Here is a 57,671-nt window from a genome sequence, read left to right on the forward strand (position 1 = left end):
TTGCCTCGGTCGGAAGAGTTAAACCTAAAGATGCTAATAACTTAGTATATATAGCTTTAAAAGAGTTTGGGACAGTTAATGTTATCGACAATTAGATGATGAATCCATTTATTTGTACTTAAAGAATATTTTTGAAATGGGAGTGTTATCATGGAAACAAAAACAGATAAACTTAGTTCTATGCTTTCCCCAAGGTCTATTGCAATTATAGGTGCTTCTGGAGATGAAAGAAAAATAGGTTATAAACCAGTTTCAAACTTAAAAGAAATAGGCTATGACGGTAGTGTATTTCTAGTTAATCCTAAATACGAACAAATTGCTGGTTATCCATGTTATAAAGATATTGAGAGCTTGCCAACAAATATCGATCTCGTATTAGTTTCTGTAAGTGCTGCAAATGTAATGGGAGTGTTGCATAAATTACGCGAACGTGCGGTAAGGAGTGTGATTATTTTAAGTTCTGGTTATGCAGAAGTTGGTGAGAAAGGAGCCCTTTTGCAACAGGAGATATCTGATTTTTCAGAAGAGAGCAACATCCCGATTTGTGGTCCGAATACAATAGGATTAGCTAATTTTAAAGAGAAATCGATTGCCTCTTTTTCAAGTTTGAAAGCTAGAGATTATGATCCAATAGCATTTGTAACTCAGAGTGGTGCATTAGGTACATTGACATATACGTTAGCAAATGAAATGGGAGTGGGTTTTCAATATTTTGTTTCTAGTGGAAACGAAGCAGGTGTAGATTTCTTTGATTATGTTAAATACTTTTCTACACAGTCAGATATAAAGGTGATAGGTGGTTATTTAGAAGGTGCTAGAGATTTTAGTAAAATGGACCGTGCTTTAACAGCATGTGTTGATAATAATAAACCCTTAGTTTTAATGAAAGTAGGTAATTCTGAAAAAGGAGCCGATGCTGCGAGTTCTCATACAGCATCTATAGCGGGAAATGCTGAAGTATACAGAAGCTATTTGGAAATGAATAATGTTGTCCGAGTTTCAGATGAGGAAGAGTTAACTGATACATTAGCCATTTTTAATAAAACTGCTACACCAAAAAATCCTGGAGGAGTTGCAATTGTAACTCAGTCTGGTGGGGCCGGGATTATTATGTCAGATCAGTGTGAACAAAGAGATATTACCTTAGCTAATTTAACAACAGAAACAACTATGAAATTAAAAGATACATTACCCGATTTTGCTTCGATTAAAAACCCAATTGATATTACGGCACAGGTTTCTCAAGAACCAAGTATAGTCGCTGATGCAGTTGAGATTACATTGCGAGATAAAAATGTAGAATCAGTTATACTCTATTTACAAATGACAGATGATAAATTTCTACCAATTCTACCCAGATTATCAAAGATTGCTAAAGAAACAGATAAACGGTTAATCTTTTGTTGGGCTGGAATTATGCCAGAAACAAAAGCGGAATTATTTAAATATAAGAATATCTGTTGGATACCAAATCCGACAAGAACAATAAATGCATTGTCAAACGTTACGAAATATTATAATAGGCGTAGTTTAAATGTAAGAAGTGAATTAATTTCAAGAAATAAAAATGAAAGTTATTCTAAGTTAAAGGGTAAATTAAATGAATGGGAAAGTAAACAACTACTAAATCAGCATCATGTTTCAATTCCAGAAGGTAAAATGATTAACCAAATAGAGGAATTAAGAGAGAGTAATTTGAATTATCCATTAGTTATGAAAGCTGTTTCGTCTGAGATTGAACACAAAAGTGATTATGGCTTAGTTCAATTAAACATTTCTACTTTTGATGAAGCTGTAAGTGCATATAAAATTATATTAAATAATAAACAAAAACATTGTAACAGTAAAAAATTAGATGGTGTCTTAATAGAAGAAATGGCTCCAAAGGGGATAGAGGTAATCATTGGTGCGGTTCATGATAAATTCTTTGGACCATGTATTATGTTTGGTTTAGGGGGAATTTTTGTAGAAGTAATGAAAGATGTTGTAGTTCTACCAGCACCCTTGAATCATAATCAAGCCATTCATATGATTCACTCTATCAAAAACTTTAAAGTTTTAGATGGAGCGCGAGGAGATGTGAAATATGATTTAGAAGCATTGGCAGATGTAATTGTTCATATATCAGAACTTTGTATGGATAAAAGTGATAGTCTAGTTGAGTTTGATATTAACCCTCTAATTGTACATGAAAAAGGAAGAGGAGTTACTGCGGTAGATGCTTTTATTGTTGGAAAATAATACTCTAAGTTTTACGACAGAGGAAGAACTTTCATCACTTTCTCTGTTTTCTTTCTATACAAGGTTAGCATTTCACTTATCTACATTAGGATCCAATTCCTATAAATATCCTAGGGGGAGGAGGTAAATTGATGACCTCCATAGATGAATTAAAAGAATTATAAAAAAGTCCCTTTCTCATTCACGTTGGATTTGAAATCAGTGAATTTGAAGAGGGGAGTGTACAGATTAAGTTGCCTATAAAAAATGAGATATTAAATATAAACTATCTTAATTCATTTAATTCTGGAAAATTATTTGCTCGCGGGAATGTGCTTAAGAGGGGTGTCGAATTGAAATGACGGAATGTGAAATTGTATTTGTATATGGGAAAGGTAATAATTTTTCCAAAGGAATTGGATCATTCAAACCATTTAGAAAATAATAACAATGGCAACGATTAATCATATTTCGATTTTAAAAGTTAGTGGATTCATGAGTAGGCTTACCTTAATTATGGGTATGTGTCTGCGATGTGATATTAACAGGACAAGGTACCTGACCCTCTGTCCCTCGTTTTATTTATGTAATTAAATACTAGTATAAATGCAGTATGAACTGGATTAGGTTCCCTGTTTCAATCTCCTTATCGGTGATATAATAAGTACCATTAATTTATCTAGAGAAGAGGAATGTGTTTTTTCATGTCAAATTCCAGAAGAGTAGATAAACATCCTAAACCGAAACGCACTTGGCTAAAAGTCAGTTTAGTAGTGGTACTAGTCCTGTTAGTCGGGGTGGGTACGTATTTTTTTTCGATATACAACCATGTGAATAAGACAGTTAATCAACAAATGCATAAGCCGCTCCCATCGATTGACCATCATATTTCAAAAGAAAAAATGGAAGAGAAAGAACCCTTGAATATCCTACTATTAGGCGTGGACAAGCGACCTGGAGATAAAGGCCGTTCAGATTCTATCATCGTAATGAATTTAGATCCAGCGAACAACAAAATGCAGTTGATCAGTATTCCAAGAGATACTCGTACAGAAATTGTTGGCAAAGGTTTTACCGACAAAATTAATCATGCCTATGCATATGGTGGACCTGATATGTCGATTGAAACGGTAGAGAATCTTCTAGATATTGAATTAGACTACTATGTCCAAATGAATATGGAAGGGCTCATTGACCTGGTAGATGCCGTTGGTGGGATAACCGTAAATAATGAACTTGATTGGTATGATTCCAGCAGAAATTTCCACTATGCGAAAGGAGAATTGAACTTAGACGGTAGACTAACAATGGGGTTTGTACGAATGCGTTACCAAGATAGTAGAGGTGACTTTGGCAGAACAGAACGCCAACGAAAGGTTATTAAAGGACTAATTAAAAAAGGCGCAAGCATTGGAACGGTCCATAAAATCGATGATATCATGGATGTTCTTGGCAAAAACATGACAACCAATATGGACTTTGCCATTATGCGGGATCTGCTCCTTCATTATAAGGATGTACGTAAAAATGTTGTGAGTTATATGTTAAAAGGAAGTGGAACAAGGATTGATGGAACCTACTACTTGATTGTTCCAGATGAAGAAATTCAGAAAGTGAATGGTATGATAGAGTGATTTTAGTGACAGAACCAAAGTGTGCCTTAATTAAGAAAGTCTTGTAGGGAATAATCTCTGCAAGGCTTCTTTTTTATATTTCGGAGTCCGAATCCCACTGCGTAAAGGTGCTAAAATGCTGGTATGCTTGCAGTTTAAACAAGACAAGGTGCCTTTTCCTTGTTTTTTTGAATTTATTCATTTCATGTTGGATGAAAATCGATTAATAGCAAAAAATAAAATGTCCCTATATGGATTATTTAGAATGGAGGTGATAGGATGAGTACTTTAAAACGTATTGCATTAACATTATTAATCATCGGCGGAATCAATTGGGGGCTAATTGGATTGTTCCAATTTGACTTAGTTGCGTCTCTTTTTGGTGGACAAGATGCTGGGTTATCTAGGGTTGTTTATACGTTAGTCGGAATAAGTAGTTTATATTGTTTAACCTTATTATTTGATACAAGAGATGATACCGTTCAAACTGGAAGGTTAAATTATGGGACAGAATTTGGAGAGGAATTTGACACTCCTAACGAACGAAGAGATGATTTTGATAAAAAGTAAGAAATAAGGGGGGCAGCCCCAATACGTAAAACAACGGGATTCGCCAAAAATTTTCTGGTGAATCCCGTTGTTTTTTAGTTGGCGTTGACGAACCATGTCGCATTTGAAATATATTTGTAACATCCACTTAACATGTGTGAAATTATTCCATGTTAGACTATGAACTGTCGAAAATTTTAATAGGAAAATAATAATAGATATATAGTTTGGTATTTTTTACATACATAATATAGACTTTCAGGAGTGGGGATTAAAATGAAAAAGCTGATTTTAACACTATCTACAGTTGCTCTGGTAGGCTTTATGAGTCCTTATGGTGCGACCGTTGTAGATGCTAGTAATGATATAGACGAAGTGAAAAGTGAACGATCGGAGCTTGAAAAGAAACTGTCAGACACGGAAGAAGAAATTGCAGATGTTTTACTCGAATTAAAAGAGTTGAATGAAGAAATTGAGGGCGTAGAGGAATCGTTAAGACAGAATCAAAACATGCTCGATGAAACGAATAAGGAAATTTCAGATACCGAGAAGGAAGTAGAAAAATTACGAAACCAGATTACTGAATTAGAAGAAGCGATTGAGAAACGATATGAAATTTTAAAAGACCGAGCTGCTTCCTATCAAGAATCTGGAGGAACCATGAGCTATTTAGAAGTTATTTTTGGATCTGAAAGCTTTGGTGATTTCATTAGTAGGGTAACAACAGTAAATAAAATCACAAACTCCGACAAGAACCTGATTGAAAGTCAAAAAGAAGACAAAAGATTAGTAGAAGAAAAAAAGCAAGAAGTAGAGGACAAGCTTGAGAAATCCAAACAGTTGAAAGCGGAACTGGAAGAAATGCAAGCTTTAATTGAAGATCAAAAAGCACAGAACGAAAAAAGAAAAGCTGCACTAAAAGAAAAAGAACAGGAATTACAAGAGAAAAAAGAGAAGCTAGAAATAAGAGATAGTGAGCTAGCAGCTATTCAAGAAAGAATTAATAATCCTTCACAACTTTCAATAAGTAGCTCTAATAGTGTTTCCAGCGGTTCACGTGGTGGACTCTTTGCTTGGCCAACAGACGGTGGTTATATCTCTAGTGGAATGGGTCCAAGATGGGGAAGAAGCCATAATGGAACAGACATCGCACGTACAGACAGAAGTACTGTACCACCTATCTATGCCGTATTGGGTGGTGTCGTTGAATCGGCAGGGTTTAACAGTGGCGGTTATGGTAATCGAGTCGTGATTAGACATGACAATGGTATGAAAACAACTTATTCCCACATGTCATCCATTAGTGTAAGTGCCGGACAAAAAGTAAGCAAAGGCCAAAAGATTGGTATCATGGGTGCAACTGGAAGATCAACCGGTATTCACTTACATCTCGAAGTATATAAAAATGGAACCCGTGTAGACCCAGAAAATTATTTGTAAAATCCTAAGGGACTGCCCTTACGGTGTTAATCTATAGTGCACATAATAAATGGATATTTTCGTTCTTTTCATTATAAAATAAAATGCTAAAAAAAGAGGCTCTAGCCAGAAAATTTTCTGTCTAGAGTCTCTTTTTTCCTACTTCATAATAAAATCCTAGTGTCCGATAGGGTCGGAACAGTCATTAATCAATCTCGAGTGAATGAAAAAATGGGCAACGGTTGTGATGCGTATAGATTTCATAGAACCGCATCGACAGATCCCTCGTCTCTAAGTATCCCCTGAATTTCACCACCCACCTTTTATATGGTACAATGACCTAGCAATGATAAGGAAGGCGGTGATGTGGATGAGGAGTGACAAATCATGGTATCAACTGGATAATGCTGGTAAACTATATTCCTCTATTATATCTTCTCGGGCTACCACTCTATTTCGACTATCTACTACACTTACATCTCCAGTCGAATCCATTCACTTGCAACGTGCATTGGAATTGACGTTGGAACGTTTTCCATTTTTTAAGGTTCAATTAAAACAAGGTTTCTTTTGGTATTATTTTGAAGGAACGGAGCAAACACCAAAGGTAGAAGAGGAAATGTATTATCCATGCATGAGTTTATCAATTAAGAAGCGTGGATCCTTTCCGTATCGGGTATTATATTTTAAAAACAGAATTTCCTTGGAATTATCCCATAGTATGACGGATGGTACCGGTGGGTTGAAGTTTTTATATGAACTGGTTAGGCAATACCTTCATTTGAGGGAATCTATACCATTAAAACAGGAGAAAATAAGTCAAGAGGAGATTCGATTAGAAACCGAAAATGCATTTCGGAAATATTATGATAAAAAAATTCCTGCTCCCCGTTCACCATTCAGGAATACGTTTAAGCTACCGATCCTATTAGATAATAAGGGACAATACCATATTGTTACGGGAATTATGAGGGTAGAGGAATTAAAGAAAAGGGCAAAGGAATATGACGCTTCCATTACCATTTTCCTCACTGCGGTTTATATCGAGAGTCTTCTACATATTCAAGAAAGAACGTCAAGACGGAGACGACCGATTGTGATGAATGTTCCCGTTAACATGCGTTCTTTTTTTGAAAGTAAGACCATGAGGAACTTTTTCATAAGTATGACACCTTCTATTGATGCAAGGCTTGGTGCGTACAAATTTGAGGAAATTATTCAGGAGCTTAAGATTGAGTTTAGCCGTTTACTCACACCAAAAAAATTAAAGCAGCATATAAAGCGAAGTGTGATTAGTGAGCAAAATTTAGGGTTACGATTAATGCCGTCCCCTATCAAGAATATGGTTGCGCCGACGATTTACTCTTTTTTCGGGGAAGGTAACTATACAAGTGGCTTATCCAACTTGGGAATGGTTCATGTAGATAGGGAATTAAAGGAGTTTATCGAACGAATTGAGTGCTATCCTCCGCCAAGCATTGGCAATAAAGTGAAGGCTATGTTACTTAGTTATGACGGAAATGTGTATCTTTCTTTTGGAAATTTATCGAAAGACCGGATGCTTGAGCGGGAATTTTTTCGTCGGATTCGGAAGCTAGGAATACATGTGATGATTGAAACGAATGATGAGGTGAATTAAAATGGCCTATTGTCCAAAGTGCGGTATTGAGGTGGAAGGGGATAATCGCCCTTGCCCACTATGCAGCTTTCCTATCCCAAAAGTAACAGAAGAGAATGAAACGGTTGCTCGGGTTCCTAAATTTCCGCAAGCTGCCAATCCATATCCTGCTCACTTTCGAGGCGTTCTCAATCGTATCTTTGTTTTCAGCACATTATTGATATTTGTAGCTATTTGTCTCATGTTTTATATTGATTACGAATTAAATGAAATGTTGACTTGGTCCAGGTATAGTAATTTAAGTATGTTTGCAGGATGGGTCTTGTTATACTTTTCATTTGGTTATGTCCAAAGCTACTATAAAGTCATTATCGGAATCGGCTTAGATGCGTTATTTTTATTATTTGGCCTTGATGTGTTCAACGGGAAGCTGGAGTGGTTCTTTCCTTTGGCATTTCCCATTGTAGCTGGGACAACGGTCATCAGTGTAGGCTACTGGAGCGCTATTCGATTACTGACTGTGAGGCGCTTTAATGTGATTGGTCTTTTCTTCATTACACTCGTTATCCTATTCATGTGGATTAATTTCTTTATTCAAAGCTATCGAAATGAAGTGAATCTGCTGAATTGGATTATTGTTACCGTCCTACAGCTTTTACCCGTTTTATTCATTATGATTTACGTCAAGTACGGTATGTCTGAACGGATGAAACAAAAGATAGCGAGAAAGTTTCATTTGTAGAGGGATATAGGGAACAGCGCCCCGCTTGATAGTAAAGAGACGCGGAGGGAAGGAACATTGGTTCAAATTCGATTAGAGGAGCGGGATAATGTACCTCTGTCCTGCCGTAATGAGAGGGCGTATAAATGAAGGGAACGCGAAATGATAATGGAGTATTCTTATAGTTACCATAATAAAAACCGATTCTTCTGTTCTTTTTAGAATCGGTTTAATGGATCACTTTTTCTTATTTTTGAATAAGACATGGTTACATCCTTTCTCTATGTAATGAAGTATGCGCCTGAATCCCACTCCCACTATCTACGGTAAAGTTTTTCATAAGCATTAGCATATAATTCAAAAGCCTCTTTTATTGCTTGTTTAATTTGTCTCATCTGTCGTTCCTCCTCTCTTTTGTTAATTCTATTATCTTAGAAATGGGACAAATTGACAAAGTCTGTGGAATCGTTAACATTCCTCATGAAAACGACAACAACGCAAATGAAACCGAGAACATCTCCATTTTTCTTACCATTTCACCTTTTTTCTCCTGTTTTTTAATGAAAGTGTAGCTTTCATATCTTTGAGGGGGGAGGTTCTGAGGTGATCCCCCAACTAAATTGATTCATATAGGGGGTGATAAGCCTGTTTGGGTTGCGGATTCTATATTGATCCTAAAGTTAAATCGACTTTTATTCTATAAAAAGATAGTAGCCCAAAAGCATGGCCTTGGTTTTGGGCTACTAATGTTAGTATGTTTGGGGTGCACTACATCATGCTTGATTCTTTACAGTGGGTGCGATGATTTTCTTTTGGGCTGTGTTTTTGTAAAAAAATTTTAACGCTGGCATGACGATTAGGAAAATAAATAGTAATCTAAAAATCTGGAAAACTGTTACCATCGAAACGTCTGCTCCAATGGCATCTGCTAATAAAACCATTTGATCTAGTCCGCCTGGTGCGGTACTTAAGAAGCTGGTTGCAAATGAAAAGCCTAGCATAATAGATAGTACAAAACTGGTGCCGAACGTTAAAGCGATTAAACCGATGGAACTGAATACGCCAGCAAGTAAATAGCGTTTTGGTAATTTAATCATATGTGGTTTTAATGCTAAACCGATATGTGCACCAATACATAAGAGTGCAATATTCATGATAGAAGGGGGCACGACAGGGATAGTAACAGAACCCAGATTTAGACCAATCGCAATTAGAACAGGTGTTAGAAAATAAGCGATAGGCATATGGATACGTTTTGCAAGAAGAGAAACCAACCAAGAGACTAATATCAGAAGGATTAACCCGATAGTAAGGCTTGAACTGACTTCTGGCTTTGTGGCAACCTGACTTGCAACGATAAATGGAACAATGACAACAACAAGTAAAAGACGAACCACATGAAAGTATGTAATCGCCGCTAAGTCGACGTCTTTTTCTTCTTCAGCAAATACAACGATTTGTGCAATACCACCAGGAATGGTGCTAAGAATCATCGACTTGAAGGAAAGCTTAGACCATTTACTTAATAAATAAGCTAATCCAATAGACCCCGCTATAAGTACAATATTTAGTAGAAACATGTAGATTAGTAGAATTCCAAGATTATTAAAAAGTGCTAAATCGAATTGTTGGCCGATGGTAAGGCCTAGAACAACAAGCCCGATATCACGTAGTCTTGGAGACCACCTTAGGGATCCTTTATAAATGAATTGAAACAAAAGTAGTGAAAAAATAGGACCTAACATCCAAGGAATAGGGACATGGAGAAAGCTAAATATGTTAGCACCTATAACAGCTATAAAAAAGACGATTAAAATTTCCTTGTTGAAAATCGCATGTAAGACTTTTAATCGGTCCTTCATGAACATCGCCCCTTTCTTTGTAAGTGTAAAAATGAAGATACAGTGCTCAGCTTGCTTTCTGCGTTGCTGAACACTGTTCGTCAAAAAGGATAGTTATTTCACTTTCGCAATTTCCTTCTCGCGATCTTTAACATCGTCACGACGGTGATCTCCCCAAACGGTTGAACCATATTTTAAGTATTCTTCGTACGTCCACTTGACTGGTTCCCAATCAGGTTCAAAGATTAAGTAGCCATTTGTGAATATTTCCAAACGAAGACCGCTACCAGGATCTTTTACGTAAATAAACATCGCCTGTGAAATTCCGTGTTTTCCTGGTCCTACAAAACTTAATTCATCTTCACTTAAAATATCCGCAGCACGTAATAAATCTTGAGCATTGTCTAGCCAATATGCGATATGGTGCATTTCATTTGGTCCTTTGCATCTTTCGGAAGACATCATAGCTACGTCATGTACTAAATTGGTAACACTCAACCAGCTTGCAACTTGTTTGTCGTCTGGATTAACAAAGTATTCACGTAGTTTAAACCCAAGTTTCTCAACTAAGTAATTAACAATGATTTCGTTATCAACAGATGTTAATAAGTTTACATGATCAATTCGGCGAGGGGAAACCCCTTTTGCCCATGATTTATAGGTTTGATTTTTTAGGATTGATTTGCGGTTGGCATCTGCTTCTGGTTTTTCCATATCAAAATAAATTTCAAAGCGATGGCCACTAGGCAATTCAAAACGAATCGCACGGCCTTGCCCAACTTCTTCACCAGGCTCAATCCAACGAACTTCGGCCCCAGCATCTTGCAGGAGACGAGCAAATGTATCCACATCTTCACGGCGTCTCGCTTTCCAGCCAATATGATCAATAAAAGATGTTTCTCCAGCTGTAATGGATAATGTATGATGTTCGAAGTCGCCCCATGCGCGTAAATAGTGAGTGCCATCCACTTCACAAGTTTCTTCTAATCCAATCACGTCTTTAAAGAACCGTAATGATTGTTCAAGATTCTCCGATACTAATGCAACATGCCCTAACTTTGCTATTTCTGGTGCATAATAAAATTTTTCCATAAAAATTCACCCCATCAAAGATAATAAATTTTTTTCTTATATATTTGGCTGATTTCTAAAAGCATTGTTGTTAATGCATAAAATAGATATGATGCGCAATACTTAATACGAAAAAAGGTGCGTAAATACCGTTACGGAAATACACTACGCTTTCCACGGGCGCTACTGAGCCCCCTCCGTGCTGTCGCACTACGTGGTCTCACCGAGGCTTTTCATCCCGCAGTAGTCTCCGTGTATTTCCTTCGCTAATTTTGAGCATAATCTTCTATTATTATTTCAGCTATGGTTAATGTAGGAAGACCAATCGACTTCTTGAAACTGCCCGCAGTGGAAATTAACGTGTATCAACAAACATTATTGTTCTATAAGTATTAAGCTAATAAGTAAAGTTACATCGACGTGCACTAATAAACTTCATTAGTTGCATCACACAATCCTTCCACCGCAACACTAAAACCAACAAAGTATAAGAAAACAGCCTACGTTTAAAAGGTCTTAACCTTGAATTCCTGTGTCGATGCCGAATAGGTGTCTTCCATATCCGGTTACAGCATCCTCATAAAGGGAAGTGATATGAGTAGCGATTGCCATCAAGTCACGTGTGAAAAGTTCAACAGGATGGCCTTTTAATAATGCATGACCGCCAAGTGTCAGTAAGCTTTTCACACCGATGTGAACACATTTGTCAATAATCGATGCGCGAATGGCTTTGTAACGGGCTCCTTCATATGGTCCGCCTTTGTCACGCTCCATTAAGGCAATATATTGATTCATAAGAGCATCTACCGCTTCCATTTCCATGCTTAGCTCTGCAAGGACGCGCTGGCTGGATGGTGATTCATTTTCTTTCACACCGGAAAAACGTACACGACCAGCCGTGTGTTTAGTGAATTCATCGATGACACGATGGGCGCCACCAACTGCCATCGCAGCAAAACCAACATAAAATCCAGGATAGAAAGGGGTATTGTAGTATAGATAATCTTGGTCAAAATCTTCTTCTGGTGGCTGGCTACATTCAATGATTTTATTAAAGCGTAAGATTGCTTCTGGTTTGACAAATACATTATCCACAATCAACGTATTACTTCCTGAGCCACGTAATCCAAGAGAATTCCAGTTTTCTTGGATCTCTAGGTCATTTACATTTAAGCAAATTCCAACACGTTCTGGTTTGTCCGCATCCTCAAATTGCATGAACGCACCGACACCAACCCATTCTGAATAGTTAATACCGCTTACAAAATGATACGTTCCTGAAACGCGATATCCACCGTCACAAGCTTCTACTTTTCCGATGGGAGCAAATACGTCTGCAACAAATCCATCTGATTCAACGACCTCATCACGTAATGGTTTAGGCAAATAAGATACCCAAGCATTGTGTAGAGAAAAGAAGCATGTAAGCCAAGCAGCTGATAAATTGTGATAGCCTACTGTACCAATAAAGTCTACATACGTTTTCCAATCTAATTGTGGATACCCATAATCTTTCGGCAACAGCAAACGATGAATTTCCTCCGTGCGAATCGCATCTGCTACATTAGTGGAGACGGTTGCATTTAAATCCGCTTGTTCCGCCTCTTTTTCAGCTAATTGTCCAATACGTTTTCCTTTTTCCATTATCTCTTCATAAAGTGAAGTTTTATTTTTAACAAGTACCATAGAACCACCCTTTCATTTTCTTATTCCTATTATTTGGCAACCGTTTCTCTTACTTCAGAGGAAAAAAAGTCGGCAACCATTTGATTGACTATTTCCGGTTGATCAGTTTGGCATTGATGTCCACAGTTGTCTAAGTATTCGAATTCCACTTCCGGTAGCATGGCATCTAACTTATAACCAGTTTCAACTGGTGCCACTTTATCTTGTTTCCCCCAAATGAATTTGCTAGGAATTTTCAATTTAGGCAGTGAATCTTTTAAGGAATACCGATCCCACAGCTTTGGTTCATTATTCATTTTTTCTAGGTAGGCACCGAATGCCTCATTAGCCTCTTTAACACCTTCTCGATTTGCGGCGCGATGGCGTAGTTGAATTAGTTCTTCTGGCACCTCTGTACCTTCTGCCATATTACGTGTCATAAAGTTACGTAAGGATTTTTCGGTGTAATCATACCCAATGACTTCTAGGAAGGATCGCATTTTTCTAAGCGGTGTTTCTTGCATTGCTTGATAAATCGTATTACTACCGATATAGACGATTTTGTTCACCTTTTCTGGATGATCAATAGCATATTTTGCAGCAACATAGGCACCTTGTGAGTTCCCTACCAAATAAACCTCATCCAAGCAAAGGGCTTCAATAAAATCATGCACATGGTCTACTAAACTTTGATGTCCCTTTACTGGCCATGCATGTTCACGTGTATCCGTGAATCCCATGGATAACTGATCTGGTGCATATGCACGAAATCCTGCTTCTGCTAATGCTGGTAGCATCAAGCGCCATCCAGCTGCCCCGCAAGCTCCAGGGCCGGCCCCGTGTAATAGGATAACTGCAGGTCCTTCTGTGCCTGCCCAAGAATAATGTGTTCGAACCCCATTAGCTAATACCCAACTATTATGAAAACCTTCAAACATTGTCATGAAATCGTACCTCCAAAAAATGTAATATCTTTTATTTATAGGTACATTGTACAATCGTATTTTTCAGAACATAATATCACTTTTTATGGAAAAATAGTCAAAATGTTTATAAAATTATTGAATGTTAATTTTCCTTTAAGTATTATAAATATAAACACTGTCAGAATAGGGGGGAATGTTTATGAATGATGTAGTCTTCGATAAGTCAGATTCAACAAGTATTTTAATGTCAACTAATGCATTTCTTACACTAAATAATAATTTGGAAAAAAATATAGGATCGTATAAAACAAAGGGATTTTTATTCCGTTTTGGGAAAGAGTTTGGCATGGAACGCGCTAAAAATAATACCGAAAAATTATCTAAGAAACGAAAAGTCGGAAAAATGCATACAAAATTAGGCCATGTTCAGGATGTGAAATTTGAAGGAGAAATCATTCGACATCCAGATGGATCCATTGAATGCTTGAATACAGGAGGAAAGTGGATTAAGTCATTTGAAGCGGAATTATATGTAAAAAGTGGGAGGTTAGCAACGGAGCCTGTTTGCCACACACTTTGTGGATTTGCCAGTGGAGCCCTGTCGTATGAGTTCGGTGAATCCATTATTGCTGTAGAAACCAAATGTGTGGCAAAAGGGGATGATTGTTGTGAATTTGAAATTCGTTTAGAGAAGGACTGGTTACCGGAAAAAGGAGAGCTTATTTCCCTCTACCAAAATGATAATATTTTATCGGAATTAGAAATGACCTACGATGCGTTGCTACATCATAAACTATTACTGGAGAAACTCTCTGTCTTTCAAACGCAACTAACGCAGAATGTCACGGAAAAATATACGATGGAAGAACTTGTTGAAGAGGCCTACCGCTTGCTGCAAATCCCCATTGTCGTAGAAGACCTTCATGGTAATCTATTAAAGCAAAGTGGACTGGATGAAGATCATCAAAAGCATATTCAAAAAAATCCAGCAAGCTTAATAGAGTATAAAAGAGATATAAACGTGGGGCATTACGAAGGGGATGACTATTTTAAAGTAGTTTCACCTGTCGTAATTAATAAAAAAAATTATGCAACTTGTTCTCTAATTTACTTTTCACCTAAAGAAATGGAAAAGACCGATTATTTGTTTTTAGAAAAAGTCTCCAATGTTGTTGCCCTATGTATGTTGTATGAAGAAGCTCAATTCGGGGAACAGCAACGTATGCGAAATTCAATTGTGGAGCGGCTAATGCATAATCCAAATATAAAATCCATTGAATCTAGTTTTAAATTTTTGCCATTTCCATTTCAACTTCCTTTTTCAACTGCGGTGCTACAATTAGAGAATGTCGAAACAGATACGGAACTTATTGATTATCAGCAACAACTCATGCAACTTTCGAAGTTGGTTGAAACATTGAATTTATCTACCATTCTCGCGGTGATTGGAGATGAAATAATCTTAGTAAACTCTCATCATGATGAGCAAAGAAAATTCCAAACGGTCTGTAAAAAGTTCTTAAAAAAAATGTCTCAACAAAATCCTGGTTACTCCTATTCTTTAGGCTTGAGTCGTATGTTTACAGAGTTAACTGATTTTAAACAGGCATTAAGTGAAGCACGTGTCGCACAACGGTTTCCTAATAAACAGGCCCTAACCGAATACGAAGAATTAGGGATGATAGGTGATGTATTATCTGGTATGAGTTTGGAACAAATTCATAATATGGCGAAAAAGACACTAAAGGGTTTATATGACTTTAAAAATAAACGAAAAAAGGAACTGCTCCATACCCTATATATTTATTTAATGAATGGACAACGCATTAAAGAAACGATGGATTATTTACATTTGTCTATCGGAGGGATCCAATACCGAATAAAAAAAATAGAAGAATTATTACATGGAAGTTTGAAAAATGCACCAGTAGCCGCACATATCTTGCTCATTATTCAGGCTCTTATTTTAGTAGGCGAATTGGAGTTTGATAGTTAGATTTTCGAGCTGTCGTCCAGAGCAAAAGTACAGAAGCGGAAATACACTGTGCTTTACGTGGGCGGCTTTTCTTCGTGTGATGTTAAGCTAATGAAATCATTACAAAAGGCTAGAAGACTCCACCCTAGTTACGTACTAGGATGGAGTCTTCTAGCCTTCATTATTGAAATTCTAGAGGAATCACATTTTAACGATAGCTATTCGACATCCACGGTTGCTGCTGTTTGTGCATCTGGTTGGCTCACTAAAACTTTACGTTTGCTTGTAAATAATAGCATTAGTCCACATAGTGCACATAATACACTTATTATTAATACACCTGTGTTAAAACCAATTCGAGTGCTATCACCAACATTAGATACTAAATAACCAGTTAGAGCAGGTCCAATAACGGCCGCTAAAGCATTGATAGCTAAAGTAAAACCTGAGATGGTTCCAATTAAGTTTTTAGGTACTATTATTGAATTAATTGTTGTAAAAAGTGGAAGTAAACATGCATTAAGCACTAATCCTAACCCTAGTAAAGGAACGGCTAAAATCGGTGTAGTGAAAATTGTCGTCATTCCAAAAGAGATAGCACTTATAAGTAAAATGGAAATTAAGACGGCAGTATAGGATTTGTCAATACTTTTTTTCCTTTTGAAAAGGAAATCAGCAAGTTTACCGATACCAATAGCAACGAATATCCCTGAAATCCCTATTCCCGCCATAACCGTTCCCATGTTCTGTGATTCTAGTCCAACAATTTGTGTTAAATAAATTGGTGCCCAAGTAACGACCCAAGTAATAATCCACATTCCTACAAATCCTACTGCTATAACAGAGAGGATGAAAGGGTTTAATACAATTTTAATAACATCTTTAAATTCCGCGTTATTCTGTTTGGTTGGTTGATCCTGAACAGACTCAACAATTGGTTCTTTGGGCCTTTCTTTTAAGAAAAGGAAAATAATTGCCCAAACTAAACTAGCTGCTCCTAAAGTAGCAAAGGAATGTTTCCAACCAAAATTAGCTAATAATATGACAAGGACTGGTGCAAATACATACGTACCTACTGTTGTACCAGATGTCATAAGCGCAATTGCCAGACCACGTGACTCACTTGCAAACCATTTAGAAATGTGTGCTACACATAGTCCATAGGTTCCACCTTCAAAAAAACCTAGTACAGTACGAATAACGATTAATCCAGTAAAGCTTTCCACTAAATAAGCACCTGTCAGGGAAACTGTCCAACCAAGAGCAATCATGATTAATAAATACTTTGTATTGAACCGGTAAGTTAGAGAACCAATTATTATACTACCGATTGCGTAGGCAAAGAAGAAACTACTGCTAGGTAAACCGAATTGTTCATAACTTATATCTAACCCACTCATAATCGGCTCAGCTGCTAACCCATAAATACTTTTATCTGTATAGTTTAATACAGATATCGAGAAGAGCATTACTAAAACAACCCACTTCAATAAAAAAACCTCCTCCATTTTTTCCCTCTTTAAACTTTAAACAACCGTTGAAAGATAACGCTTACAATACTAAAACAAAAGTGGTTCCTCCTTTCTTTTTTTAGGTAGATGTAACTCCTCAAATACCGAAAAGTTAACAGAAGAATTGGAAATGTGCATCTGCTTGTTGCTTGAATCAGATATTAAATGAATAAATTTTCTTTGACAAGTCCAATTTATTGAATAAAAATACTTTTCTAACATTTAAAGTAAGATTTAATAATGTTTTTTTAATCATGTTAAATAGTCAAGAAATGTTGATATATATAGATTTTTCATTATTTTTAGCGTAGAAATAGTGAAAAGTTGATTTGTAGATTTCCATAAATTTTATTTTTTTTAGTGGTTTTTTCAATAATAAGAGTAATTATAAATTTTTTGTTGTTTTTCTATAATCGAAATAAGTTTCAAAGAAAATGGGGGGACACAAAAATGGAAGATCGTTTATTCAGAAATGCAATGGGAAGTTTTGCAACAGGGGTTACGGTAATTACAACGGAGGCAAATGGAATTACACATGGAATGACAGCAAACGCTTTTATGTCACAATCTTTGGATCCAAAACTCGTTATTATCTCGTTAAAAGAAGATGCGCAAATGTTAGCAAAAATTAAGGAAAGTGGGCATTTTTCTGTGAATATTCTTGCTGAAGAACAACAAGATTTATCGATGATTTTTGCGGGGCAAATCATGAGTGAACAAGAAGTTGAATTTGATTATCTAGACGGAAAACCTGTTATTCCAGGCGCACTTGCACAAGTTGCCTGTGACGTGAAATCTGCATACGTAGAAGGGGATCATACCCTTTTCATCGGTCAAGTAACAGATGTTCATTTAGCAGAAGGGAATCCGCTAATTTTCTTTAAAGGAAAATATCAAACATTAGAGAAAGAATTAGTTTCCAATTCTAATTAAAAACAAACGAAACAAAAAGGGGTGAGAAAATCCTTATGAAAACAATCTATTTAGATTCCAGTAATTTGGAATACTGGCAAAATCGTTCCACATCGAATGTCATGGCACTAGGGTTTTTTGATGGACTTCATAAAGGTCATAAACAAGTCATTCAGACAGCAGGTGAATTAGCAAAAGAAAAAAAGGTTTCCTTTTCTGTCATGAGCTTTTTTCCACACCCAAAAACCGTTCTATCCAATGACAATGCCGATTTTGACTACCTAATGCCACTTTCTAAAAAGGCTTCTATTTTAGAATACCTGGGTGTTGATACGTTCTATATAGTGAAATTTGATAAGGATTTTCTTTCCCTTCTTCCAAAACAGTTCGTAACTAGCTATCTGCTTGATCTGGGAGTTGTTCATGCTGTAGCGGGGTTTGATTTTTCTTATGGATATCGGGGAAAAGGCAATATTGACCGTCTTAAAAGTGATTCTGCAAATCAAATTGACGTCACAAAAGTGGGCAAGGTCGATTTATATGGAAAAAAGATGAGCTCAACGTGGATACGTGAACTTATAGCAGCAGGTGAAGTAGGACAGTTAGCGAATATTCTCGGCAGGTTTTACGAAACGGAAGGATATTGGGATGGAGAGAGCTTTCAATTAGCGCCATATTATATGCTTCCTGCAGCAGGCTATTATAAGGTATCTGTAAAAAGGAAAGGGAAAATACGAGAAACAGAGGTATTTATTCCTGCTAGTCGAAATGGAATTTATTTAACCGACAACATGAAAAGAACATTCCCACTGAATGAGCGTTTAGATATAATTTGGTCCCATAAAATAGGGGACGTGGGGCTAGGTACAATGTCCCACAAGTTCGGATATGTTCCTGTTACTAATTAGATTTCTTTTAACCGCTTTTTTCTGCGGGTGTTAGACTGTGTGTGTTGGCACTCAGTCTGTTTTTATTTTTGGTGACGGAATCCAAAGAGAAGCCCCCCTTGCTTCTTGTTAATTGAAATATTTAGCTGTATTACACGTATATATAGGTAAGGATAGTTATCTTCAAGGGGGGCTAACTTTATTAAGAGGTTCTTATATTATTTCGGTTGGACTGTTGGTATTGGATTTATCATTTATTTGGGGATTAATTTTCAGGTTCGATTAGAAAGGGAAGCAAGTATGAATTTTGAAATCATGCCTGTTGTATTATTTGGATCCATATTTCCGATTGTTATCGGACTCTTACTTAGATTACCCACGTTGATTATAGAAAGGAAGCAAAAGAAACAATGGTCATTTGATTGGGTAAAGTTTACGGCGATTGTATTGCCTTCTTTCTATATTATAACGATGTCGATATTACCATTTACCCCTTTAGGAGAAGGCTTCCTTAAAATATCGGAGATCATTATGATTGGAAGTCCAACCATTCAAGTCATCGCTGGAGTTGTTTTGGTTATAGCTCTTTGGATAGTTTCATCCAAAAGTAGTAATAACTAACTGTATGACCCTTAATGAGAATTTATTTATGTAATGATTACAAACTATCTTTTTTCAAAAAAATCACCTCTGTTATTCATTTATGACAGAAGGTGATTTTTATATTTAGGGAGTAAATTTATTAAGCATTCATAAAAATAAAAGTAAATACTCAATATTCCATTAGCGTGGGGAATATCGGCTTTCTTTATGTCGAATTTTACTTAGTGTATGTTTTCTGTGTTTTGTAGGAAAGCCGCCTTATGAACTTTTGTAATAGAAACCCTATAAGCAAACCTGGAATTATACTTAATATTGGAAGCCAAATTGGTCCGAGGAATATACCGAATATAGTTAGTTTAGACGAAAAGATAGTTCCCACAGTCACAAAATAGGCACAAAATACGAATGGTAAAAACGAATAAGGTTTTTTCCCTCCACCTGCATCTTTAAAGGCGTCCCATATTGTAAAAATATACAAGCATGGATAAAACATAACCCATTGGTAATCAGCCTGTTGACTCGCTTTTAAAATTTCCCCCTGAAAACTTAGAAGTATGACCTCGTTTAAATTTCCTTGAACATTGACCAAAAACTCTAAGGAAATCAATACAATTCCTTTGATATATTTTCCGTTTAATAATTGGCCAAAACCAGGTATTGCGATGCTCCATATAAGTTTTCCAGTTGCATTTTTATCTGCCATGTCATTTCATTAGCCCGCCTTAATTCTTTTTAGCTAAATCTGTACGATTTGGAGCCATAGGAGGCTGTTCAAGCCATTTATTTTTAATCATAATATTAGCTCCGTCCTCTGAAAATTTCTGTATCTCGACTGATAATCTGTTATACATCCCTCCCAAATCCATCCTAGGACTTTGGGCAATAGCAGTACCATAAAAGCCAATACTCAAAGAAATTAAAGTTGTTGTATAATACATTAATAATTTATCAGAAAATGTATAGGCTGTACTTTTGGTTATATCTGCATCCCATGTCATAGGTACGGGGAGATTACCTTCTTTTAATTTTTCACTAAATAATCTAATATGCTTTTTTCCAATTTCTATTCCTCTTGTAAGGAATTTCTTGACATCCTTCGATTGGGCAACTTGACTAAATCCAGTTAATAAAGCTGTTCCTAAAGCATTTCTTTGGATATTAGCATAAAGGTTAGTCACTTCTGTTCCTATTAAAGATCTTTTTTCGCCTAAAATATCCCATATAAAGCCTTGCTTCTTTACAAAGTCTGCTTCATCGTGAGTGGGAAAGTATGGTGGCCTTATATATAACCCCTTTGATAACAATAAGTCTTTTGCCATCTCGTATAATTCTATGGTCTCTGATAGACATTCTTTATAGAAGGCGGTAATGTCTGATCTCACGGCAAAGGATAAGCTAGATCCATATGTTGTAAGTCCTATTGAGCTCATTTGGTGTACAAATGTTAATGCATAACTGTCAGCGTATAATCTTGGGGCGGTTAAATCAACATCTTCCTCGACTTTTAATCCATGAGGGACTTTATGTTTCTCCTCCGTAAGTATCGTATTGATTTTCTTTAAATGTGCTTGAGATAACTTCAAAGAATGCTCAATTACAGTCTTTATTTCTGTATCCTCAGCTTTTTCACGGAAATAGCTTAGCATACATACACTTGCACTATCTTGCGTGTATTGATTAAATAGCTGTGTTATTTCCCCTGATGTCAGTTTTACTTGTTTTTCCTGTTCCACTTTTAAAAACCTCCACTATTGAATAACTTCCTTGCTGGTTATTCTTTATCATTAAATGTAATTTATGCGGTATTGAACTTTAGGGACAGTGGGGGTTAATAAAGAATATTGATAGTGGGTAAGGTGCTCTCCTAACAGTTTTATTATTTATCCATAATTCTACAAAATGCAATAAGAACTGTCCCAATCCCTACTGAGCATCCGGAATCATCGTTCGACAACTAAGATTAAAAATTTCCAGGGAAATTGTCGATGTTTTTCAGAAAATGTACGAACGTAGCGGTATTGCTGTCATTTATGTAACCGTGCTACGGTCTGTTGAAGTGATAGGAAGATTCCTCAAATTGGTAACGTGCACTTTCTCTGGTTACAACAAAACCATATCGAGCAGTGATTGTAGGGCGCTCACCTATATTTTCCGGCAAAAAGAGAAAGCGCTTGAAACGTTCATTGAAACAGGGAATGGTTCATTAAATACGAGATTAATGAAAGCGCATTCCGGGATTCCGGTAGAATATATCTCTCATGAAGAACTGAAAACGAAGCTAAAGAATATGAAAGCAATTATTCGAACAGGGGAAGCGACCCCATTTGCAAATGTCATCTTGCAACAGGCGTTATATTTTAAAGGAATTGAGGTGAGTGTAATTGGCTGAAATACCTATTATAGAAATGAGCCAAATTAGCAAATCATTTTCCGGTAACCAAGTACTAAAAGATGTGGATTTCGACTTTCGAAAATATCGTGAAAATGATGGTGGACCGTGAGCTTGGTGAACGTTACCATGAGAAAAATAACGCGATTGGTGATGTCCTATTTGAGGTAGACAATCTGGCATCCAAAGGGGGCTTTCAAAATGTTAGCTTTAAGGTCAAACAAGGGGAAATACTTGGTGTAGCTGGATTAATGGGGGCAGGACGAACAGAAGTAATGGAAACCATATTCGACTATCGTAAAAAGCAAAGTGGATCAGTCAATTTTTCAAAAATAAATCTTACCAAAAAAGGAAAGTGTTCAACTTGTAAGCGTTTGCATTCATTGTAAAACGTTTTTCTCATTTTGTAAAATCAGTACAAGTGATAGGAACTATCTTAATAACCTCTACATACTCCGAAAGTTAGAACTTATTATTGGGGGGGGGGTGGACGTCCTATACGGGGAAAAATGATGTATATAGCACTGTCTCGGTTGTCTGTGAAATCTTAGTTATTTTGAGAACTGTTTATCATATTTCTTGCAAGGGTAGAGGGAAGAAGGGGAAGGTTATTGGCACCAGATAAAGTAACCTGGCACCGCGTCCCTCGATTGAAGTACCCCCTCTGTCTCTAGCCTTTAAATTTTTGGTTCAAATGTTTTGCAGTCTGTTTCCTCACTATTGGCTGCCTTTTTTCCCTTATGACTAACTACATATATAGATTTAGCATGACATTTATTCCCGGGTCCCCAATACTTACAGCTATTAACTTCACATAGAACATCTTGAGCCATCGTATCTCACCTCCTCTATAATATCATTCACTAATATAAAATTTTTGATACAGGGTGGATAAGTGGAAGAGGTAAGAGTGAGTTTCCCCCATGCTATTTGCTGCTTCACTTATGCTCCACCCAGCGTTCGGCAAAAAGAATGAATATTTCCCGAGAAATTGTCGATATTTTTCTGGAAATGTAATAATATCTTCCTAACTCCTTTTGGGGTGCACTACAAACATGTCCCATTGATTCTGAATTACATAGTTACAGGATTTATTTATGAACTCAGCGGATTCACATGCTTTTTCAACCGATCATTTACATAAGATGTTTCCAACCTAGCACCTACACTAATATTATTTCTAGTCACTTTTATTTTTTTGATGAAACATCTAAAACTGGATTTTCTACTCTCTATCACGTGATTAACTGGCTGTAAGAAACTTAGCGAGAAGAATTCGAGATACCTCAAAAATATTTGGTGGGAGTCAGGCAGTTAGGTAAACTCCTGATTGGAGATTCACATTAGTATTAGGAGGATGGACGATTCCAATATGGGGAAAAAATGGATGTATGTAGCACTGTCTCCATCGTCTGTGAGATTTAGATGATGGTTACCGTTAGTAACCGTAATTGAAAGAACCGTTTATCATAGCAAAAGAATATGAACTAGTATTCTGGGAGATGTCATATACCTCTGAAAAATGATTGGTCGAAAAGGTACGACGTCTATTAAGTATGAGGGACACGGGGTCAATGCACCTGACCCCGCGTCCCACGCCTTTACTTATTCTTCATTATTAAGATTATCTTTTCTTTCTGTAATTTCACTTTTTTCCTCTCTCCACCATAAAGCTTCTTCAGGATTCTCTAAAATACCCTTGATTTCATGCTTTTCCTCTACAGCAGGCGGCTGACCTCTGAGTGATTTCCCCGAAGTTTCAACAACAAAAAATGCAACAATAATGATGCCGAGAATGGAAGCAAAGATAATATAGTACGCTGGAACCATCCTGCTCATTGTTGCACTGATTAACCATGAAACAACCAATGGAGCAGTACCACCAAATACGGATGTAGCTATATTATACGTAATGGCCAATGATCCATATCGTACTTCCGTAAAATAGAGTGAAGGCAATAATGATGGCATGACACCCTGAAAAGATGCAAGCAAAGCACCCAATATCATTAAACCAAAGAAGACCAGCCAATTATTACCGCTTCCAATTAATAAAAAGGACGGGACTGACAAAATAATCATACCAATTAAACCAAACATAATAACCCGCTTATTTCCAATCCTGTCACTAAAATACCCTGCCATTAAGACAAATGGAATCATAATGACCATTACAACCAATATTAGTAACAGTCCCTTTGTATCCCCATAACCAAGTACAGCATTTAAATGGGAAGGCATATAAGTTAAAATCACGTAGTAGACAGTATTATAAAAAGAAACTAACCCTAAACCAATGAGTAATGACCTGCGATGATATACGAAAATATTTTTTAGGGATGCTGTTGGTTTATTATCGTCCTCTTCTTCCGTATCTTTGGATTCAAAAGCTGGTGTTTCTTCCAAATTGTTACGGAGATAAAGTCCAATGATCCCAATAGGTGCAGCTATGATGAATGGGATTCGCCATCCCCACTCATGCATGGTTTCCGATCCTAGTACAAATGTTAATAGTGTAACAATTCCCGCACCAGTAATGTACCCCACTAAAGTACCTACCTCAAGGCCGCTCGATAAAAATCCACGTTTCTTATCAGCCGTTGACTCTGCAATGAAAGTCATTGCACCAGAATACTCTCCACCTGCCGAAAAACCCTGAACTAATCTAGCAACAAGCAATAATATAGGTGCGGCTATGCCAATTGAAGAATAGGTAGGAAGCAGGCCAATACAAAGTGTGGCAATCGCCATAATGATTAACGTAATAGCCAGTACTTTTTTTCGTCCTATACGGTCACCCAGCATTCCAAAAAACAATCCACCAAATGGGCGAACTAAGAAGGCAACTGCAAATGTAGCAAAACTGAACACTAATTGTAATGGACCACTGAACTCAGGGAAAAACAATGCACCCAGAACAACAGCGAGATAGGAATAAATACCAAAATCAAACCATTCCATTGCGTTACCAATTGCCGTTGCCACAACTGATTTCTTCGCTAATTGTGTGTCAACAACTGTTATATCATCCTTATTTAGGCGTTGCACTTTATTTTTTCGTTGTTTTTTCTTTTTAGCCAACTAATTTTCTCCTCTCAACTATTCCTTATTTAATCCTGACTCGTTGAAATGTATATTAATTTTTTGTATTAGACACCACCATATACCCAACAATTGTTGTTATTTCCATTTTTATTCGGTCACTAAAATCACTTTTATTTTTTGAAAAGCCTGTTTACCGTATCGACATGAAGAAAACCCCACCACCGCTGATTTATTTTCAAAACAACAGTAGGGGAAAAGGAGAAAAATGTCAATTATTTTGATAATTTATTTAAAATTAATTTTTAAGTAAATACCGTTACAATGGGGGTTATCGCATTATCCATTAAATTTTATAAAAAACATTCACAAATACTTTTGATGTTCCCCCAAAAAGTTAGGATTTTATATTAAGCTGATTATCGACTTCTAGCGTTTCATCTAATGTGACTATTTCGAGAAAATCTTGACACCAACACCTGTCTTTGGTCCCTTGAAAATATTGGTAGGTATGTTATGGTAAATTTGTAAAATTAAATACGTTTCTGCTAGGGGTGCCTGTAGGCTGAGACAAGATGGATTTCTTGATCCCTTTGAACCTGATCTGGTTAATACCAGCGGAGGGAAGTGGAAGAGCGCTGATGCTATCATGGAATAGAACCAATAAAGACTATTCGAATAATAGTTGAACAAGGCGTGTATCCATTTCCTCCTCCATAGACGGAAACGAAAAAAGGGGAGGAATTTTTTTGCGTTTTACAGAAGAATTAAAAGAAGCAACCAAAGATAGCTGGGAGCTGAGCATGAACCATCCGTTTGTTCAAGGTATTGTCAAAGGTGACTTACCACTGGAAACATTTAAAAACTACATTTTGCAGGACATCTATTATTTAAAGCATTACGGGAAAGTGCATGCTTTTGCAGCAGCACATGCCGATGATTTTCACGTTTCAGCAACTCTTGCAGAAAAAGCGAAAAAGACTGCTGAAGCAGAATTGACGGTGCATAAGGAGCATGCCGAAATTTTAGGGATTTCGGAGGAAGAAGTGGAGAATTTCCAACCGGCACCAACGGCCTATGCTTATACATCCCATTTATATCGGGCCGCATTATCGGGAAGTCTACCTCAGATTGTCGCTGCCATGCTTCCATGTTATTGGCTATATGCGGACATTGGTAGGAAATATAAGGATGCTAAACCTGGAGAAAAAATCTATCAAAACTGGCTGAATATGTATGCTAGTGAGCCGTTCCAGGAATCTACACAGGAAATGATTGATCTGCTCGATAACTTGGCAGACCAGTCCAGCGCGGCAGAAAGAGAGAAAATCAAAGAGCAGTTTGTGATAGCAAAAGAATATGAACTAGCATTCTGGGAGATGTCCTATACCTTTGAAACATGGTTGTCGAAAAAGGAACATGTAGAAACGTCTATTTAGTGTGAGGGGGCAGAGGGACGAGGGGAAAGGTCATTGGCTTTGGGTCAAGGAACCTGAACCTGCGTCCCGCTTTTTCATTACGATTTTGGATAAATGGATGCTGACTTCATATAGCAGTATTAGCGGTAGGGAAACGATAATCGGCATAATAAAATCTGGTGGCGTTAGCATCGTGCAGATGATGATTAAGATAAAATAAGCGTATTTTCTTATTTTTATCATATAATCCGGTGTCAGAATTCCAAGCGTGGTTAAGAACATCGTGATGACTGGCAATTCGAATAAAATAGCGAATGGTAGGGTAATCCGGAATAAAAAAGTAAAATATCCTCCCACGGTTAACATTACCTTAAATAAGCCCCCTGAAAACGATAGAATAAAAGGAAAAATCAGGTGTATAAACATCGTATAGCCAAATGCGAGACCTCCAAGAAATAATAGAAATAGAAAAGGGATATAGGACAGTGAAATTTTTCGTTCATGGGCGGTGAGAGCTGGTTTAACAAATGCCCATATCTCATAGGCGAGTACAGGAATGATTCCAGCAATAGCGACTAATCCCGCCATTCGAAAATAAATCCAGATAATTTCGGATGGACTGATAACCATTAATTCCATATCAATATCATCCATAAAAAAAGCATAAAGATCCTCTACAAAAATAAATCCAGCGATAAAAAACAGTATGAATAAGCTGAATGTAACGATGAGACGATTTCGTAATTCCGTTAAGTGTCCGACCACATCCATCTCATTCATCTTCTTAGAACCCCACTTTAACTTCATTGTTTAATTCCACATCCTTTCCTATTCATAAAGGAAGATGTAAGGTTGCCCCTACATCTTATAATCATGAGATATTTTTGACGGCGTAAATGTTATAGTATCAGGTATTTTTCTCTACCTTATCCGTCTGCGGTTTATTGTCCTCTACCTCCTCCTTTGTTAGGTCATCCGCAGCACTTTTAAATTCCTTTAGTGTTTGTCCAGTCGCCTTGCCAATTTCCGGTAGCTTCTTTGGTCCGAAAATAACTAAGGCAATGATTAAAATTAAAATTAATCCTGGAATGCCTATCGTTGCCAATATATTCACCATCCTTTTAAACTGTACTGACTATAGATGAAAGGAAGTATCATCCATTTCTAAACGTATTCTAACATGATTTTCTAGTAAATTTATCGACCATTACTAGAATTTAACAAATATTTACAGTCTATTATTATTACCTTAACTTTCCATTGTTAGTCTAATAATAGAGGTTCATAGAATACACCATGAATTGCCCCGATGGAAATGTAAAGGAGGAGTCTTCAATGGATAACAAATCAAATATGGACAGACGTCATTTTTTAAAGGTTAGTGGGATTTCAGCGGCGACATTAGCGTTGGGAGCTACGGGAGTCCTTTCCTTAAGTGGAAATGGAAATAAAGCATTGGCAGCATCTGCTAAAGGAAAGGGATCATTTGGTGGATATGGTCCACTGGCAAAAGACCCTGGTGGCGTGATGAATCTACCAAAAGGCTTTCAGTATCGAATTATCTCTGAGGAAGGCAAGAAGCTATCGGATGGTCGGCCTATTCCAGGTATGTTTGATGGGATGGCAGCATTTCAGGGAAAAAATAATACAACGGTTCTTGTGCGTAACCATGAATTGACTGGAAGTACAGACAACCCAGTAATAGGAAAAAATCCATACGATAAAGAGAATACTGGCGGAACAACAGCGCTGATTGTTGGGGCGAATCGTCGAGTACACAAGGAATATGTAACATCTGCAGGTACGATTCGTAACTGTGCGGGTGGAGGAACACCTTGGGGAACGTGGATTACGTGTGAGGAAACACGAGAAACCGGACATGGCTATGTTTTTGAAGTCGACCCGCATGATCCGGAAAACAATTTATCCAGAACGCCTATCCGAGAAATGGGTTCCTTCTCCCATGAGGCGGTGGATGTGGATCCTGCAACAGGTATTGTCTATTTGACTGAAGACGATGGTCCAGAAAGCTATTTCTATCGTTTTCTTCCAAATGACCGAAGCCAAAAAATTGGTTCCCTTCATAAGGGTGGAGTACTACAAGCTGCGGCGTTTGAAGAAATGAGCTCCAACCAAATGAGTGACTATTACACTGGTAATCGATATGGTGTGGTTTGGAAGGATGTAGACCCGGAAAAGCCAACATTAGATGCACGAAATAAAGGGTGTATTCAATTTTCACGTCTGGAAGGCTGTCATTTTGTAAATGGGGTATTCTGGTTTTCGGATACGGATGCAGGTGAAAAGGAATTAGGGCGAATTTATCGTTATATTCCAGCTACTAATACATTGGAAATCTTTTATGAATCCACGACAACCAATGACCTCGAGGCCCCAGATAATGTCACCGTCACACCATGGGGAGATTTATGGATTGTGGAAGATGGTCCTGGTACCGATCGAATTATTGGATTAACACCAGAAGGAGAAACCTATGTCTTTGCTGAAAATGTACTGAATAACTCAGAACTAGCCGGGCCAACCTTTTCTCCGGATGGGAAAACTTTATTTGTAAACATCCAATCACCTGGAATCACACTAGCCATCTGGGGACCTTTCGCACGTAGGAATGCAGCAAGAGGCCGTATGATGGGACATGCAGCACCGCCTGAAATTTACGGACCAAAAATTTCCGACAGCCTTGCTACTTATGCAGAGGTACAAGGAATCTCCACACTAGAAGCTGCCGCATTACAGCGACATGGCATGCCAATTGTGTAAGTTTTAAGGCAGGAGGCAGATTTGAAGTGCCTTTCCCTGGTCTATCCGCTTCATTCTACGTGCTCGAGAAGAAGCAATAACGAGTACATCGATGTGTAGAAAGATAAAAAGGTAAGCGTAACATCCATTCATTTTTAAGAACTACATAAATCCCATCTACAAAAATGTAGGTGGGATTTATTAGATTCTTTATGTTTTATTCTTTATTTAAATAAAAACCGATTTACTACGTACGATTTTTCGCTGACGAAGCCTTCCTTGTCCTGCGAGAAAAGCACGTATCTAGACCTGAGTAGGAAGTGGTTTTCCGTTACGGAGGCTGAGGCCGTACCCGCGGAAAAAAAGCGACTGTCCGTAGTGGAATCAACGTTGCACCAATATGGAATAGAGTTAATACACATCATATCTATTATAAGCATAAGCAATATTCTCTTAAAAAACTGCTTTATCGACAAATCTCTCCATTAAATTTCACAAATTGTTCAAAAATGACAGACTATTTAGTGTTTATTTGTTGTATAATTGTTAATGAACGAACAAATAACATTATTAAAAACCTAAACTCAAAAAACATAGATACTCTCTATGAATTTTGAGTTATTGATATGAAAGGAGAGGGCTGATTTATGTTTAAAGGAGTAACCCCTTATGATGAATTGGTCAATAAATATAAAGAAGAATTGTTAAATGATGAACAATTAATGGAACGTTTTGAGGAAAAATTCGAGGAAAGACTAGCAGCAAAAGGGAAAAAGAAAAAAGAAGAACGTTCACTTAGTTAACTACCATTTTTACGATTTGTACCGTAAATACAAACTATATCTTCTAAACAATCACCTCTGTCACTCATTTTTGACAGAAGGTGATTTTTTTATTGCAAGATCTTCTAATAAGTAGTTTGAATTTGTGCTCTAAAAGTTCTTGTGACATAATATTTATTGCGATATATAAGGTTAAGAAGGAGATTTTGAATGAATAAGACAGACTTAATTAATCAAGTAGCAGAGAAAAGTGAATTATCGAAGAAAGACGCAACACAAGCAGTGGGAGCTGTGTTAGATTCTATTATGGAATCAATGAAAAACGGTGAAACTGTTCAACTAATAGGTTTCGGAAATTTTGAGGTTCGAGAACGTTCAGCGAGAAAAGGACGAAATCCACAGACTGGTGAGGAAATTGACATTCCTGCAAGTAAAGTTCCTGCATTTAAGCCAGGTAAAGCACTTAAAGATATTGTTAAAGACGCATAAAATCACTATAAAAAATATGAACCATAAAAAGTAATCCATCTGTATTACAGATGGATTACTTTTCTTTCATTTTAGAAGTTAAACTTCTACCAGATGCCCCCCCCACGACTACCTGCACGATGGTGAACTAGCTTCATAGAATAATTAGGATGAGCATAATAATTATGTAGGATGATGGGTTGAGAAAAATCTATATATTTGGGTTCACGTTTTTTTAAGTCTCGCTTTGTTTGGTTGTGATCGAATCGATGATGATAGGGAAGGTGCAGATGAAGGGGTTACCGAAAAAAGGAAGTTCAGGAAGAGGACAAAGAACATCGCAAGGATGGAGAGGAACCTCAAAATGGAGAGGAAAACACGAAGGAAGAGAGGGATGATTAGGATACCTTAGTGCTTCACACTGGCTCGACGGAAACCGTCATGAGGAAGAAAGAGGGAATGGGGCGAGGAAGTGAAGGTGATTCCTTATCAGCTACAACCCTATGGCATTTCTTATCGATTGGATGAAATGTTCGGTGCTCCGAAGTGCAAAACCAGACAATCACCTATACCTCTGTAAACGATATGTTTCATCTAACAGTAGAAGTCATCGAAAATACCAATCTCGAAACACGGTATCGAGCCTACAAGAAAAATATGAAGCGGAAGGGTATGAGGAAAAAGGGGAATTGGTAAACGCACCGATAGAAGAAAATGGACTAACGGGAGAAATGCAATACTATGCCTATCCAGTGAATGGATTTTATGTTTATGGGGTAGATGGACATGTGCTTGTAATTACATATGTGTATCCTTTAGTGGGCGGGGATAGAATGCTCCCACTGTTGGAGGGTTTTCGGAAGTCCATTCGTTTGGAGTGAGGTTTGTTATATCTTTTATAAATAGAATAGACGTGTGTGATGAAGCATGGCTTTGTTTCGGCATGCTTTTTATTTTTGTTTACTACTAACATCGAGAAATTCCAATAAAAGCAAGGGTAAGATTGGATTTTTGATAAATATTGTAAGGCCCCCAACTAGCGCAATATCCCGCGGTATTTTCCACCAGTTCCAACTGCTCTCTCAACTAAAAATCTTCCATAAATTAATAAATCACCTGGTTTGTGTCATTCTAAAGGTGAGGTGAGTGTGATGAGAGGGTTATTTCGTGTAATGGTTATTGGTTTTATGTGTGTGTTGTTGCCTGTTGTGGTGCAGGCGGAGGAACATGGTACGAAGCTGGATGAGGAATTTGATATTGATCTGTCGGGGTATGAGTTGCATACGATTGGTACGTTTAATCAAATTGGCTACAAAATTACACCACTCGCGCATTTATACTTCGGTATTATCGAGCGAGAAAAAGAGTGGATGGATGAGCCTAGGCTTTATATAAAGGGCAATAAGGGCTATGTCCACCTGTGGAAGGATGATGGGACAAACGTACTTTATCATGTGAAAAAGCAGGAAAGCGGAGAATGGCAAATCATGGATGTCAAACGGAAAATCATTAATCGATTACCAGTATCCAAAGCAGATTTACATGATGTATTGATTGAACGACTTATTGAACCAATCAGTCAAGCGGTACAAAATTATTATGGAGAATCAAAGCTTTGGTATAGGGGGATGGAAAAAATCCTTAAAATTGAGGAGGATGAAGAAGACCATACGTTTCTTTTAACCATTCAAGTCCAAACCTTTGAAGGGGCACACAATCCACCATATGGCGAAGAAACCATCACCTTTCAAATAGATGGCAGTGATGTAAAGACGCTTCATTATCGACATCGAGATATACCGAAAGAAGAATGGGGAGGATTGGAATTGCGGTAATTTTGATTAAAGGGGGAGGGGGATGTTCCATTTCTCTTTATGTATAGGCTATTGGTATGGTTCAATAGAGTTAACTACATCATAAAGAATATTACATAAGAATTGGTGAGTAAGGAGTAATAGCAATGAGTGTTTCTATAAACGATGAAATCGAGGAGCTTTATCAGAGATTAATTGCTACCTGGAATAAACGTGATGCCAAGGGGATGGCTGATCTATATTCAGGACAGGGAGTTCAAATTGGTTTTGATGGAAGTAAATTAGTTGGAAGGAAAGAGATTTTAGCTCATCTTCAACCTATATTTGACGAACATCAAACCCCGCCTTTTGTAACTAAAATAAAATCCATACGACCATTAGGAGTGGATACAGCTATTTTGCATGCCATTGCAGGAATGATTCCACCGGGTAAAGAAGAAATCGACCCCAATCTAAACGCACATCAAACACTGGTTGTAGTGAAAAAGGCTGATAATAGCTTACAAATTGAACTATTTCAAAATACCCCTGCCCAGTTCCATGGTAGACCTGAGTTACAGGAGCAAATGACAGAAGAGTTAAGGCAACTGCTTTAGTAACTCTATCTTATGAAGCGAATCGGTTATAAACGTTAAATAAGACAATCGAAAAGGGGTTGTCTAATTTTAAGTAGTTCGGCTTTCATGGAGAAAAATTTAGATACCTATTCTCAAATAGACGAGGTGAATGTTTTGGATAATGAACTAATCATCATTTTCTTGGCTTGTTTTTCTGCCATGATTGGGGGCTTGGTTGCATTAAAGGCAAGGAAACGGAATAATAAGTAGAGGTAACTTATTAGTACGAAGGTTATTGAATAAGGATGATAAGCCTTAATGATATGAAGTATTTACCTTTCAGCAAAAGGGGCAATTGCGAAACAGGGCAGTTGCTTTTTCTTTTGTTATCGAGCAAGTAGAGTATAAAATGATTTGTAACAATTGAAATAGTAAACACATTGATTTTTGTTGAGGGAAATTAGGATATTACATGATGAAACCAGTAAGGAAGAATAATAGTTTCATTGCAATAGTTACATTAGTATTCGTCATTTTATTTGTAGCGTATGATAACACCTCGGAAGAATCAAGTGCTTAGTTGGACGGCGACTCTCAACATAACACTTGGTGAGACTCCCGAACTAGATTCAACAGAAGGTGCTTCAGACATCGACAACAGTAAAACAGGAATCATGGATAAGGAAGAAGATACATCAAAGCCTACTCCTGAGAAAACAGATCATGCCCCTACTGATACTATTGCGAGTTTGCAAGAAGCGTACCTCGAAAAATTAAATGCTGCTAAAAAAGAAGTGGAAGAATTAGAACCAACCGATTCATCGACATTTGCTTTGAAAAATTAGATAGATGGGAAATTTGGGATAACGTATTGAACGAAATTTACCAAGAGCTAAAGGAGCAAATTGCCACCAGTAGAGATGGAAAGCTTGCGAGCAGAACAACGAGATTGGCTAACCTATAGAGTGATAGTGCATTGGAAGTATCGCTAAAATATAAAGGTGGTACAAAGGAACAGTTAGAATATGTGGCTGTGCTTGCAAATCTTACAGAAGAAAGATGCTATGAATTAGTTGAAGAATATATGAACTAGTTTTTGTAGACTTTTAGGAGAAAGAGGGATTAGATGGATATTACGAATCCAGCGGGTTTTCAGAACAGATTTCTGTCAAGATTTTTAGATTTCATCATTACTTTTTTGATAACAGGAATTTTATCACAGCTTTTATACGGGGGGTTTTATGATGGAAATCATTATTACCTCACCGATTTATTTGGGGTGCTCTATTACCTGCTATTGCCTATTTTATGGCACGGATACACCATAGGACGACGAATGGCAGGGAATCGCATTGTTAGAGTGGATGGTAGAAAACTAGGCATTGGCACGATGCTATTGAGGGATTTGGTTGCAGGCATTATCTATGCTTTGACATTAGGAATAGGGCTCATCGTAAGTGCTTTTATGATAGGGATTAGAGAAGATAAGCGAGCGCTTCATGATTTTATTGCACAAACCTATGTTACAACAGATCCGCCATCAACATTTAAAAATAGTGAGCAATAAAACCTCCAATCGATTCACTGCAGCCTATTATAAAGACGAATAGTTATGCATCACTTGGTAAAAATAACCTTAAGTCTAAGGTTAGGGTGATTTTTAATGAAAAAACGCATTTCTCTTTTCTTCCTTATTTTATCAGCTTTCCTTTGTGGAGGATTCCATGGAGCAGTATATGTAAAGGCGGATGATAAACCTAAACCTCTTGAGGAATTTTATCCTGAGTTTGGCTATACAACGGCAGAAGAGGCTATCCAGGAATTTGAATCGCATTTTGACCAGGACGTCCAACTTCCGCTTCGAATTCCTCCCATCCCTTTCACGCATTATATGGGAAAGTTTAGTGATTTAGAGGGGGATATCAATGATTCCTTAGAATTGATGTTCATTAATGAGGATTCTCCTGAAAATCATTACAAAGTAGAGGTACGTCTAATTGAGGCAAAACTTGAGGTTCCAGAAAGGTATATTGTTAAAAAGGTTCAGCTAAACAACGGGGATGAAGCCATATATATGCAAATTCATGGAGCGGCTTATGGGTTAGTTTTTGAGAAAGGGAATTGGCAATATATACTAAGTGTTGATCGGAGAGTTTCCGATAGGGTCACGGATGAGGTATTGGTTCAAATTGCTGAGTCAATTGATTATGTTGGAGATGGTGGTTGATGGATTTGGTTTTTCATTCACCAAAAGAAGACGGTTTTTTGCTCAAACTCAATCATTTAGGTGAGATCCTGTAGAGAGGTGTTCTGCAGGTTTTTTTGTGGATTTTTTTGGATGGACGGAGGGAGATGGTTCCTCGTTCTAGATATTGATTAGATTACGAATTGTTTTGAAAAGCAACCCTATCCTTCAGCGCATTGGTGGGATAAAGGTTGAAAAAAATGGCACAGGAAGAATCGTCTTTATTCTACAAAAATATGATAATATATACTAATGGTCTATTTTTCCTAAACGGAGTAGAAACATATCATGCAACTTAAAGATATAGGAGGAATAGTATGAAACGTCATTCAGCGATGATCATTTTTGTTATTGGCGCCTGTTGTTTCGGTCTTAATCCATTATTTGTTAAATTAGGCTATGCGGACGGATGGAGCCTGGGCGAGATTAATGTTGTACAGGTTATCATAGCCTTAACCGTTCTTTGGATAGTCGGAATTCTGTCCATCAAACGTCATCCGTGGGTAATTCGGAAGCTTACGGGGAAGAAAGTGATTTCTTTGATTGTTGCCGGGAGCTTTACCGGACTGACTAGTATCCTCTATTATGGTGCGATGCAGTATTTACCAGCGTCCCTGGCTGTTGTGTTATTGTTCCAATTCGTATGGGTCGGCGTGTTGTTTGATTGGATATTCAACCGGCAAAAACCAACGAAGCAAACGGTACTAGCTGTGATGCTAACCTTAGTTGGTGTATGCTTTGCAGCAGGGTTATGGAATGGTGGTTTTTCCGATATTTCTCTAATTGGATTTGTATTAGGGATTGGTTCTGCATTCTCCTATACTGCGTTTGTCTTTGTCAGTGGACGTGTAGCTACTGACGTTCCTGCAACTATTCGAACACCCATCATGATCACAGGAGCGGGAATATTAACCTTTATTGTTTTCCCACCACATCTCACATTAAACGAAGGTGTGTTAGAAGGAAATATATGGATTTATGCAGCAGGGGTGGCCCTTTGTGGCTTAATTTTAACCCCATTCCTTTTTGCCATTTCTACCCCGCATTTATCCGGAAGCTTTGCTACGATTCTAGGTTCAGTAGAATTACCTGTGTCCGTTATCGTTGCCGCTATAGGCCTATCCGAGCATATCACACTATCTAGATGGTTTGGCGTGATTCTCATTCTTCTGGCAATCGTATTAGGCGAATTGCGAAGCATTTGGAAATACATTCAAATTAAAAAACATAACGTTGATAGAAGTAGGCAGTATGGGGCGTAGGGACAGGTGCAGACCATTGAAAACGTCCACTAAAAAAATTCATCCTCATAAAAACATAAGAAATACCTCCAGATTTTGCTAATGGGGATTGCCAAAGCCCCATGAAACAAAATTTGGAGGTATTTTTAATGCCCAAATGCCTAGATAGGTCATATTTTTTCTGTATGAATCCACACTATTTTTGATAATCCTATACTTAAACTCTTAAAAGATGAACGTGATTTTAGTTTTATTAATGATAGTTATACCGTAAAAGTAAAGTAGCATATTAAGCGAAGTGTGATTAGGGAGCGAAATTTAGGGTGATGACTCATGCCCTCATCTATCAAGAATAGGCTTGCGCCGACATTCTATGCTTTTTCGAGAAAGGTTAACGATACAAGTGGCTTATCCAACTTGGGAAAGCTCGTGTAGAAAGAGAATGGTAGGAGTCTAGTGAAAGAATATATACCTCTACTCCTATAAATTATTTTTTATAAATCGTTTACACCTATAAAAAATTTTGATAGTATACTTGTATACAAGTGTTCCGGTATTCTGGAATACAGATTTTATAGTAAAAGAGGTGATTGGTTTGAAAGGGCTTTATCCTATTAAAAGATTACGGGAAGCTTCCATTGGACAACAGGTGGCTGCTGATTTACGTATGCGAATTCTTTCTGATGAACTGGAAATGGGGAGCATTGTATCCGAAAACAAATTGTCGGAGGAATATCAAGTGAGTCGGTCCCCTGTACGAGAAGCCTTGAAAGTATTGGAAAAAGAGGGGCTCGTCCAGTTACAAAGAATGGGTGTCAAGGTGATTGGATTTACACAAAAAAATATTGATGAGATTTATGATGTACGACTGATGGTTGAATCCTTTGTCTTTAATCATCTATTAGAAGAAGAAAATAATGATGAGCTGGTTAGGGATTTACATAAAATATATGAAATGATGAAAATCGCTATTAAATATAAAGATCCGGACGAATTTTCATTTAAAGATATCGAATTTCATGAAACCGTTATTCACTCTATTCAACATCGTTACATCAGTTTGATTTGGGACAATATTAAGCCGGTTGTTGAATGTTTTATTTTATTGGATATGAGACATCGGATGGAAGAAAATTATGAAGACTTAGAACGGGTTATGCGAAATCATGAGCTGCTCATCCAAACCATTCAGGAAAAAGATAAGAAGTTAAAGGAGAAGGCCTTTTACGATAATTTTAAAAATGTGAAGAAACAATCGGATGGTTTGTGGGATAATCCGGAAGCCTTGAAAAAGGCGAGTGAGTATCTTGAACAAAAATAAATATGTGATTGGTGTTGACATACGAAAGCGGTGTTATTCGTGAAGGAATGCCAATTTTTGTTAGCCTTTCTCGAACATGGGAGTAGGAAGATGAAAAAAATGGCACCATACCAATTAGGGGGTTAATCCTCCATAACTTTCAACATCCAGAAGAATATACAACATAAGATTGGAGAGTTTATTAAATGATGGAAAACATTATTCCCTTGATTATTGTAGCCTTAGGCGTAGGGGTTTTACTATTACTTATTACTAAATTTGAACTAGATACATTTATTTCTCTTATTATCACAGCTTTTCTTGTTGCCTTAGCACTTGGCATGCCACTAGAAGACATTGTCGGGTCCATTGAAAGTGGGATGGGTGGAACACTAGGTAGTATCGCATTAATCTTTGGTTTTGGTGCTATTCTCGGTAGATTAGTTGCTGACGCAGGTGGTGCACAGCGAATTGCGGTTACCTTAATTAATAAATTTGGAGAAAAACATATCCAATGGGCAGTAGTGATTGCCTCCTTTATTATTGGTATTGCATTGTTCTTTGAAGTTGGTCTTGTACTATTAATTCCTATTATCTTCCAAATTGCCAAACAATTAAAGGTATCTCCACTATACTTGGGAATCCCGATGGCGACTGCATTATCTGTAACACATGGGTTTTTACCACCACATCCAGGTCCGACTGTTATTGCTCAGCAATACGAAGCGAACATTGGAATGGTGTTAATATACGGGATCATTATTTCTATTCCCGCTGTTATTATTGCAGGTCCTTTGTTTACAAAGGTAATTCAAAAACTTTCGCCTGATTCTTTCAATAAAGTTGGAAGTATTGATTCAATTGGTAACACAAAGACATTTAAATTAGAAGAGACTCCAAGTTTCGGTATTAGTGTTTTAACATCTTTACTACCAGTTATCTTAATGGCGATTGCAACGATTGCTGATTTAATCCAGGACCTTGGAAATGTTGGAGATAACGTCGTTTTTGCCATTATCCATCTGATTGGTGAACCAACTACGGCATTACTACTTTCTGTATTGCTTGCTATCTATACAATGGGTATTAAACGGAACATCCCGATGAAACAAGTCATGAGTTCTGCGGAAGAATCAATCCGTTCAATTGGTATGATGCTTCTAATCATCGGTGGTGGAGGTGTCTTAAAACAGGTTCTCATTGATGGTGGTGTTGGTGACTCTGTTGCTGCATTATTTGAAAATACGACCATGTCACCACTTGTATTAGCATGGCTGATTGCGGCAATTTTACGTATTGCCCTTGGTTCAGCAACCGTTGCAGCACTTACAACAGCAGGATTAGTCATTCCGTTGATGCAGGGTTCTGGCGTTGATCCAGCGCTAATGGTACTTGCAACAGGTGCAGGTAGTTTGATTGCTTCGCACGTAAATGATGCTGGTTTCTGGATGTTCAAGGAATTCTTTGGTTTAAACTTAAAAGAAACGTTCTCCACATGGACTGTACTAGAATCCATTATATCTGTTGTTGGTCTACTTGGTGTCTTAGTTCTTAATTTATTTGTTTAAAGGATGTGTCACATAATGGGAAATACAATTGGTGTATATGGTCTAGGTGTCATGGGAGCAAGTATTGCAAAGAATATGGTAAATAAAGGAGAACGGGTTGCTGTTTATAATTATACTCCTGACCTCACGGAGAAATTTGTAGAAGATTTTCCGAATGATAGAGCAGCAGCGTTTGATGATTTAGAGGAATTTATTCGTTCATTGGAAGTGCCACGGAAAATATTTTTAATGGTAACAGCTGGCCCTGTAGTGGATTCGGTGATTAAATCACTGATCCCGTTATTAGATAAAGGCGATATTATCATGGATGGTGGGAATTCCGATTTCCATGATTCCAATAGAAGATATCATGAATTGAAGGGCCAAGATCTTCACTTTATTAGTGTCGGTGTTTCAGGTGGGGAAGAAGGTGCCTTGAACGGACCAGCATTAATGCCAAGTGGTGACAAAGACGCCTATCAGCAGGTTGCACCGATTCTCGAAAAGATTGCAGCAAAGGTAGATGGAAAACCATGCTGTTCGTATTTAGGCCCCGAAGGATCGGGACATTATGTAAAAATGGTCCATAATGGAATTGAATATGCCGATATGCAGTTAATTACAGAGGCTTATCAATTCCTTCGTGAAAAGGTAGGGTTATCGGTTGAAGAAATTTCGGAAGTGTTTACGGCATGGAATGAAACAGATCTAGAGAGTTACCTTATAGAGATAACCGCAGATATTTTAAAGAAAAAGGATGAGGAAACCGGAAAACCGATGGTCGATGTTATCTTAGATAAAGCAGGCCATAAAGGTACGGGAAAATGGACAAGCCAGGAAGCCTTGGACACCGGTACACCTTCCTCTATCTTGACAGAAGCTGTATTTGCGAGGTATTTGTCTGCGATGAAAGAAGAAAGAATTCTAGCAGAAAAGCAACTGGAAGGTCCCAAACCTTCTGATGAAAAGTTGGATAAAAATGACTGGATTAACGTGGTAAAAGAAGCGCTTTTTATGGGAAAAATTTGTGCCTATGCCCAAGGATTTAATCAATATCGGGCAGCTGCCAGTGAATATGGTTGGTCTTTAGATTTAGGAGAGATTGCCTTGATTTTCCGTGATGGTTGTATTATTCGAGCAGACTTCCTGAATACCATTAGTGAGGCGTTTAAAGAAAATCCGAAATTAACTAATTTACTGCTTGCACCATACTTCCTGGAAAAAAGTAATCAGTATCAATCGTCCTTGCGCAAGGTTGTGATGAAAGGCATGGAATTTGGCTTGGCATTGCCATGTCTCAGCTCATCCTTAACCTACTATGATGGCTACCGCTCCGCCCAGTCAGGTGCTAACATGATACAAGCACAACGAGATTACTTCGGAGCGCACACATACGAACGAAATGATAAGGAAGGAACTTTCCATACCGAATGGTGAATGGATGAAGCTACTCGGTAAGGGAGGACTTTAACTATATCTCATAATCAATAGCATGCTCAGGAAAGAGGCCCTGTACAGATTTTATCTGTGAGGGTCTCTTTTTTTGTTGTATATAACCAACGTCTTTCTCAATCCATAGACATAGCTTGGATTGTAGGGGTAGACCGCCACTCCCATGCCAAAATGAGAATAGGACAAAGGAAATGAAACTGAAAATTAGGTATAACTTGTGAATGGCTGAATAAATATATACCGTTGCGAGCATAAAAATGATGCAATAAGGAGGAGGTGAATATGTTGAGAGAGTTCTTTCTTTTTAATAAGATGATTACGCCAACTATTATAAAAGTTCTATTTTGGATTGGAGTTGTCGGCTCAGTCATTGTTGGTATTATGCAGTTTATAACTGGTTTAGTTACTCCATATGGTGGTGGATTCGTCGTTTTTGTGGGATTACTTACGATTGTTTTAGGGCCATTATTTGCTCGAGTGTATTGTGAACTTTTAATATTATTTTTTAAAATGCATGAAACCATGCAGGAAATGAATGAAAAAATAAATACAAACGACTAGGTCATGCAGGATACATGGATGAAAAACATCATACTACATATAATCGAGACTGGACAAAAGTAAAGTATTTAACTCAAAAGACGAACAACGCACTATGTAGCGAAGTATATTTCCGCAGCGGTTTTTATTCACCAATCCCGTTCGTCTTTTGCTTAAAAAAATACTTTTTTCCCAGCCTCGGTTTTTTTTTGGATGTTTGGATTGGCACCGAACAGAGGATTTTTGTGCGGAGTCTACTTTGCAGTCTATTGGATAAAAGCAAAATGGAATAGTGTTGAAAAAGATTGAATCCTTATTGACAAATAGATGTAATACCGTAAAATAGAACTATATAATGAAGGAATATCTTGGAAACTATGAATTACGACCTGTTGTGTGGGCACCAGGGGCGTATGGAGTTAATGGTACAACCGGCCTAATTAATGTGGAGTGAATCCGTTTAATTGGGTTTTTATTTTATCTTTAATAGAAGTAATATTCTGACGCCTGATGTGAATTATAACGTAATGGGGAAATGGATCAAACGATGAAAAAGGGGTGTACATCATTATGTATGCGATATTCCCAACGCGAAAAAGGTCAAATGTAAAAAGAACAGAGAGTAAGTTGTACACTTTAGTAGAAAGGAAGGAAATGAAAGAGAAAGCAATCGATGAACAAGGAAGATCCCTTGTCATGTCCTTACGTGAATATCTAGCAAATCCAAAAAGCATGAAATATAACACGGTAATGAAAAAGGCGAAACACTATATAAAAAAGAATCAGGATTATTATTAGTTGGGTCTATCCAGCTTATTGATGATTCACTTTATTGTATTTTTCAAAGGCATAGGACGGAGTAATAGTCCTCCGTCCCGCTATTCCGTGAACACAATTTCTCCATAATAATCTGGAAGCCTTTCTCGTAATTTTTTACTATATTCTTTTGGGATAAGAATTCTTAAAATATCATCCATGGAAAATGCTAGACTACCAGTCATTCTCCATTCCCTTGCTAGATAGGAATTTGCTAAGTCCTTTGTAGAATTGGAAATGTCCAGTGGTTGTATAAATGCAAAGATATCATTCCATAAAAACTCGCTTATCTGGTTTAATAATGTGACTTCTTCTAATTCCTCTGACACCGGAGAGTAACCACCAAGCAGGTTTTTCAATTGTTCTACGCTCTTCACACAATCACGGATATGATCTGAAAACCAATCCATTCTATTTATTATCCTTTCTTGGTTTGTATCGGTATCTCGCTCGTTCTGTAATCTATCCCCAGTTATATAAAAGACTGGATTTGCCCCATTAGAAATAAGGAAGTCTCGATGAAAAACCAACCCAAAACGAAATGCATTCATTTTATTCTGTACGTATGATGTATCATAGAAAGAAATTATTTCTGGAAATAAAATATCCTTCTTTTTTAAATCCGTACGTAATGTTAAAATATTCTCTAGGTCGATAGAAGGTGTATCTTGATGTAGATGCCTACTTTGAATAATCTGAACTAAAAGATTGAACTGTTCTTCTTTGGGAAGATGTCGTCCTACAATATGTGTCCATTCCGTTGAAAGACTGTTTTGTACCATTTCCATCATCATCCGCCTCCTTTTTCTATCTACTATATGAAAGGAAATAGAATATATGATTAGCGATTAATCCTGATTCCTCTTTATTTCTCATTTTTCCAAAAATAGTTACGTGGTCCGATTGTTTTCATCGATTCCCCTTGATAAACTTTTAATAGAAGGAAAGGTTCCATTCCCTTCATTCATCAAGTTGTCGACTCTCTTAGAATAACGTTTATTCATTAAAGGAGGAGAACAATTTGGCAAATCGACAAGGCGTTTGGTTTGAAGCGACTGGCAGAAAATTAGATTCTGGCTTGGTAGAACAATTAAGAATCAATCGACAAAAGGACCCAAATGAAACGAGTACGACTGAAATTCCTGTCATTGTCTATTTAAAGAAGGACTGTGAATCGAATGTAAAAGATGAGCTTTGCCAAACATGTAATGTAGATTCTCACAATAAACTTGATAGAGAACTTCCCATTATTCATGGTATGAAAGGGCACTTAACACCTAGGATGATTAAACACATCAAGGATCATGAAGCGGTCGATCGTATCTTTTATGACCGCGAAGTAACTGCTTTTTTAGACATTGCTAGTAAACAAATTGGAGCCATAAATGTACAAAAACAACTGCAATTATCGGGAAAAGGAATAACGATTGCGGTAATTGACACGGGAATTCATCCTCATGAAGACTTTACCAACCCATCTAATCGAATTGTAGCCTTTCAGGATTTTGTCAATGGAAAAGAAGCTCCTTATGATGATAATGGGCACGGAACCCATTGTGCCGGTGATGCTGCTGGTAATGGGTATCTATCGAATGGTCAATATATGGCACCAGCACCAGAGGCCTCTATTATTGGAGTAAAGGTATTAAATGAAAATGGTGGTGGACGATTATCAACGATCATAGAAGGCGTTGAATGGTGTATTAATCATAGAGTGGAGCATAACATTCGTATCATTTCCCTTTCGTTAGGGGCTGAAGCTTATGAATCTTTCCGAGATGACCCGCTATCCATCGTTGTACAAGAAGCATGGCAAAAGGGCATTGTTGTATGTGCTGCTGCAGGTAATAGTGGGCCTTATCCATATACGATTGGTACTCCAGCGATCAATCCATTTATTATTACAGTCGGGTCTACGAATGACCAAAATACGTTAGAGCGTGCGGATGATGTGATTGCCGATTACTCAAGCAGAGGGCCATCGATAGATTATTTCGTAAAACCAGATATTTATGCACCAGGTACGAATATTATTGCACCTTTAGCTCCAGGTTCTATGACAGAATCCCAACTACCAGAAATGATTGTCGATGGGGATTATATCCAATTATCAGGCACATCCATGGCAACACCAATTTGCGCAGGTGTAGTGGCTCTCATGTTAGAAGCGAACCCAAATCTTAGTCCAAATGATGTGAAAGCCATTTTAAAAGCGACATCACAACCCACATTAAGAGACACCTGGGGGAATATCCATGCAGAAGCCGCTGTGGAAATGGCGATTGGGACTGGTTCACGTGCAACAGTTTCTAAAGGTTAACGCACTGTGAAACGGCTCTAGTTGACAGAGGTTGAAAAAGAGGGACGGTTCGTTTGATGTTACCGTTTTGGTCCATCAGAGTCGTCCCGATTCCTTCTCTATTTCTTTAGACCTTACCCAATGATATGGTATACTTTTGTTACAACCTCTACTATTCTACTTAAGTAGAATGTATCCCCATATATCTTCTATGTAAATTCACTTCTATTGATTCATTCCGACATCCTATATTGGTGCTTCTCGTATTTCCTTTGCATTGTCTCGCCATTCCTTCTATTAAGGTGTTTTTTTACGCTTTCAGAAGGACATCGGTACTGGAAGCGATGATTGGGCTGAGGAGTGAAATATACTTTTCCCTCTGTCCCACTACCACCTTAATTTGTCCTATATCGACGAATAACTTTGGTGAGTCTTTATATCATACTAATTTATCACCTTGTAACTAGCAGTCAGACCTCACCTCAAGTCCGTAAATCCTTGATTCGGTCGGATTTACAGAACATAGGCCTGTAGGAGGTGTTACTATAGGAAATGGGAAAACCTTTGTTTCTCTTTATTAGTGGGGATAAATAGAAACCCCTACGGATAGAAGATTCAATTTATCTTGTAAAATTCGGCCAAAAGCTTCATTATATAAGAAAGGAGGCTCGAAAATGAGACACGATATTCAACCGAATGAGCGAGCTTTCTCGACGAAGGAAGTAGCAGAAGAATTAGATGTATCCGCAGCGACGATACGAAGATATGGACAGGTTTTAGAACGGAAGGGTTATGAATTTTTTAAGGACGGGGATCGACGGATATTCGTCCGCTCGGATATTGAGGTACTGGTCGCACTTCGTGATACAGAGAAATCCCATGAGGATAAAGCGGAGGAACTGGTTCAGGAACAAAGAGAGAAGTTGAAGCAATCGACAGAGCTTGCTGTTTTAAACACCTATGACCAGGCGTTAAAGGACCCGGCCCGGTTAGGTGAATTTTTCCAAGCATTAACGATGGAACTGGCAGCCGCAAGAGAAGTGAATGCCCAGCTGTCCAACGATATGACTGCGCTGAAAACAAAGGTAGCCCAGCTCCAGCAAGACCACCATGTCATTAGCTCCGGCCTAGGGAATTTCTCACAAAGGACCTCTCAAAATATGGAGAAACTAACGGAACAGCAAAAAAAGCATTATGAGGAACTGCTACAACAGGAGAGAGAGAAAAGTGAAGCCCTCAAGAAGGAATTACAGCAAATGCGCGAGGAACAAAAAAAAGAATGGCAGTCCCAGAATGAATTTAATAAGCGTCTTGAAGAATCCGTAAATCGGCCTAAAGGAGCGCTAGCGAAAATTCTGGGGTTGTTTCAGAAATAATAGAGTGAACACTTGAATCTTTCGTGATTTAAGTGTTTTTTGATGTAAAAAGCGACAAGAGCATTCTTCACACCATCTTTACACCGCTTAAAATTACCTGCATATTACTCTAGTAAACTATTAATTGGATCATCAGGTTAATAGGGAGGACTTTTGTATGAAGATGAAGAGGAATGTCGTGGCGGGTACTGCAGCTATTGGGGCTTTGGTGGCAGCCCAGCCTGTGTTAGCAGCGGAACAGCCACCACTATTTCAATATCAAGATGGGGAATTAAAGGTAACGCAAATTGCACAATATGATAGTGGAGAGGGCGAAGGTGGAACGGAAATCATGGCCTATGATTCAGGATTACAGCGTGCATTTGTTACAAATGGTGCTGCCGGAGGATTTGATATTCTATCCTTTTCTGACCTTCAATCAGGTGAATTTGCACAAGTAGATTCAGAGAAACGTGTATTACTTTCTGATTTTAAATTGAAAAATGTAGATGATATAACGAGTATTGCATCCCATCCGACAAAGGATTTAATTGCAATTTCAGCAGTAAGTAATCCGAAGACAAATCCGGGATACATTGTGTTTGCAACAAAAGACGGGGAATATGTTAACCATGTTCTTGTTGGTTCTATGCCAGATATGGTGACATTCACACTAGATGGAACGAAGGCGCTTGTTGCCAATGAGGGGGAACCATATGATGATTATACCATGGACCCGGCTGGATCCATCTCTATCATCGATGTAACAAGTAATCATTTTTACGTGAACCACCTAAGCTTTAACGATGCTGTGTTAGATGAAAAGGTACGTGTGTCCTCTAAAGGGAAAGCATTACAGCAGTTAGAACCTGAATACATAACCGTTTCCGATGATAGTAAAACAGCATATGTTGCAATGCAGGAAAATAATGCCATTGCCACCATTGATCTAGAAACGGAAAAAATAGTAGATGTCAAAGGGCTTGGTGTGAAGGGTCATTCGGTATCAGGAAATGAGCTAGATGCTAAAAGTAATGGAGAGACTAACATCGAAAGGCAGCCTCTTCTTGGTTACTATATGCCGGATGCGATTCATACCTTTACCGTAGCTGACAAAACATATATTTTAACACCAAAACGCCTTTTGGATAAACAGTAATGATGAAAGATTGATTGATGAGGGACGGTTCTTTTGATGCTGATCAACATTATCAGCATCAAGAACCGTCCCTTTAAATATCAATAATCTAACAATCTAATACACTATCATTTACAATTCCGAGTGGATTAGTATATATTGAAGGATAGGAATAGTCGAAAGGATGAAACAAATATGATAGCTAATAGTAAGAATAATCAACTAAAAATTGGCAAAGATGATGCACCTGTAAAATTAGAAGCATTTATGAATGTAGCTTGTAAAGGAAGTGCTTCGATTTATCGTTTGGCAAAACAAGTATTGCCAGAATACATTGAAAGCGGCAAATTACAAGTGATTATTAAATTATATGATAAACCACGCGAGGAACTTATTCTTGGTTCGCTTGTACACTGGTCATTGGATTACTCCAATCCAGAGCAAGCCATCCATGCTGTAACAGATCTTTTAGACAAACACCCATCCTGGATGGAGCTTTCCAACAAAGAATTGAAACAACAAATCGTAAGGGATTATGGTCTATCCCCCGAAGAACGTTTAGAAAATGTTGATGTAAGTTTAGCTATTACAAAAGAAGCCATCGAACGTGAAATAACAAAAGTACCAACACTATTTTTCAATGGCGAAATATTACTAGGCTTCACGTATGAATTAGAACCGCAAGATTTGCGAAATGCAGTGGAGAATGCATTAGCAAAGGTATAATGGGACCGTTCTAACGACGCCATATCCTATGGGAGAAGTGTACTATTTTGTAGTGCACTTCTTTTTTATTGTAGGGATAGTTTTAATATGGCATATTGTACGTATGTTTGGCAGTACCGAAAGCACGACCAAAAGCACCATCCAAGGTACTAAAATAAATCCTACTAAATGCTCTTATCTTGTTTCCAATAAAATAGATTGGTAGAATATGTTTAGGAAATTATTCTTAAAAGTCTATTTATACGAGGGGGAAGTTTGGTGAGAAAGAGAAAAAGATTTTTATCTGCCATGGGTATTATGATGGCCTTTCTTTTCCTTGTACCTAGTACAATTGGTGCAGCGACATTATTCCCGGATTTGGAAAGGGTGCCATGGGCTGAGGAAGAGATTATTTACTTACATGAGGAAGAGGTAGTAAATGGACTACCAGATGGAACATTTGGGGTATCGGATCATATTAGACGAGCGGATGCAGCTCTAATGTTAGCAAGGGCTAAACATTTAGACACAGAGAATGTTGCATCACCATCATCATTTCCGGATGTAAAGGAAGATGCATACTATTTCAAAGCGGTTCAAGCAGCCGTGGATGCTGGTTACCTGAATGGTTATCCGGATGGAACATTTGGGCCAAATGATACGTTGACAAGGGCGCAAATGGCAAAAATTATTGCGGTAGCTTTTGATTACACAGAAGTAAATGGAAGTTATTTCGATGATATTTCGGGTAACTGGGCAAAAAAATATATAAATGCCATAGCTGCCAATGGGATTAGTAATGGAACAGATAGTGGAGGTTTTGAACCTGCGAATAATATCTCGCGTGCTGGGTTTTCTGTCATGTTAGCTAGAGGAATGAATGATACATATAAAGTGGACGCACAAGAAATTAGTCAAGGTCCAGCTGAAGATCCTACAGAAGATGTAATAGAATCAGAGAAAAAACCAGATCCATCAGAAAAGCCATCCAATGAAAAGAATGGATACCTTGTTCTATTAACCTATCACGAAATCGTGGAAAGTAGTTCTAATCAAGAACCATGGAAATTTTACAGGCTTGCTAAGGATTTTGAAGCAGACATGAAGAAAATAAAAGAAAGCGGAGTTGCTGTAAAGAGTTATGGGGACGCGCTTACCATGCTTGAAAACGGAGAACCCATAACCGAACCTACAATCATTATCCAATTTGATGATGGCAAGATGAGTGATTATGAATTTGCATTTCCGATTTTAAAGGAATTAGATTTACAGGCTAGCTTCTTTATCACCCCTGGTAGAGCGGATAAAGGGGGCAGCATTTATATGTCTTGGGACCATATAAGAGAAATCTATCAATATACCAATGACGATGGGGAGAGACTTTTTGAAGTTGGTGCACATGGACAGACACACACTCGTTTAGGGAAGAACGAGGATGAAAGCTATGAAGAATGGCTAGAAAGATTACAATATGAATTAGAAATACCACAACAAGAAATAGAAAGTCATTTAGGTTTCAAGCCTAACTTATTTGCCTTACCATTCGGATCAGGCTATGGTACAGAAGAAGTGCATGTTTTCTCAGAATCCCTTCATTATGATGTAATGAGAGGATGGAAAGTAGACAATCACAATTTCACCAATTATGATACACCGAATGTACGATTCTATCCGGTGTATAATAATAGCAAAATCGAACCAGCCATTGAACTGGCAAAACATGGAAAGTAATGGGATAAGTGGGGACGGTTCTGGTGCGACCATTTTAAGGTGGTACAAGAACCGTCCCTTTCCTTTTGATATGCTTCGGATTGTCCCTCCACAACCAATTCTTTGATGATTCTCTTTCACCCATTCCGTCCAAAGGGTTTTTCTTATGGGGAAATGGTGGGGAAGAGATTTATCCAAGCATCTCCTATTGGTGGAGTGGACTACAGAATATTCCCAAGCCCCTTTACGTTCAATAGGTTAAAAGTCTTAAAATGATAACGGAGGTGTGTTATGCTTTCTTTAGTTATTTTTAGAGGTGTTTTCTTGCATGGATGATTTCAGGTTGTAAGCAATCGGAAAAAGTAGGGAAAGATAGAGTGAATAAAGATGAAGTACTTTTATCCGCAAAACATATGAAAATAAAGAGAATGAAAAACGGATAGATTATGGGATTAATGATATTAAAAGGCTTCATGAAAATAAATAGTTATAAAATTTAATGTTTTTAACGAGTTATTCCGTTTTCGATTATAATGAAAATACAGAAACAACCGTTAACGACACGAAACGTATATAATAGATAGAATGAATGGCATATGGTACATTACCGACCTAGCAGTTACTTAAGTAGATTCCATTTCAAGTAGCATGGGATAGCCCATGCTTTTCCTGTTGATTCATTGGTCCGTTGGGATGGTTCTAGTGTAGCCATTCTTCTACATCAGATGCTTGTTTATTTTTTTAGGACACGGAGGTGTGGAGCAATTTTAAGCAATAATGGTAGAAAAAAATCATATTATACCTATAGTTTATGGGCTGCTGTTGTTCTTTGGATGGCTGTCATTTTTACCTTTTCTCATGAGTCAGGAACAGCGTCCAGTGAGCGAAGCACTGGAGTTACCGTACTAATTGAAACGGCAATCAATACAGTGATACCAGCTGATGCGGGTATGGATAGGGAGAATTTTCAATACTTTATAAGAAAAACAGCACATTTCTCGGTCTATTTCGTATTAAGTATTTTAGTAGTAAACGCCTTAAGAGCTAGTAATGTGGTAAGAAGTCGTGCATGGTGGCTCACCTTGCTGATTAGTATTCTATATGCGGCCTCAGATGAATTTCATCAATTATTTATCCCAGGTAGATCTGGGCAAGTGACAGATGTACTGATTGATACGGTTGGTGCCAGTGTAGGGCTTGGTGTTTATTGGCTTTCTAGTTGGATATGGAGGAAGGAAAGAAGGAAAACGGTTCGTAGTAAGGAAGTAGTTAGGGACGATTAAGATAAGGCATGAGCTATAGAGGAGAGCTCATGTTTTTCTATTTTTAGGTGTGGGATAAACGGTCCCTAAATAGCCCGATTCGTTCGAGCCTACAGGACGTCTTTATTTTGTAAGTAAGCGTGTTTCCAATCCATTCTATTAGAAAAGAGGTCTAGTAATCTTTAACCCTGGAAAAGCTGTAAGTAGAGGGGGAATAAAGATGATACTAGATGTTGAATTGATGTTTGGAGCGGATAAGCAGATGCATTTATGGTTTTATTTTATGATTTCTTTCATGGTGGGATTCGTTGTCGTCCTATTATCTAGCCAACCGTCCATCAAAAAGAGAATTCGTTTGACATGGATGTTTCTGGTAACGATAGGTACATTAGAAGAATACAGACAATTATTGATACCGAATAGAAGTGCAGAGGTGTTAGATGCTATTGCCAATATGATAGGAGTAACTTTTGGCCTAGCCATCCCAATAATCGTGTTATATGTTATGAAATATAGAAAATATGTTTTAAGAATGGCATGTTCCCCTTACGTTATCATTCTATTTTCCCTTTTTATGGGCCTCGTCCTACTTAATGAACGTCCTTTTGTAGCCCTGGATGGAAGTATTCAGGAGAAATGGAGGAGTCTAGTGGCGGTTTTCGGGAAATAGAGTATTGTTTTTGTCAGGTTTGGGAGTTTTTAGATCCTACTAAAATTGATGTGACAAGAATCGTACCTAAATCAGGAAAAATAAACCAGGACAATAAATCTATGTTTTTCTTCTTTATCATTATAACTAGGTATAACGGCACTTGTAATAAGATACTATAGTCATATAATTTTAATTGTATTGAATTTTTTAAAAAATGGAGGGTGTCGAGATGAGAAAGAAGGTTGTTGCTACAGCATTATCTCTAACATTGGTATTTGGTATTGCAATTGGAGTGAGTGCTGCGCCAGTATTAGAAAAGGTTTCTGCCCACTTGCATCATACGATGAACTTTGTACTCGATGGACAGGAATGGACACCAACTGGACAGGATGGTCGAGACCTTACACCTATTGTTTATGAAGAGACTACATATTTACCAGTAAGAGCAGTTGGTGAAGCGGTTGGAATAGCAGTTGATTGGGATCAGGAAACACAATCCGTTATTCTTGGGGAACGTACAGGTGAATTCCCGATTACCTCGGAGGAACTAGACTTAAATTATAGCTCTTTTGCGACAGTCGATAAAGCATACACCGTTCAAAATGGTGTGGATTATCAATCAGGCATTGTCCTGGAGCAACTAAACTCCGCTTCCAAAGACTTTGACCTTGTATCTAACAACAAGTACCAAACATTAGATTTATCTATTTTTGCGCTTGATAAAGATGAAGATTACCGCGTTCAAATTAGTAATGAAAGTGGTGTGGTATTAAAAGATATTACACTTTCACCAGAACAGACATCTAGGGAGTTTCAGGTTGATATTGGTGGTATGAAGGAAATAACCATTTCAGCGAAGTCTTCTCTTGGTGGTAGCTCAAGCTTATTCATTACAGGTAGTTATCAATAATTTGCTTGATGAAAAAACCGGTTCCTGGTTAAGGAACCGGTTTTTAAATGGAATATTAGAATATTTCCGGAGTGGTTTTTACCTACCAACCGCGTTCGGCTTTTCTTAGAAAAAATACTTTTGTATCAACCTCTTTTTTAACTTTCTACTAAAACGTTTGAAGCGTAAGGAATATCCTTATACTTCTATTTCTTGAAATAACTCCGTCACAACGGAGATAAACCTATTTGTTGCATGGGATGCATGTTTAGTTGTTCCTAATCCAATGATTCGATAAGCATCATCCCCCAGGTCAAGTGCCGTGATATTTGCAGGGGGATTTTTTAGTACAAGTCCTGGGCGTATATTAATCCCCAAGTCAGCCTGGACCAAAGCAATGATAGATTGGTCATCAGAAACTTCATAAGCAATAGGAGGATTGATATTGTTTCTATTAAAAAAGTCTGAAATTTCATTATCCCAGCCTGTTTTAGGCTTAATCAATGGGTACTCTTCTATTTGACTTATTTCTATCTTTTTTTGTTTATGTAACGGGTTTTCATTTGAAACGATACAATAAAGCTTGTCTTTCTTTAGTGGGGTATATTCAAGCTTTTTGTTATCAGAAAGGATGGTAAAGCAACAGTCTAATTCACCTGATAAGACCCCCTTTTCCACCGTTTGATAATCATCTTCAAAGATATGAATGGAAATTCCAGGATATTTCTCCTTAAAGGTAGATATAATTTTTGGTATCCAATGTGTGGTAACGCTTGCAAAGGTTCCAACTTTTATCGTGCCTTTCTTTAATCCTTTTAAAGCTACGGCTTCTTCCAATAAGTTTTTATTGGCATTGGTAACTAACAGTGAATGTTTATAAATTCTTTCCCCTTCTTTCGTTAACCTAACCCCTGTACGATTACGGATTAACAACTTTACTCCTAATTCATCCTCTAAATTCTTAATCGCATAGCTAATTCCTGATTGAGAAAGATTTAGTACATTTGCAGCTTTAGAAATATTTTGTAATTGGACAACCTTATTTAATATTTCATAGTGTTGAATATTCATTTAGCTTAGCCTCCTAATATGAATAAATTCGATAGATAACATCTAAAATTGTTATTTTACTAATGGTAATTTTTAATATAGCATTTAAATAAAGGGAATTCAAAAAATTCTGCTTAAAAAATTATCAAAAGAGGGGAGCCATCCAAATGTTACGTACAGCGAATGATGAAAAATCAGTTCTTCGTGATAAAGATGTCGTTGAAGGTATGTATATTAATGGGAGTTGGGAAGTAAGCGCTTCAGATCATAAACGAGAGGTAATCAATCCTGCTAATAATGAAGTGATAGGAACGGTGACGGAAGGAACTGTAGAAGAAGTAGATTTAGCGGTAAAAGCGGCTAAAGATGCTTTTTACAAAAAAGGTGGATGGAAAAGTACATATGCACGTACGAGAGCAGATTATCTCTTGAAAATTTCTAGTAAGTTAGAAGAACGAAAAGAAGAAATAGCGATGCTTGAGACGTTAAATAATGGAAAAGTTTATGGCGATGCTTTGGAAGATGTGGAAGATGCGATTAACCAATTTCAATATTATGCTGGTCTTGCTACAAAGCCGCATGGTCAGACATATGAAGTTCCAGATGAAATTCAAGCGATGGTTATCCGTGAACCAATTGGTGTGGTAGGAATCATTGTTCCTTGGAACTATCCACTAGTCATGGCAGCACAAAAAATGTCGGCCGCTTTGGCAGCTGGATGTACCGTAGTTGTTAAACCATCTACCCAGACTCCTCTCACCTTGATTCGACTTTTTGAAATTATTGATGAAGTCGGGTTACCAAACGGGGTTGCGAATTTAGTACATGGATCTGGCTCGGTTGTTGGAAATGCACTAATCAATCATCCGGATGTTGAAAAAATATCCTTCACAGGTGGCACAGCGACTGGAAAACAAATTATGAGGGACGCTGCAGATAACCTGAAAAAAGTAGGTTTGGAGCTTGGTGGAAAGTCTCCCAATATAGTATTTGCGGATGCGGATTTTGATACGGCGGTTGACTATGCATTGTTAGGAATATTTGCACAACAAGGTCAAGTTTGCTCAGCTGGATCTCGCCTTCTTTTAGAAAAGAGCATCTACGATAAATTCGTTCCTGAACTAGTTTCACGTGCGAAAAAAATTAAGATTGGACCAGGTTGGGATGAAGAAACGGAAATGGGACCACTTATTTCCAAATCACACATGGAAAATGTATTAAATTACGTGAAAATTGGAGTAGAAGAAGGAGCAGAGCTCTTATGTGGTGGTAAACAAATAACTGAAGGTGACTTTGCCAAGGGTAACTTTGTTGAACCAACTATTTTTACGAATACAACTCCAGATATGCGAATTGTTCAAGAAGAAATCTTTGGTCCGGTTCTTGTTATTCAAGTATTTGAAACAGAAGAAGAAGCAATTGAATTAGCGAATGGTACCGATTTTGGGCTCGCTGCCGCAGTGTTTACTAATGATGGAGCGAAAGCACAACGAGTCATTCGTCAGTTACAAGCAGGTATTACTTGGATTAATACGTACCATCCGACCTTCAATGAAGCTCCTTGGAGTGGTTATAAACAAAGCGGGCTGGGCGGAGATTTAGGAACGTACGGATTTGAAGAATATTTGTATAAAAAACAAGTGAATATTGCCCTTGAAGTAAAGCCTTCAGGTTTCTATAAAGGATAATGCATGAACACGTCGTTTCCCGAGTAACGAAAGGGGGGAGAGCATGGCACACTTTGATGTTGTAGTAATTGGTGCTGGTATCATCGGTTCCAGTGTTTCTTATCATTTATCGAAAGCTGGATATAACGTTGCACTGGTGGAAAAGGGAGATATTGCAAATGGAACCTCAAGTCGTTGTGATGCCGTTGCACTTATTAGTGATAAAAAACCTGGTATCGATACGGATATAGGATTTAGAAGTATTCAAATGTATAAAGAATTAGCCAAGGAATTATCTTTTGACTTTGAATTTTCCTCAAGAGGTAGTTTGTATGTATGTGAAACAGACCTAGAGCTTGAGATTGCTAGAGAATATGCTGATAACCAACGTAAGGATGGGTATGATTTACAAATCGTTGATAACAAGGAACTCCTCGAGATAGAACCGAAATTAGCGAAAGACTTAGTTGGTGGTATTTGGACAGAAGTGGACTCAACCATGAATCCTTACTTAGTTTGTTTTGCCTTTGTGGAAGAAGCTAAGAAGTATGGTCTAAAGGTGTTTACCAATCACGAAGTTAGAGAGATTGGTAGAGGAGTGGACGGACGTGTTGAAACGGTAATTACCGATAAGGAAACCATCCGAACCGAACAAATTGTAAATTGTGCCGGTGTCTGGGCAAGTCATATCGGTGACATGGTGGGAATTGATATCCCAATTCGTCCAAGAAAAGGAATGATTCTTGTGACGGAAAAGACGGATCGGATAGTCCATCAAAAGGTTCATGAGTTTGGTTACATGCTTTCTAAGTTTGAAGATATTAATTATCAGAGAAACGTTAGCAAACTAGTAGAAGATCATAATATTGCCTTTACGATAGAACCGACAGAAGCTGACAACTATTTAGTAGGAGGTCACCGTGCTTTTAAGGGGTATAACGTAAGGTCGGAAAACGAAGTGATAAGAGGAATCGCGGAACGAGCCACGCGTTTTCTTCCAGTATTAAAGGATGTAGGTTGTATACGTGCATATGCAGGTGTAAGGCCATGGGTCATCGATCATTTGCCGATTGTGTCTGAAGTAGAGGAAGTTCCTGGTTTTTATATTGCTAGCGGGCACGAAGGTGATGGGATTAGTATGGCACCTATTACTGGAAAAATGGTAACCCAGTTAATAGCAGGAGAAGAAACGGATTTTAACATTGATCGGTTAAAATTCTCGCGTTACAAAGCTAGTGCTACTATTTCGTAAGTCAGGATTATAAATAGATAAAAAGTATAGGAGGAATAAATAATGACAAAAGCACCTAAAGGAATTTTTGTACCATTAATTACACCATTTCATGAGGATGAAACAATTGATTTTGAAGGATATAAGGAAGTCATTGATTTTCAAGTCGAAAGCGGAGTCCACGGTCTTTTAGTTGGAGGAACAACTGGAGAATACCATGTCATGTCATTAGAGGAACGTAAACGTTTAATCAAAGCAGGTTGTGAATATGCAGCAGGAAGAGTACCTGTTATGGCAGGTGTTGGGTGCCCTACTTCAGAGGAGACAATCGAACTTGCCAATTTTGCTGCGGAATATGGAGCTACATGGGGACTTGTTCTACCACCTTATTATCACCAAACAAGTGATGAAGGAATCCTTGAGTTTTACAAGGAAATAGCCGCAAAATCAAATGTTGGAATTGTTATTTACAATTATCCACCAGCAACCAATGTTTGCCTATCTCCTGAAATGATCTATGAGTTAAGTCAGGAAGAAAACATTGTAAGTGTGAAAGAATCTGCTGATTTTGGTCACCTAACGGAAGTATTGGCTATAACCAAAGATGTTGAAAACTTTACTGTATTCACTGGCGAAGAACCATTTATTGTTCCTACTCTTGCTATTGGAGGAGAGGGTGCCTTTGGAATTCTCGTCAATCTGCTACCTAAGGAAATAGTAAAACTTTACGAACTGACCGTTGAGAAGAACGATGTGAAGGCAGCGAGCGAATTAAATAAAAAATTATCTGGTATTTATGGTCTAGTAGAGGCAGAAGGTAATCCATACCCAGGCCCAGTAAAAGCAGGATTAGATTTAATTGGAAGAAAGGGTGGAATAGTGAGAAAACCTTTAACACAACCAACGTACGAAATGAAAGCAAAACTTAAAGAAGAACTAGAAAAATTAGGATATAACGTAAACACAGAGGTTACTTCTAGTTAATGTCTTTTCTTATATAAATTTAAATGGATGAAGCTGGGGCATAGCATGAGTGCTAAATATAAAAAACGAACAATGTATAACTTAGCAATGGAAATTTCCGGAACGATTTAGTGATTATCTTTGTCCCAGCCTCATGGGGGGGTGCCATCATGAGCTCAGAAGCATTGGGAAATAAACGTGAATATGGCTATTTAACTAGCGGGAACGAAAGCAAGATGATTACCATGAAAAAGGGTCAATATGTATCAGGATATTCGGTAGGTATCCTTTATTTAGATGAGTGTTGGTATCCAGTCTTACCAGGTAACGTTGCCAACCTAAGTACGTATGATTTTCCTGTAAGGCTAAAAAGAGTGCCAAACTGCACGCAAGAAAGAATCCATGTAGGTGACCCAACGTTAGAAGATGATATTATCAAAGCCGCAAAACAACTGGAAGCAGAAGGAGCACGTGCAATCTCTGCAGCATGCGGATTCTATGGTAATTTTCAGGATAAGGTGGCGGATGCGTTAGATATCCCTGTTTACTTGTCAAGTGTTATTCAGTTGCCTTGGATCAAAGCAGGATTAAAATCTAATCAAACCATCGGCATGTTAACGGCGGACATTCACGGAATTACAGATCATTTATTTAAGAGCTGTGGAATTGATAATCCCAATTATGTAAATGTAAAAGGTTTAGGACATTTGCCTGAATTCTCAGCTATCATTGAAAGTAGAGGAAGTTTTAATAACGAGGTCCTGAAAGAAGAAGTCGTTCAAGCTGCATTAGAACTTGTTGATGAACATCCCAATATGGGTGCTATTTTACTAGAGTGTAGTGATCTA

At 37.7% G+C, this 57,671-nt stretch carries 54 protein-coding genes and 2 riboswitches (1 of these 56 only partly in view); of the genes, 41 read left to right on the forward strand and 13 right to left on the reverse strand.

The annotated features are described in order from the left end of the window. The first annotated feature begins 150 nt into the window (after positions 1–150). From CAO17_RS00790 to CAO17_RS00815, 6 genes are all read left to right on the forward strand, one after another. Positions 151–2,241: an acetate--CoA ligase family protein gene (locus CAO17_RS00790; protein ID WP_085990956.1), complete on the forward strand. Its 2,091-nt coding sequence runs from the start codon at positions 151–153 to the stop codon at positions 2,239–2,241. A gap of 809 nt (positions 2,242–3,050) precedes the next feature. Further along, positions 3,051–3,854, forward strand: a complete 804-nt coding sequence (locus CAO17_RS00795; protein WP_342744169.1) for an LCP family glycopolymer transferase — start codon at positions 3,051–3,053, stop codon at positions 3,852–3,854. A gap of 258 nt (positions 3,855–4,112) precedes the next feature. Next, complete coding sequence (locus CAO17_RS00800; protein ID WP_085990958.1) at positions 4,113–4,403, forward strand: DUF378 domain-containing protein; 291 nt, start codon at positions 4,113–4,115, stop codon at positions 4,401–4,403. Positions 4,404–4,658: 255 nt separating this feature from the next. After that, positions 4,659–5,822, forward strand: a complete 1,164-nt coding sequence (locus tag CAO17_RS00805) for a murein hydrolase activator EnvC family protein (protein ID WP_085990959.1) — start codon at positions 4,659–4,661, stop codon at positions 5,820–5,822. A gap of 349 nt (positions 5,823–6,171) precedes the next feature. Further along, on the forward strand, positions 6,172–7,440 hold the full coding sequence (locus tag CAO17_RS00810) for an alcohol acetyltransferase (RefSeq protein WP_143833691.1): 1,269 nt from the start codon (positions 6,172–6,174) through the stop codon (positions 7,438–7,440). 1 nt (position 7,441) lies between these two features. Then, entirely contained in the window at positions 7,442–8,161 is a 720-nt protein-coding gene (locus CAO17_RS00815; RefSeq protein ID WP_085990961.1) for a DUF6320 domain-containing protein, read from the forward strand. Between the two features lie 752 nt (positions 8,162–8,913). On the opposite strand, the gene CAO17_RS00820 is transcribed toward CAO17_RS00815, so the two are convergent. From CAO17_RS00820 to CAO17_RS00835, 4 genes are all read right to left on the reverse strand, one after another. After that, positions 8,914–10,002, reverse strand: coding sequence for an AbrB family transcriptional regulator (locus tag CAO17_RS00820; protein WP_179151849.1), 1,089 nt, complete (start codon positions 10,000–10,002; stop codon positions 8,914–8,916). A 93-nt stretch (positions 10,003–10,095) separates the two neighbouring features. Next, on the reverse strand, positions 10,096–11,073 hold the full coding sequence (locus CAO17_RS00825) for a VOC family protein (RefSeq protein ID WP_085990963.1): 978 nt from the start codon (positions 11,071–11,073) through the stop codon (positions 10,096–10,098). 495 nt (positions 11,074–11,568) lie between these two features. Continuing rightward, positions 11,569–12,738: an acyl-CoA dehydrogenase family protein gene (locus tag CAO17_RS00830; RefSeq protein ID WP_085990964.1), complete on the reverse strand. Its 1,170-nt coding sequence runs from the start codon at positions 12,736–12,738 to the stop codon at positions 11,569–11,571. 29 nt (positions 12,739–12,767) lie between these two features. After that, positions 12,768–13,661, reverse strand: coding sequence for an alpha/beta fold hydrolase (locus CAO17_RS00835; RefSeq protein WP_085990965.1), 894 nt, complete (start codon positions 13,659–13,661; stop codon positions 12,768–12,770). A 181-nt stretch (positions 13,662–13,842) separates the two neighbouring features. Here CAO17_RS00835 and CAO17_RS00840 point away from each other — a divergent pair, with 181 nt between their 5' ends. Continuing rightward, the gene (locus tag CAO17_RS00840) at positions 13,843–15,639 is read left to right on the forward strand and encodes a V4R domain-containing protein (RefSeq protein WP_179151850.1); all 1,797 of its coding nucleotides are present in this window, start codon (positions 13,843–13,845) and stop codon (positions 15,637–15,639) included. Positions 15,640–15,836: 197 nt separating this feature from the next. Here CAO17_RS00840 and CAO17_RS00845 read toward each other — a convergent pair whose 3' ends face one another. Then, positions 15,837–17,108 carry an MFS transporter gene (locus tag CAO17_RS00845; RefSeq protein WP_179151851.1) on the reverse strand — a complete coding sequence of 424 codons (1,272 nt, stop codon included), beginning with the start codon at positions 17,106–17,108 and terminating at the stop codon, positions 15,837–15,839. A 471-nt stretch (positions 17,109–17,579) separates the two neighbouring features. Between CAO17_RS00845 and CAO17_RS00850 the strand changes: the two genes are divergently transcribed. The 3 genes from CAO17_RS00850 (at position 17,580) to CAO17_RS00860 (ending at position 19,549) form a co-directional block, all read left to right on the forward strand. Next, positions 17,580–18,062 (forward strand): flavin reductase family protein, encoded by a 483-nt coding sequence (locus tag CAO17_RS00850; RefSeq protein ID WP_085990968.1) that lies wholly within the window; start codon positions 17,580–17,582, stop codon positions 18,060–18,062. A 35-nt stretch (positions 18,063–18,097) separates the two neighbouring features. Then, positions 18,098–18,949 carry an FAD synthetase family protein gene (locus tag CAO17_RS00855; RefSeq protein WP_085990969.1) on the forward strand — a complete coding sequence of 284 codons (852 nt, stop codon included), beginning with the start codon at positions 18,098–18,100 and terminating at the stop codon, positions 18,947–18,949. A gap of 237 nt (positions 18,950–19,186) precedes the next feature. Beyond that, positions 19,187–19,549, forward strand: a complete 363-nt coding sequence (locus tag CAO17_RS00860) for a hypothetical protein (protein ID WP_085990970.1) — start codon at positions 19,187–19,189, stop codon at positions 19,547–19,549. Between the two features lie 199 nt (positions 19,550–19,748). Here CAO17_RS00860 and CAO17_RS00865 read toward each other — a convergent pair whose 3' ends face one another. Both CAO17_RS00865 and CAO17_RS00870 read right to left on the reverse strand, forming a co-directional pair. Continuing rightward, complete coding sequence (locus CAO17_RS00865) at positions 19,749–20,234, reverse strand: hypothetical protein (protein ID WP_085990971.1); 486 nt, start codon at positions 20,232–20,234, stop codon at positions 19,749–19,751. 19 nt (positions 20,235–20,253) lie between these two features. Beyond that, positions 20,254–21,264, reverse strand: coding sequence for a DUF3231 family protein (locus CAO17_RS00870; RefSeq protein WP_085990972.1), 1,011 nt, complete (start codon positions 21,262–21,264; stop codon positions 20,254–20,256). 266 nt (positions 21,265–21,530) lie between these two features. Between CAO17_RS00870 and CAO17_RS21800 the strand changes: the two genes are divergently transcribed. Both CAO17_RS21800 and CAO17_RS00880 read left to right on the forward strand, forming a co-directional pair. Further along, positions 21,531–21,920, forward strand: coding sequence for an RbsD/FucU domain-containing protein (locus CAO17_RS21800; RefSeq protein ID WP_085990973.1), 390 nt, complete (start codon positions 21,531–21,533; stop codon positions 21,918–21,920). 95 nt (positions 21,921–22,015) lie between these two features. Beyond that, positions 22,016–22,309: an ATP-binding cassette domain-containing protein gene (locus CAO17_RS00880; protein WP_425435901.1), complete on the forward strand. Its 294-nt coding sequence runs from the start codon at positions 22,016–22,018 to the stop codon at positions 22,307–22,309. 288 nt (positions 22,310–22,597) lie between these two features. Here the strand turns inward: CAO17_RS00880 and CAO17_RS00885 are convergent, their stop codons facing one another. Both CAO17_RS00885 and CAO17_RS00890 read right to left on the reverse strand, forming a co-directional pair. Then, positions 22,598–22,753: a DUF1540 domain-containing protein gene (locus tag CAO17_RS00885; protein WP_085990975.1), complete on the reverse strand. Its 156-nt coding sequence runs from the start codon at positions 22,751–22,753 to the stop codon at positions 22,598–22,600. Between the two features lie 772 nt (positions 22,754–23,525). Next, a complete protein-coding gene (locus CAO17_RS00890; RefSeq protein WP_085990976.1) occupies positions 23,526–25,001 on the reverse strand; it encodes an MFS transporter in 1,476 nt (491 codons plus the stop codon). A gap of 501 nt (positions 25,002–25,502) precedes the next feature. Next, positions 25,503–25,605, forward strand: a riboswitch (TPP riboswitch). Positions 25,606–25,711: 106 nt separating this feature from the next. Between CAO17_RS00890 and tenA the strand changes: the two genes are divergently transcribed. Continuing rightward, a complete protein-coding gene (tenA, locus tag CAO17_RS00895) occupies positions 25,712–26,401 on the forward strand; it encodes a thiaminase II (protein ID WP_085990977.1) in 690 nt (229 codons plus the stop codon). Positions 26,402–26,431: 30 nt separating this feature from the next. Here tenA and tatC read toward each other — a convergent pair whose 3' ends face one another. Beyond that, a complete protein-coding gene (gene tatC / locus CAO17_RS00900; protein ID WP_085990978.1) occupies positions 26,432–27,187 on the reverse strand; it encodes a twin-arginine translocase subunit TatC in 756 nt (251 codons plus the stop codon). A 100-nt stretch (positions 27,188–27,287) separates the two neighbouring features. Next, positions 27,288–27,488, reverse strand: coding sequence for a twin-arginine translocase TatA/TatE family subunit (tatA, locus tag CAO17_RS00905; RefSeq protein WP_085994353.1), 201 nt, complete (start codon positions 27,486–27,488; stop codon positions 27,288–27,290). A 227-nt stretch (positions 27,489–27,715) separates the two neighbouring features. Here tatA and CAO17_RS00910 point away from each other — a divergent pair, with 227 nt between their 5' ends. From CAO17_RS00910 to CAO17_RS21270, 16 genes are all read left to right on the forward strand, one after another. After that, positions 27,716–29,161, forward strand: coding sequence for an alkaline phosphatase PhoX (locus CAO17_RS00910; RefSeq protein WP_085990979.1), 1,446 nt, complete (start codon positions 27,716–27,718; stop codon positions 29,159–29,161). A 626-nt stretch (positions 29,162–29,787) separates the two neighbouring features. Further along, complete coding sequence (locus tag CAO17_RS00915; RefSeq protein ID WP_085990980.1) at positions 29,788–29,943, forward strand: FbpB family small basic protein; 156 nt, start codon at positions 29,788–29,790, stop codon at positions 29,941–29,943. Between the two features lie 189 nt (positions 29,944–30,132). Then, positions 30,133–30,411 (forward strand): HU family DNA-binding protein, encoded by a 279-nt coding sequence (locus CAO17_RS00920; protein ID WP_085990981.1) that lies wholly within the window; start codon positions 30,133–30,135, stop codon positions 30,409–30,411. 482 nt (positions 30,412–30,893) lie between these two features. Beyond that, positions 30,894–31,271, forward strand: coding sequence for a hypothetical protein (locus tag CAO17_RS00925; RefSeq protein WP_085990982.1), 378 nt, complete (start codon positions 30,894–30,896; stop codon positions 31,269–31,271). Positions 31,272–31,541: 270 nt separating this feature from the next. Next, positions 31,542–32,225: a DUF3888 domain-containing protein gene (locus tag CAO17_RS00930; RefSeq protein WP_085990983.1), complete on the forward strand. Its 684-nt coding sequence runs from the start codon at positions 31,542–31,544 to the stop codon at positions 32,223–32,225. A gap of 125 nt (positions 32,226–32,350) precedes the next feature. Beyond that, entirely contained in the window at positions 32,351–32,800 is a 450-nt protein-coding gene (locus tag CAO17_RS00935; protein WP_085990984.1) for an SgcJ/EcaC family oxidoreductase, read from the forward strand. 87 nt (positions 32,801–32,887) lie between these two features. Then, positions 32,888–33,031, forward strand: coding sequence for a hypothetical protein (locus CAO17_RS20905; protein WP_179151852.1), 144 nt, complete (start codon positions 32,888–32,890; stop codon positions 33,029–33,031). Positions 33,032–33,333: 302 nt separating this feature from the next. After that, entirely contained in the window at positions 33,334–33,606 is a 273-nt protein-coding gene (locus CAO17_RS21570) for a hypothetical protein (RefSeq protein ID WP_245831730.1), read from the forward strand. A 281-nt stretch (positions 33,607–33,887) separates the two neighbouring features. Then, positions 33,888–34,328 (forward strand): RDD family protein, encoded by a 441-nt coding sequence (locus tag CAO17_RS00945; protein WP_085990985.1) that lies wholly within the window; start codon positions 33,888–33,890, stop codon positions 34,326–34,328. A 96-nt stretch (positions 34,329–34,424) separates the two neighbouring features. Beyond that, the gene (locus CAO17_RS00950) at positions 34,425–34,988 is read left to right on the forward strand and encodes a hypothetical protein (RefSeq protein ID WP_085990986.1); all 564 of its coding nucleotides are present in this window, start codon (positions 34,425–34,427) and stop codon (positions 34,986–34,988) included. Between the two features lie 335 nt (positions 34,989–35,323). Then, the gene (locus CAO17_RS00955) at positions 35,324–36,268 is read left to right on the forward strand and encodes an EamA family transporter (protein WP_085990987.1); all 945 of its coding nucleotides are present in this window, start codon (positions 35,324–35,326) and stop codon (positions 36,266–36,268) included. A 574-nt stretch (positions 36,269–36,842) separates the two neighbouring features. Then, on the forward strand, positions 36,843–37,568 hold the full coding sequence (locus CAO17_RS00960) for a GntR family transcriptional regulator (protein WP_085990988.1): 726 nt from the start codon (positions 36,843–36,845) through the stop codon (positions 37,566–37,568). Between the two features lie 200 nt (positions 37,569–37,768). Further along, positions 37,769–39,115 (forward strand): gluconate:H+ symporter, encoded by a 1,347-nt coding sequence (locus CAO17_RS00965; RefSeq protein WP_085994355.1) that lies wholly within the window; start codon positions 37,769–37,771, stop codon positions 39,113–39,115. Positions 39,116–39,130: 15 nt separating this feature from the next. Further along, entirely contained in the window at positions 39,131–40,531 is a 1,401-nt protein-coding gene (gnd, locus tag CAO17_RS00970) for a decarboxylating NADP(+)-dependent phosphogluconate dehydrogenase (RefSeq protein ID WP_085990989.1), read from the forward strand. 297 nt (positions 40,532–40,828) lie between these two features. Continuing rightward, positions 40,829–41,107: a DUF4282 domain-containing protein gene (locus CAO17_RS00975; RefSeq protein WP_245831731.1), complete on the forward strand. Its 279-nt coding sequence runs from the start codon at positions 40,829–40,831 to the stop codon at positions 41,105–41,107. Between the two features lie 340 nt (positions 41,108–41,447). After that, positions 41,448–41,532: riboswitch (cyclic di-GMP riboswitch) on the forward strand. Between the two features lie 208 nt (positions 41,533–41,740). Then, positions 41,741–41,884, forward strand: coding sequence for a hypothetical protein (locus CAO17_RS21270; protein ID WP_218775514.1), 144 nt, complete (start codon positions 41,741–41,743; stop codon positions 41,882–41,884). Positions 41,885–41,964: 80 nt separating this feature from the next. Here the strand turns inward: CAO17_RS21270 and CAO17_RS00985 are convergent, their stop codons facing one another. Further along, positions 41,965–42,690 carry a hypothetical protein gene (locus tag CAO17_RS00985; protein ID WP_179151853.1) on the reverse strand — a complete coding sequence of 242 codons (726 nt, stop codon included), beginning with the start codon at positions 42,688–42,690 and terminating at the stop codon, positions 41,965–41,967. Positions 42,691–42,923: 233 nt separating this feature from the next. On the opposite strand from CAO17_RS00985, the gene CAO17_RS00990 reads away from it, so the two are divergent. From CAO17_RS00990 to CAO17_RS01025, 8 genes are all read left to right on the forward strand, one after another. Further along, positions 42,924–44,222 (forward strand): S8 family peptidase, encoded by a 1,299-nt coding sequence (locus CAO17_RS00990; protein ID WP_085990992.1) that lies wholly within the window; start codon positions 42,924–42,926, stop codon positions 44,220–44,222. A 653-nt stretch (positions 44,223–44,875) separates the two neighbouring features. Then, complete coding sequence (locus CAO17_RS00995) at positions 44,876–45,577, forward strand: MerR family transcriptional regulator (RefSeq protein WP_085990993.1); 702 nt, start codon at positions 44,876–44,878, stop codon at positions 45,575–45,577. A gap of 157 nt (positions 45,578–45,734) precedes the next feature. Beyond that, a complete protein-coding gene (locus CAO17_RS01000; protein ID WP_085990994.1) occupies positions 45,735–46,715 on the forward strand; it encodes a choice-of-anchor I domain-containing protein in 981 nt (326 codons plus the stop codon). 174 nt (positions 46,716–46,889) lie between these two features. Then, complete coding sequence (locus CAO17_RS01005; protein ID WP_085990995.1) at positions 46,890–47,420, forward strand: thioredoxin domain-containing protein; 531 nt, start codon at positions 46,890–46,892, stop codon at positions 47,418–47,420. A gap of 258 nt (positions 47,421–47,678) precedes the next feature. Next, complete coding sequence (locus CAO17_RS01010; protein WP_085990996.1) at positions 47,679–49,130, forward strand: S-layer homology domain-containing protein; 1,452 nt, start codon at positions 47,679–47,681, stop codon at positions 49,128–49,130. Positions 49,131–49,873: 743 nt separating this feature from the next. Further along, on the forward strand, positions 49,874–50,392 hold the full coding sequence (locus tag CAO17_RS01015) for a VanZ family protein (protein ID WP_281252956.1): 519 nt from the start codon (positions 49,874–49,876) through the stop codon (positions 50,390–50,392). A gap of 199 nt (positions 50,393–50,591) precedes the next feature. Further along, positions 50,592–51,041 (forward strand): VanZ family protein, encoded by a 450-nt coding sequence (locus CAO17_RS01020; RefSeq protein ID WP_085990997.1) that lies wholly within the window; start codon positions 50,592–50,594, stop codon positions 51,039–51,041. Between the two features lie 211 nt (positions 51,042–51,252). Then, the gene (locus CAO17_RS01025; protein ID WP_179151854.1) at positions 51,253–51,933 is read left to right on the forward strand and encodes a stalk domain-containing protein; all 681 of its coding nucleotides are present in this window, start codon (positions 51,253–51,255) and stop codon (positions 51,931–51,933) included. A 177-nt stretch (positions 51,934–52,110) separates the two neighbouring features. Here the strand turns inward: CAO17_RS01025 and CAO17_RS01030 are convergent, their stop codons facing one another. Further along, positions 52,111–52,983 (reverse strand): LysR family transcriptional regulator, encoded by an 873-nt coding sequence (locus CAO17_RS01030; protein ID WP_085990999.1) that lies wholly within the window; start codon positions 52,981–52,983, stop codon positions 52,111–52,113. Between the two features lie 146 nt (positions 52,984–53,129). Between CAO17_RS01030 and CAO17_RS01035 the strand changes: the two genes are divergently transcribed. The 4 genes from CAO17_RS01035 to CAO17_RS01050 form a co-directional block, all read left to right on the forward strand. Further along, complete coding sequence (locus tag CAO17_RS01035; RefSeq protein ID WP_085991000.1) at positions 53,130–54,650, forward strand: aldehyde dehydrogenase family protein; 1,521 nt, start codon at positions 53,130–53,132, stop codon at positions 54,648–54,650. Positions 54,651–54,693: 43 nt separating this feature from the next. Then, a complete protein-coding gene (locus CAO17_RS01040) occupies positions 54,694–55,881 on the forward strand; it encodes an NAD(P)/FAD-dependent oxidoreductase (RefSeq protein ID WP_085991001.1) in 1,188 nt (395 codons plus the stop codon). Between the two features lie 42 nt (positions 55,882–55,923). Next, a complete protein-coding gene (dapA, locus tag CAO17_RS01045) occupies positions 55,924–56,844 on the forward strand; it encodes a 4-hydroxy-tetrahydrodipicolinate synthase (RefSeq protein ID WP_085991002.1) in 921 nt (306 codons plus the stop codon). 149 nt (positions 56,845–56,993) lie between these two features. Further along, positions 56,994–57,671, forward strand: the 5' portion of a protein-coding gene (locus CAO17_RS01050) for an aspartate/glutamate racemase family protein (protein WP_085991003.1). Its footprint extends 117 nt past the window's final position; only the first 678 of its 795 coding nucleotides appear in the window; the start codon lies at positions 56,994–56,996; its stop codon lies off the right edge, out of view.

Source organism: Oceanobacillus senegalensis (assembly GCF_900176885.1).
GTDB lineage: Bacteria > Bacillota > Bacilli > Bacillales > Amphibacillaceae > Oceanobacillus > Oceanobacillus senegalensis.

Excerpts from the sequence above, each read along its gene's own strand:
- CAO17_RS00800 (WP_085990958.1), top strand. The coding sequence starts at position 4,113 with ATGAGTACTTTAAAACGTATTGCATTAACATTATTAATCATCGGCGGA.
- CAO17_RS00930 (WP_085990983.1), top strand. The coding sequence starts at position 31,542 with ATGAGAGGGTTATTTCGTGTAATGGTTATTGGTTTTATGTGTGTGTTG.
- CAO17_RS01035 (WP_085991000.1), top strand. The coding sequence starts at position 53,130 with ATGTTACGTACAGCGAATGATGAAAAATCAGTTCTTCGTGATAAAGAT.
- CAO17_RS00840 (WP_179151850.1), top strand. The coding sequence starts at position 13,843 with ATGAATGATGTAGTCTTCGATAAGTCAGATTCAACAAGTATTTTAATG.
- CAO17_RS00855 (WP_085990969.1), top strand. The coding sequence starts at position 18,098 with ATGAAAACAATCTATTTAGATTCCAGTAATTTGGAATACTGGCAAAAT.
- CAO17_RS00885 (WP_085990975.1), bottom strand. The coding sequence starts at position 22,753 with ATGGCTCAAGATGTTCTATGTGAAGTTAATAGCTGTAAGTATTGGGGA.
- CAO17_RS00935 (WP_085990984.1), top strand. The coding sequence starts at position 32,351 with ATGAGTGTTTCTATAAACGATGAAATCGAGGAGCTTTATCAGAGATTA.
- CAO17_RS21270 (WP_218775514.1), top strand. The coding sequence starts at position 41,741 with ATGAAAGAGAAAGCAATCGATGAACAAGGAAGATCCCTTGTCATGTCC.
- CAO17_RS00920 (WP_085990981.1), top strand. The coding sequence starts at position 30,133 with ATGAATAAGACAGACTTAATTAATCAAGTAGCAGAGAAAAGTGAATTA.
- CAO17_RS01040 (WP_085991001.1), top strand. The coding sequence starts at position 54,694 with ATGGCACACTTTGATGTTGTAGTAATTGGTGCTGGTATCATCGGTTCC.
- CAO17_RS01020 (WP_085990997.1), top strand. The coding sequence starts at position 50,592 with ATGATACTAGATGTTGAATTGATGTTTGGAGCGGATAAGCAGATGCAT.
- CAO17_RS00835 (WP_085990965.1), bottom strand. The coding sequence starts at position 13,661 with ATGACAATGTTTGAAGGTTTTCATAATAGTTGGGTATTAGCTAATGGG.
- CAO17_RS00815 (WP_085990961.1), top strand. The coding sequence starts at position 7,442 with ATGGCCTATTGTCCAAAGTGCGGTATTGAGGTGGAAGGGGATAATCGC.
- CAO17_RS00790 (WP_085990956.1), top strand. The coding sequence starts at position 151 with ATGGAAACAAAAACAGATAAACTTAGTTCTATGCTTTCCCCAAGGTCT.
- CAO17_RS00915 (WP_085990980.1), top strand. The coding sequence starts at position 29,788 with ATGTTTAAAGGAGTAACCCCTTATGATGAATTGGTCAATAAATATAAA.
- CAO17_RS00865 (WP_085990971.1), bottom strand. The coding sequence starts at position 20,234 with ATGGCAGATAAAAATGCAACTGGAAAACTTATATGGAGCATCGCAATA.
- CAO17_RS00820 (WP_179151849.1), bottom strand. The coding sequence starts at position 10,002 with ATGAAGGACCGATTAAAAGTCTTACATGCGATTTTCAACAAGGAAATT.
- CAO17_RS20905 (WP_179151852.1), top strand. The coding sequence starts at position 32,888 with ATGGAGAAAAATTTAGATACCTATTCTCAAATAGACGAGGTGAATGTT.
- CAO17_RS00880 (WP_425435901.1), top strand. The coding sequence starts at position 22,016 with ATGATGGTGGACCGTGAGCTTGGTGAACGTTACCATGAGAAAAATAAC.
- CAO17_RS00850 (WP_085990968.1), top strand. The coding sequence starts at position 17,580 with ATGGAAGATCGTTTATTCAGAAATGCAATGGGAAGTTTTGCAACAGGG.
- CAO17_RS00950 (WP_085990986.1), top strand. The coding sequence starts at position 34,425 with ATGAAAAAACGCATTTCTCTTTTCTTCCTTATTTTATCAGCTTTCCTT.
- dapA (WP_085991002.1), top strand. The coding sequence starts at position 55,924 with ATGACAAAAGCACCTAAAGGAATTTTTGTACCATTAATTACACCATTT.
- CAO17_RS00810 (WP_143833691.1), top strand. The coding sequence starts at position 6,172 with ATGAGGAGTGACAAATCATGGTATCAACTGGATAATGCTGGTAAACTA.
- CAO17_RS00995 (WP_085990993.1), top strand. The coding sequence starts at position 44,876 with ATGAGACACGATATTCAACCGAATGAGCGAGCTTTCTCGACGAAGGAA.
- CAO17_RS00945 (WP_085990985.1), top strand. The coding sequence starts at position 33,888 with ATGGATATTACGAATCCAGCGGGTTTTCAGAACAGATTTCTGTCAAGA.
- CAO17_RS01025 (WP_179151854.1), top strand. The coding sequence starts at position 51,253 with ATGAGAAAGAAGGTTGTTGCTACAGCATTATCTCTAACATTGGTATTT.
- gnd (WP_085990989.1), top strand. The coding sequence starts at position 39,131 with ATGGGAAATACAATTGGTGTATATGGTCTAGGTGTCATGGGAGCAAGT.
- CAO17_RS21800 (WP_085990973.1), top strand. The coding sequence starts at position 21,531 with ATGTACGAACGTAGCGGTATTGCTGTCATTTATGTAACCGTGCTACGG.
- CAO17_RS00825 (WP_085990963.1), bottom strand. The coding sequence starts at position 11,073 with ATGGAAAAATTTTATTATGCACCAGAAATAGCAAAGTTAGGGCATGTT.
- tatC (WP_085990978.1), bottom strand. The coding sequence starts at position 27,187 with ATGAAGTTAAAGTGGGGTTCTAAGAAGATGAATGAGATGGATGTGGTC.
- CAO17_RS00805 (WP_085990959.1), top strand. The coding sequence starts at position 4,659 with ATGAAAAAGCTGATTTTAACACTATCTACAGTTGCTCTGGTAGGCTTT.
- CAO17_RS01000 (WP_085990994.1), top strand. The coding sequence starts at position 45,735 with ATGAAGATGAAGAGGAATGTCGTGGCGGGTACTGCAGCTATTGGGGCT.
- CAO17_RS00910 (WP_085990979.1), top strand. The coding sequence starts at position 27,716 with ATGGATAACAAATCAAATATGGACAGACGTCATTTTTTAAAGGTTAGT.
- CAO17_RS01005 (WP_085990995.1), top strand. The coding sequence starts at position 46,890 with ATGATAGCTAATAGTAAGAATAATCAACTAAAAATTGGCAAAGATGAT.
- CAO17_RS00925 (WP_085990982.1), top strand. The coding sequence starts at position 30,894 with ATGGCATTTCTTATCGATTGGATGAAATGTTCGGTGCTCCGAAGTGCA.
- CAO17_RS00985 (WP_179151853.1), bottom strand. The coding sequence starts at position 42,690 with ATGGAAATGGTACAAAACAGTCTTTCAACGGAATGGACACATATTGTA.
- CAO17_RS00955 (WP_085990987.1), top strand. The coding sequence starts at position 35,324 with ATGAAACGTCATTCAGCGATGATCATTTTTGTTATTGGCGCCTGTTGT.
- CAO17_RS01030 (WP_085990999.1), bottom strand. The coding sequence starts at position 52,983 with ATGAATATTCAACACTATGAAATATTAAATAAGGTTGTCCAATTACAA.
- CAO17_RS00975 (WP_245831731.1), top strand. The coding sequence starts at position 40,829 with ATGTTGAGAGAGTTCTTTCTTTTTAATAAGATGATTACGCCAACTATT.
- CAO17_RS00830 (WP_085990964.1), bottom strand. The coding sequence starts at position 12,738 with ATGGTACTTGTTAAAAATAAAACTTCACTTTATGAAGAGATAATGGAA.